The 57,671-nt window shown below is 46.9% G+C and carries 42 protein-coding genes, 1 pseudogene and 1 other annotated feature (2 of these 44 running past the window's edge); of the genes and pseudogenes, 38 read left to right on the top strand and 5 right to left on the bottom strand.

The genetic code is table 11. From position 1 onward, the window contains the following. Together PCH02S_RS04470 and PCH02S_RS04465 are read left to right on the top strand one after the other, a co-directional pair. On the top strand, window positions 1-6 hold the 3' portion of the coding sequence (locus PCH02S_RS04470; protein ID WP_127450451.1) for a DUF2306 domain-containing protein. The gene continues 627 nt to the left of window position 1, outside the view; only the last 6 of its 633 coding nucleotides appear in the window; the start codon falls outside the window, past its left edge; its stop codon occupies window positions 4-6. 116 nt (window positions 7-122) lie between these two features. After that, window positions 123-605 carry a CcdC protein domain-containing protein gene (locus PCH02S_RS04465; protein ID WP_127450450.1) on the top strand — a complete coding sequence of 161 codons (483 nt, stop codon included), beginning with the start codon at window positions 123-125 and terminating at the stop codon, window positions 603-605. A gap of 59 nt (window positions 606-664) precedes the next feature. Here PCH02S_RS04465 and PCH02S_RS04460 read toward each other — a convergent pair whose 3' ends face one another. Further along, window positions 665-1,540: a phosphotransferase gene (locus tag PCH02S_RS04460; RefSeq protein ID WP_127450448.1), complete on the bottom strand. Its 876-nt coding sequence runs from the start codon at window positions 1,538-1,540 to the stop codon at window positions 665-667. Between the two features lie 496 nt (window positions 1,541-2,036). Between PCH02S_RS04460 and PCH02S_RS04455 the strand changes: the two genes are divergently transcribed. Further along, entirely contained in the window at window positions 2,037-3,227 is a 1,191-nt protein-coding gene (locus tag PCH02S_RS04455) for an MFS transporter (protein ID WP_127450446.1), read from the top strand. Between the two features lie 48 nt (window positions 3,228-3,275). On the opposite strand, the gene PCH02S_RS04450 is transcribed toward PCH02S_RS04455, so the two are convergent. Then, window positions 3,276-4,181 (bottom strand): LysR family transcriptional regulator, encoded by a 906-nt coding sequence (locus tag PCH02S_RS04450; RefSeq protein WP_127450444.1) that lies wholly within the window; start codon window positions 4,179-4,181, stop codon window positions 3,276-3,278. 126 nt (window positions 4,182-4,307) lie between these two features. Here PCH02S_RS04450 and PCH02S_RS04445 point away from each other — a divergent pair, with 126 nt between their 5' ends. The 31 genes and pseudogenes from PCH02S_RS04445 (at window position 4,308) to asd (ending at window position 50,151) form a co-directional block, all read left to right on the top strand. Next, window positions 4,308-4,976 carry an O-methyltransferase gene (locus PCH02S_RS04445; protein ID WP_127450442.1) on the top strand — a complete coding sequence of 223 codons (669 nt, stop codon included), beginning with the start codon at window positions 4,308-4,310 and terminating at the stop codon, window positions 4,974-4,976. A 150-nt stretch (window positions 4,977-5,126) separates the two neighbouring features. Further along, window positions 5,127-6,026, top strand: a complete 900-nt coding sequence (locus PCH02S_RS04440) for a DMT family transporter (protein WP_127450440.1) — start codon at window positions 5,127-5,129, stop codon at window positions 6,024-6,026. Between the two features lie 199 nt (window positions 6,027-6,225). Continuing rightward, window positions 6,226-7,131 carry a hypothetical protein gene (locus PCH02S_RS04435; protein WP_127450438.1) on the top strand — a complete coding sequence of 302 codons (906 nt, stop codon included), beginning with the start codon at window positions 6,226-6,228 and terminating at the stop codon, window positions 7,129-7,131. Between the two features lie 519 nt (window positions 7,132-7,650). Further along, entirely contained in the window at window positions 7,651-8,835 is a 1,185-nt protein-coding gene (locus PCH02S_RS04430; RefSeq protein WP_127450565.1) for a chromate transporter, read from the top strand. A 179-nt stretch (window positions 8,836-9,014) separates the two neighbouring features. Next, window positions 9,015-9,374 (top strand): annotated as a pseudogene (locus PCH02S_RS04425) (YfbR-like 5'-deoxynucleotidase); the annotation flags it as partial. A gap of 221 nt (window positions 9,375-9,595) precedes the next feature. Next, window positions 9,596-10,387: a sugar phosphate isomerase/epimerase family protein gene (locus PCH02S_RS04420; RefSeq protein ID WP_127450434.1), complete on the top strand. Its 792-nt coding sequence runs from the start codon at window positions 9,596-9,598 to the stop codon at window positions 10,385-10,387. A gap of 66 nt (window positions 10,388-10,453) precedes the next feature. Continuing rightward, window positions 10,454-11,356: a glycoside hydrolase family 43 protein gene (locus PCH02S_RS04415; RefSeq protein ID WP_127450432.1), complete on the top strand. Its 903-nt coding sequence runs from the start codon at window positions 10,454-10,456 to the stop codon at window positions 11,354-11,356. A gap of 17 nt (window positions 11,357-11,373) precedes the next feature. Next, the gene (locus PCH02S_RS04410; RefSeq protein WP_127450430.1) at window positions 11,374-11,658 is read left to right on the top strand and encodes a chorismate mutase; all 285 of its coding nucleotides are present in this window, start codon (window positions 11,374-11,376) and stop codon (window positions 11,656-11,658) included. Window positions 11,659-12,183: 525 nt separating this feature from the next. Beyond that, complete coding sequence (locus PCH02S_RS04405) at window positions 12,184-13,218, top strand: S-layer homology domain-containing protein (RefSeq protein WP_164819438.1); 1,035 nt, start codon at window positions 12,184-12,186, stop codon at window positions 13,216-13,218. A gap of 303 nt (window positions 13,219-13,521) precedes the next feature. Continuing rightward, window positions 13,522-17,763 (top strand): PA14 domain-containing protein, encoded by a 4,242-nt coding sequence (locus PCH02S_RS04400; RefSeq protein ID WP_127450426.1) that lies wholly within the window; start codon window positions 13,522-13,524, stop codon window positions 17,761-17,763. 179 nt (window positions 17,764-17,942) lie between these two features. Then, window positions 17,943-18,536: a TlpA family protein disulfide reductase gene (locus PCH02S_RS04395; RefSeq protein WP_164819437.1), complete on the top strand. Its 594-nt coding sequence runs from the start codon at window positions 17,943-17,945 to the stop codon at window positions 18,534-18,536. A 119-nt stretch (window positions 18,537-18,655) separates the two neighbouring features. After that, window positions 18,656-22,996 carry a family 16 glycoside hydrolase gene (locus PCH02S_RS04390; protein ID WP_127450422.1) on the top strand — a complete coding sequence of 1,447 codons (4,341 nt, stop codon included), beginning with the start codon at window positions 18,656-18,658 and terminating at the stop codon, window positions 22,994-22,996. Between the two features lie 210 nt (window positions 22,997-23,206). Beyond that, window positions 23,207-28,885 (top strand): family 43 glycosylhydrolase, encoded by a 5,679-nt coding sequence (locus tag PCH02S_RS04385; protein WP_127450420.1) that lies wholly within the window; start codon window positions 23,207-23,209, stop codon window positions 28,883-28,885. Window positions 28,886-29,389: 504 nt separating this feature from the next. Beyond that, window positions 29,390-30,421 (top strand): ABC transporter substrate-binding protein, encoded by a 1,032-nt coding sequence (locus PCH02S_RS04380; RefSeq protein ID WP_218033141.1) that lies wholly within the window; start codon window positions 29,390-29,392, stop codon window positions 30,419-30,421. 84 nt (window positions 30,422-30,505) lie between these two features. Beyond that, the gene (locus PCH02S_RS04375) at window positions 30,506-32,041 is read left to right on the top strand and encodes a sugar ABC transporter ATP-binding protein (RefSeq protein WP_127450418.1); all 1,536 of its coding nucleotides are present in this window, start codon (window positions 30,506-30,508) and stop codon (window positions 32,039-32,041) included. Continuing rightward, the gene (locus tag PCH02S_RS04370) at window positions 32,013-33,053 is read left to right on the top strand and encodes an ABC transporter permease (RefSeq protein ID WP_246068941.1); all 1,041 of its coding nucleotides are present in this window, start codon (window positions 32,013-32,015) and stop codon (window positions 33,051-33,053) included. Before PCH02S_RS04375 ends, PCH02S_RS04370 begins: the two co-directional genes overlap by 29 nt. Next, a complete protein-coding gene (gene yjfF / locus PCH02S_RS04365) occupies window positions 33,037-34,065 on the top strand; it encodes a galactofuranose ABC transporter, permease protein YjfF (RefSeq protein WP_127450416.1) in 1,029 nt (342 codons plus the stop codon). Before PCH02S_RS04370 ends, yjfF begins: the two co-directional genes overlap by 17 nt. 37 nt (window positions 34,066-34,102) lie before the next feature. Continuing rightward, a complete protein-coding gene (locus PCH02S_RS04360) occupies window positions 34,103-35,887 on the top strand; it encodes a sensor histidine kinase (RefSeq protein ID WP_127450414.1) in 1,785 nt (594 codons plus the stop codon). A gap of 10 nt (window positions 35,888-35,897) precedes the next feature. Beyond that, on the top strand, window positions 35,898-37,103 hold the full coding sequence (locus PCH02S_RS04355) for a response regulator transcription factor (RefSeq protein ID WP_127450412.1): 1,206 nt from the start codon (window positions 35,898-35,900) through the stop codon (window positions 37,101-37,103). A 1-nt stretch (window position 37,104) separates the two neighbouring features. After that, on the top strand, window positions 37,105-38,997 hold the full coding sequence (locus PCH02S_RS04350) for a substrate-binding domain-containing protein (protein WP_127450410.1): 1,893 nt from the start codon (window positions 37,105-37,107) through the stop codon (window positions 38,995-38,997). Window positions 38,998-39,015: 18 nt separating this feature from the next. After that, on the top strand, window positions 39,016-39,567 hold the full coding sequence (locus PCH02S_RS04345; RefSeq protein WP_127450408.1) for a GNAT family N-acetyltransferase: 552 nt from the start codon (window positions 39,016-39,018) through the stop codon (window positions 39,565-39,567). A 399-nt stretch (window positions 39,568-39,966) separates the two neighbouring features. After that, window positions 39,967-41,646 carry a helix-turn-helix domain-containing protein gene (locus PCH02S_RS04340; protein WP_127450406.1) on the top strand — a complete coding sequence of 560 codons (1,680 nt, stop codon included), beginning with the start codon at window positions 39,967-39,969 and terminating at the stop codon, window positions 41,644-41,646. Window positions 41,647-41,797: 151 nt separating this feature from the next. Continuing rightward, entirely contained in the window at window positions 41,798-42,763 is a 966-nt protein-coding gene (locus tag PCH02S_RS04335) for a FecCD family ABC transporter permease (protein WP_127450560.1), read from the top strand. Beyond that, the gene (locus tag PCH02S_RS04330) at window positions 42,760-43,779 is read left to right on the top strand and encodes a FecCD family ABC transporter permease (protein ID WP_407670024.1); all 1,020 of its coding nucleotides are present in this window, start codon (window positions 42,760-42,762) and stop codon (window positions 43,777-43,779) included. Before PCH02S_RS04335 ends, PCH02S_RS04330 begins: the two co-directional genes overlap by 4 nt. Before the next feature lie 46 nt (window positions 43,780-43,825). Continuing rightward, entirely contained in the window at window positions 43,826-44,761 is a 936-nt protein-coding gene (locus PCH02S_RS04325) for an iron-hydroxamate ABC transporter substrate-binding protein (RefSeq protein ID WP_127450557.1), read from the top strand. Window positions 44,762-44,956: 195 nt separating this feature from the next. Beyond that, window positions 44,957-45,568, top strand: a complete 612-nt coding sequence (locus PCH02S_RS04320; RefSeq protein ID WP_127450404.1) for a DUF2239 family protein — start codon at window positions 44,957-44,959, stop codon at window positions 45,566-45,568. Further along, the gene (locus PCH02S_RS04315; protein WP_246068939.1) at window positions 45,565-46,026 is read left to right on the top strand and encodes a DUF1330 domain-containing protein; all 462 of its coding nucleotides are present in this window, start codon (window positions 45,565-45,567) and stop codon (window positions 46,024-46,026) included. The genes PCH02S_RS04320 and PCH02S_RS04315 overlap by 4 nt, the downstream gene beginning before the upstream one ends. Before the next feature lie 21 nt (window positions 46,027-46,047). Beyond that, complete coding sequence (locus PCH02S_RS04310; RefSeq protein WP_127450402.1) at window positions 46,048-46,938, top strand: alpha/beta fold hydrolase; 891 nt, start codon at window positions 46,048-46,050, stop codon at window positions 46,936-46,938. A gap of 218 nt (window positions 46,939-47,156) precedes the next feature. Continuing rightward, a complete protein-coding gene (locus PCH02S_RS04305) occupies window positions 47,157-48,164 on the top strand; it encodes a DUF3231 family protein (protein ID WP_127450553.1) in 1,008 nt (335 codons plus the stop codon). A 125-nt stretch (window positions 48,165-48,289) separates the two neighbouring features. Further along, window positions 48,290-48,598 (top strand): hypothetical protein, encoded by a 309-nt coding sequence (locus tag PCH02S_RS04300; RefSeq protein WP_127450400.1) that lies wholly within the window; start codon window positions 48,290-48,292, stop codon window positions 48,596-48,598. A 72-nt stretch (window positions 48,599-48,670) separates the two neighbouring features. Next, window positions 48,671-48,934 (top strand) — a binding site (T-box leader). A gap of 131 nt (window positions 48,935-49,065) precedes the next feature. After that, window positions 49,066-50,151, top strand: coding sequence for an aspartate-semialdehyde dehydrogenase (gene asd, locus PCH02S_RS04295; protein ID WP_127450398.1), 1,086 nt, complete (start codon window positions 49,066-49,068; stop codon window positions 50,149-50,151). A gap of 82 nt (window positions 50,152-50,233) precedes the next feature. Here asd and PCH02S_RS35575 read toward each other — a convergent pair whose 3' ends face one another. Further along, window positions 50,234-50,410, bottom strand: coding sequence for a hypothetical protein (locus PCH02S_RS35575; RefSeq protein ID WP_164819436.1), 177 nt, complete (start codon window positions 50,408-50,410; stop codon window positions 50,234-50,236). Between the two features lie 156 nt (window positions 50,411-50,566). Between PCH02S_RS35575 and PCH02S_RS04290 the strand changes: the two genes are divergently transcribed. Next, window positions 50,567-51,478, top strand: coding sequence for a YVTN family beta-propeller repeat protein (locus PCH02S_RS04290; protein ID WP_127450396.1), 912 nt, complete (start codon window positions 50,567-50,569; stop codon window positions 51,476-51,478). Window positions 51,479-51,486: 8 nt separating this feature from the next. On the opposite strand, the gene PCH02S_RS04285 is transcribed toward PCH02S_RS04290, so the two are convergent. Next, window positions 51,487-52,521 (bottom strand): stalk domain-containing protein, encoded by a 1,035-nt coding sequence (locus tag PCH02S_RS04285; RefSeq protein ID WP_127450394.1) that lies wholly within the window; start codon window positions 52,519-52,521, stop codon window positions 51,487-51,489. Window positions 52,522-52,645: 124 nt separating this feature from the next. Here PCH02S_RS04285 and PCH02S_RS04280 point away from each other — a divergent pair, with 124 nt between their 5' ends. After that, window positions 52,646-53,428: a class I SAM-dependent methyltransferase gene (locus PCH02S_RS04280; RefSeq protein ID WP_164819435.1), complete on the top strand. Its 783-nt coding sequence runs from the start codon at window positions 52,646-52,648 to the stop codon at window positions 53,426-53,428. 174 nt (window positions 53,429-53,602) lie between these two features. After that, the gene (locus PCH02S_RS04275) at window positions 53,603-54,001 is read left to right on the top strand and encodes a hypothetical protein (RefSeq protein WP_127450391.1); all 399 of its coding nucleotides are present in this window, start codon (window positions 53,603-53,605) and stop codon (window positions 53,999-54,001) included. 437 nt (window positions 54,002-54,438) lie between these two features. Here the strand turns inward: PCH02S_RS04275 and yicI are convergent, their stop codons facing one another. Continuing rightward, window positions 54,439-56,760, bottom strand: coding sequence for an alpha-xylosidase (gene yicI, locus PCH02S_RS04270; protein ID WP_127450389.1), 2,322 nt, complete (start codon window positions 56,758-56,760; stop codon window positions 54,439-54,441). Window positions 56,761-56,889: 129 nt separating this feature from the next. On the opposite strand from yicI, the gene PCH02S_RS04265 reads away from it, so the two are divergent. Continuing rightward, window positions 56,890-57,671, top strand: the 5' portion of a protein-coding gene (locus tag PCH02S_RS04265; protein ID WP_127450387.1) for a helix-turn-helix domain-containing protein. 100 nt of this gene lie beyond the right edge of the window; the window shows 782 of its 882 coding nt (coding positions 1-782); its start codon is at window positions 56,890-56,892; the stop codon falls past the right edge of the window.

The raw sequence follows: 57,671 nt of genomic DNA, 5'->3' as shown, positions 1-57,671 counted from the left end.
GGTTAGCAGCTCCTCTCGAATATGACGATTGTCACCTCGAACCGATGACTTGATTCACTTCTGAAAAACTCCCTCAAAGGCGATAATGAAATCAATAAATCCTTTAAGGGAGTGTTCAAATTATGAATTCAACAGTATCGATGATGATTTCAGCTTTAATATTTTTTTTGATCCTGCGTGGACAATTAAGTGGAATGAATAAGCCGCTCAAAAAATCAGGAGTAACGCTGCTGCTGCCAATTTTATATATTTCAACTTCATTCACACAGTTGTTCGATCCATCGCTGCATATTCGTGAAGGGCAAGTCATTTTTGCACTTTTGATCGGTATGGTTGTCTCCATCCCCCTTATTTTGACGACTAACTTTGAAGTCCGGGACAATGGCAACACATTTATTAAGCGTAACAAAACGGTGTTCATTCTGCTGATTGTAATCTTTGCATTACGTTTTCTAGCCGTAGCGACTATAAAATCAATTGATCCAAGCACACTCAGTTTTATGTGCAACCTTTTTACCTTTGGGTACATCGCGACTTGGCGCATTACGAGTTATGTGAAATTCCGCAGCGTAAGCTCTTCCAAACAAGCGATGATAAATGTTTAAGTCTTTAGCGGCGCATCCCTTGCGCTGCTTTTTTGCATTTATGGAGACAATGCGGACATTTACATGATGATGACATGTTTTATTTTTGATACTGCGTCTTCGATTTCTGATGGATCATAGCGAAGCGCGTGTACTAGTCCGCCTAATTCTCGCAGACCTTGGTGTCTTTTTACCCGATATTCGAGGGTCGTATCTTCTGGAAAACCGCTTGCGTATTCGCTGTACAGCAGGCGATAAAAGGCATCCCCCATGTAACTTTGCGTCGCCAAATCTTTGGCAGGATCTCCAATGTGCATCGCGCTGAAGTCTATTATTCCAGTTAGTTGCTCACCGGATTCGTCGGTCAGAATGTTGGCATACCATAAATCCCCGTGGCACAAAACGTGTGGGTGAGTATAAAAGGGTTCATCTTCCAAGGATTCATCCCACCAGGAAGACAGTTTTTGCTGCTCTTTTACCGTTAAAACTTTGGTTAAAATGTCTTGTGTATTTGCCCGCAATTCCCACACGCGGTTCTTGTTGTTTCCTTCTTGCGGGCAATTGACAGGCAAAGAATGGACCGGGATCGTATGCAATTTACTAATAAATTTCGCGAGTTGTTTCGCAATGTTTGGCAGATTGCCGGGTGAAAGTCGATCTGGATGAAGCGAAGTTCCCTTCAGTTTTTTATAGCTCATGATTCCTGGAGGGACGATGGATGGATCATAACGATTTGAAATAGGCAGCGGAATTTCAACATCCACTGAAGACTGAATGTGAGGTAACAACTGACACTCTTTTGTATAGTCACGAGCTGTTTCAACCGATTTTGCGATCCTGAAAATAGTTCCATCCCGTTGTTCAATCACGATACTCTCAAATCCCTCACCTAGAACGGAGATATCTTTCTTATCTATGTTCAATAGCAGCAGTGCCACATCCAGCAAATCTGTCATCGATATTCACCTCTTTGTTCACTAGTTTATCATTCTCCGTAAAGGACGTGCTATTGTGGTTCGAAAAGCACCAAACGGAACAAGCAAACCACTGTGTATCGCCTACCGTCAAAGCTGCACCAGCAAAGTACTTCAAATTGCGAGTATTAATCTGGACAAGCAAAGCACTGCGTCACACCATCACGCATGTTTTTCTCTAACGGACCCCACAGCTGTTATTTCGGCGAAATAGCGCCTTTCCCAAATCTAACGGACTCCAGAGTCGTTATATGCCCCAAATCAACCTGATTTTCATGGAAATCCAGCAAATAGCTGCGCTGGAGTCCGTTAGAAATTCGGGAGGCTGATTTTTCTCCGAATAAGGTCACCTCAGTCCGTTAGCAGTCCAGGTACGGTGATGGTGGAAACCGTTTGCACTAAATAGGCAGGAAATCAATTTGCCCTAATCGAATCTGTAGTGGATGTCCATGAACACACGAGAAGGCGGATGAAAGGGATGCAGATTAGCGGTCAGATGAAACGGTTGCTGCTCATGAATGCAGCATCAACAGTCATATTTAACTACATTGGTATTTTCGTCAACTTATTTATTTGGGAGAAGAACAACAATATCTCTGAGGTGGTATGGTTCAACCTCATTATGTTTATTACATGGACGTTCGCGTTTGCGGTGGGTTCCAGATTGTTAACCAGTTACACGACACGTGTGCTGATTCGTACGAATGCGGTCTGCGGTGGAGTCGTTTTTCTGCTTTTATCCGTGCTGGAGCTGGAAAATAGGCTTTTATGGATCACGATCATCGCCATTCCTATCGGCGTCATGTGGGGATTTTATGCCGCAGCGCAAAACATTACCTTAAGTGTGTACGGAAAAGGGAAGGATTTCGAGCAGTATTTTTCAATCGCCAATATCATCAATCAGCTCGTATCGATCATTAATCCGATTGCTTTTGCGCTCATTATCAAATGGATTGGCTATTCGGGTTCATTTTTACTCATGTTCGTGTTCGTGGGTTTATTATTGACCGTTTCGTTCTATATTCCTACCATTACGCTCGCTGGTGAATCTGCGCCATTATTTCGCGGCATCCAATTTCGGCTCGTATTTGCGACCAGTGCGCTGCGATGGATGGTTCCGTCTTTGCTGGCGGCGGGCATATTTTTGCAATTTCAGGTGCTGTTTGCGTTGGTGTTTACGTTTTCGGTCTCGGAGGATAAATTGGTCATCGCCATGCTTAATGTGCTTTATGCCTGCTTTGCCATCGGGGCAATGATGTTGTATAGAAGACTGAAGACGCGTGAAGGGGTATGGCTGGCCATCGGAATGATTTTTGTGTCAGTGGGCATTCTTCTGCCGCTGCTGCCGAAGGCGCCGATCCTCATCATTTCCAATATTTTAACGACCATCGGAATGTTTTATTTCGGGACGGTGTGGAACACGAGACAATTCCGAATTATTGCCAAGCAAACGGCTCTGCAGCAAGCTCGAATTTTCTTATGGCGTGAATGCTTTTTGAATGCTTCGAGGATACTGCTGCTCATACTGGCATTATCGGTAAAAGATATCCGCGGAGGAGCGTTTATCTTCTTAATCATGCTGGCGCTTGCCTGCGCACTCATGGTTCCGTACTTCTCAGGGAAGAGCACGGAAGCTTTCGAACGGCAGACAGAGCAAGAGGAGAATTAGGTATTAATCGCGAGGGACCGAATGGTTCCGTTACAAAGTGCTCGCTGATTACAAGAACGGCTTGTTATAAGGATTTTGACGGATCATCTGAATGAGATTGTTTGTTGAAGCAGATAAGGGTTCATTTTTACGTGTACAAATGGCGATTGTATTCTTGAGTTGGATTCCTTCTACATAAACGCGGGACAGCTCTCCACGATTTACATATTGGCGCACAACGAGGGAAGACACGAAGTTAGCGCCATACCCGGCAATCACGGCAGTAATTGCTTCATGCAGTCCGTTAAATTGCAAAGAAATAGCCGGAACGGTTGAATGATAGGTGCGGCATAAAGACAGCAATCTCTCACGAGTGGAACTGCCTTCTTCACGCATGACAAAAGGTTCTTTCATCATTTCGGACAGAGAGACCTGCTGATTGGCATATTTGTGATTTGGGGCTACGACAAACCAAAGCTCGTCCTGAAACAATTCCTCTGTCAGAATGGTGTCCGGATAGGTTTCGGCTATGCCCCCATAAATGGCGATATCAACTTCTACATTTAGCAGCTGTTTCAAGGCACCGCTGGAATTGGTCGTGTTGATGATCATTTCGACTTGTTCATATTGCTGCTTAAACTTAGCGATCCAAGTTGGGATGAGGAAATGAGCGGGCAAGTAGGTAGCGGCTAGCCGAATACTTCCGTTCGTACCGCTGCGGTAATTGTGAGCGAATTGTTCGATTTGCTGTTCAACTGCAAAAAGTCTTTTTGCAAGTAAAGCCAGCTCTTCGCCGGCATCCGTTAGCGTTACCCCTCTTCCCAGAGGTTTCAGCAGGAGAAGCTGCAGCTCCTTTTCGAATTTTTTTATCTGGGCGGTAATGGCGGGTTGGCTAATATTTAACAATTCGGAAGCGCGTGTCACACTACCGGTGGTTGCAACTGTATGAAATAAACGTAATGCATGTAAATTCATTAGAAGGCTCCCTTTGTTTCTGATTTATATATTATATATATGATTCTAACATAAAGATATATTATTTATATGATTAGACTCGGTTTATAATGAAGCCAGAAGGTAAATAGAAGAGGAGTGATAACGATGAATGCAACTAACACATGGGAAAAAGTAGATCAGTATATTAAAGAACGCCTGATTCCACATGACACTGTATTGGAAAATTCTTTGGCCGCGAATCAGCTTGCAGGACTGCCAGCTTATGATGTTTCACCTACGCAAGGTAAGTTTTTGAATTTGTTAATTCAAATGAAAGGCGCCAAACGGATTCTGGAGATCGGCACATTAGGCGGATATAGTACCATTTGGATGGCGAGGGCGCTACCCCCAGACGGAAAGCTAGTTACACTGGAACTGGATCCGATTCATGCTCGAGTGGCGAGTGAAAATATATCCCATGCTCAGTTGAGTGAACTTGTCGAGCTTCGTGTAGGAGACGCACTAGAACAATTAGCTCAATTGGACAATGAAGGTGTTGAGCCTTTTGATCTGATATTTATAGATGCCGATAAACCCAATAATCCTCATTATTTAAAATGGGCGCTGCATTTTTCACATCCTGGAACGGTAATTATTGGAGATAATGTCATCCGTGATGGCGAGGTCATCAATGAGGAAAGTCAAGATCCCCGCGTTCAGGGTGTGAGGCAATTCTATGATCTGTTGGCGGATGAACCGAGGATTTCGGCAACGGCCATTCAGACGGTCGGCAGTAAAGGATATGATGGTTTTGTATTAGGCATTGTAAAATGATGAAACCGGACATGGGATTTTCCATGTCCGGCTTTCTCGTTTGTGGGAGGAATTCCAGGAGTCCGGGCGAATATCTTTTTAATGATCTGTTTGCTGTCACTGTCAGGCAATCATCAAATTTGATTTAGAGGTTAAGGAGATTTCAGAGAGATGCCAGAACGTACTGTTTTATGGAAACTATGGGGAGTATCGCTGTTATGGGGCTTTAACTATGTTGCAAGCGCCTATTTGCTGCGAGATTTCTCGCCTATTTTTTTATCATTCGCCCGACTTGTTGTTATGTCACTGTTTTTAATTTCTGTAGCGGTCATTAACAAATCCATCAGACGCCCAACCTCGCGGGAGTGGGGACTTCTATTGTTTGCCGGTATTTTTGGGACTTTATTTAACCAATTGTTTTACTTTACAGGGCTGCAGCACTCAACAGCGGGCAACGCAGCGCTCATTATTGCGCTTTCTCCTATAGCTACACTGCTGTTATCGCGCTTGTTTCTGAAAGAAGAAGTCACATGGCTGAAGTTTTGCGGATCTGTCGTAGCTTTAGTTGGCGTTGTATGTATAGTCCTGTACGGAGGAAAGACACTTGGTATTTCAAAAGGCGACGTATACTTGCTGCTCGCTATGCTGGGGATGTCAATCAGCTTGTTGTTCATTCGCAGATTAACTAGTGGGATGAGTTCCTACGAGGTAACGATATATTCAACGGTTATTGGGACCATTCTCATGTCACCTGCGGTTGGAGTTGAAGCGTTTCAAGGCCATCTTCATGCGAGCCATCACCTGTTAACCTGGTTACTGCTGATCAGCGTAGCCGTCATCGGCCAAGGGCTGGCTGGCTTCTGGTGGAACCAAGGCATCGCCGTCGTCGGGCCGTCTACTAGCGCGATGTTTATGAATATCCCGCCATTTATCGCGATCATCGTAAGCTTCTTCTTATTGGGCGATCCGATTCGAGCGGCCCAAGTAGGCGGGGGCATTCTAATTCTGGCTGGTGTGATGATAGCCAATATGAAACGTCGTCAGCCCCGGGAAATAGGTGCGGGAATTTAGCAAATAAGCAAGCAGGTGCCAGTCTGGTATCTGCTTATTTTTGTTTGGGATAAACTATTTCTTGGGAAATAATTCATAAATTCGTGTTCGCGGAGGTAAACAGATTTCGACACTCCTATTTCGACTGTAAATGCAACTCTATCAATCTAGAATACTATTAAAAGCATTTTATCCTTGGAAATAGTGAGGAGATGGCGATATGGTAAATTTAGATTTAGAGTTGGTATACAGTCCAAAACAGGTGCATGAGCATCTCCGGGTAAGCGATTCCAGTTTACGCAAATATGCGATGGCGCTTGAAGCGAGAGGCTATAAGTTCCGTAAAGAAGATAATGGCAATCGGATTTTCACGCAACATGACATCGATATTTTTGAAATCCTGAAACAACGGCTGGATGCTGGTCAAAGCATGAAGACTGCGGCAAGCTCAACGATGAACCATGTTCGCAAGAACGTCCCAAGAACGCTACCCGTTCCTGTGGCGCCAGCGGTGTCCCCGACTGTTCCACAAGCATCCCAAGCGGTAACTGAGCGTTCTCCAGACGTCTTCAAACAGAAGTTTGAGGAGGGTTTTGCGATGATGCTGGAAGACCGCATTCATACCGCGATGAAACCGCTCATCGAAGGCGTCACTCAGCTAAGCGGTCTTGTAGCGGATCTGACTAGCCAGAATAAACAGCTGTTAAGCCAAAATCAAGAGCTAAGAACTATGCTTCCAGCTCCTCGGGACATCGAGGAAGAGAAGCGTCAGCAGCGAGAGCTCGTAGATGAAGTGAAGGTGCTGCATGAAAAACAAAAGAAGCTGGAGCAGCAGCATTATGAAGAACTGAAGCGTCAGAATGAGGAAATTCAAAAACTGATTCCGCCTGCGCCAGATCTCGATAAAGAGCGCAGCGAAAGAACGAATGAGTACCTCACCATTCGCAGAATCAATCTGGCACTTGAGAAGGAAGCCTTAGAGCATTGGAATCGTAAGCCGGAACATGAACGGCTTCGAAAGATTGGCTTATTCAAGAAAGAAGAAAATATTGAAGTGCGTAACCAGTTCATAAAATCCTATATGGATGAATATTTTGAAGATCGGTTACGCGGCGAATTTGCGTAATAAGAGAAGGATGCAAGCTAATTTTATGAGTGAGAGAGCTCATGGAATTAGCTTGCTTTTTCTTGCGCGCGAACTCGCTAGCCAACATTAACGGACTCCACAGACGTTAATAGCGTAAATTTTGCCCTGTTTCACATCTAACGGACACAGGAAGCGTTATTTGCCGATTTTGGGGCGAAATTGCGGTAGAAACAAGCAAATAGCTGCGCTGGTGTCCGTTAGATTTTCGAAACGGCTATATTACGCCGAATAAGAGCGTCTGAGTCCGTTAGACAGTCGGGGAGCGCTGCCAAGGGGGCAACCCGGCGTGTGTTGTCGGTCAACCTCTGTTATTACGCAGTTGAGGTAGCAGTTGGCTGAAGGGTGTGCGGATGCGCCTATTTATCCATTTATTAAGATTTTGTAATTGACCGCCGAGCAAAACGGTGGTAATTTATCTATGTTTATCCATGTTTCCTTTCAAGAAATAGAACGATCTAATCGGAGGTAGCACAATTCGTGGAAAAAAATACGATTGCAATGGAACAGATGCCTATGAGCAAACCACGGGCCCTCCTTGAAATATTGGCTGTGTCCGCCAAGTTGGGCGTAACTTCATTTGGCGGGCCGATTGCGCATCTCGGTTATTTTCATAACGAGTACATACGTCGCCGCAAATGGTTGAATGAGCAGGACTATGCGGATATCGTTGCCCTATGTCAGTTCTTGCCCGGTCCGGCAAGCAGCCAGGTAGGCATAGCCGTTGGGATCGTTCGCGCTGGCATGTTGGGCGGATTGACAGCCTGGCTTGGTTTTACACTGCCATCGGTCATTGCGTTGGTACTGTTTGCTTTACTGTTGCAAGGGTTTGATATTGGCAGCACAGGTTGGATACATGGCCTCAAAATCGTTGCAGTAGCTATCGTCGTGCAAGCGATTTTGGGCATGGGGCAGAAGCTTGCTCCTGATCGAAACAGAGCAACAATTGCCGTTCTTGTAGCAGCTGTAACCCTCCTGTGGCAGACGGCTCTTAGCCAAGTTTTGCTTATAGGTATTGCGGGAATTGTAGGAATGTTTTTGTATAAAAATACGTCGATCCCGAAAACGACAAGCCTCTCCATTCCGATAAGCCGAAGCGTTGCAATTCTCTCCTTGGGTGTTTTCTTTGGACTCTTGATCCTGCTTCCTTCACTTCGGCAAATGGTTCATGTCCAGTGGTTGTCCATGTTCGATAGTTTTTACCGGTCAGGATCGCTTGTTTTTGGCGGGGGGCACGTTGTTCTCCCCATGCTGGAAAGGGAAGTCGTCCCGACAGGGTGGATCAGCAAGTCGGACTTTCTAGCGGGATATGGTGCCGCGCAAGCTGTGCCTGGACCTTTATTCACTTTCGCAGCGTATTTGGGGACGATGATTGGCGGAGTGAAAGGGGCGATTATCGCTACGACAGCTATTTTTCTTCCGGCGTATCTTTTAGTCGTAGGAGCATTGCCTTTCTGGCATACTTTGCGTAAGAGCGCTAAAGTCCAAGGAGCATTAGTCGGTATTAATGCAGCCGTTGTTGGCATTTTGCTTGCTGCGTTATATAACCCGCTTTGGATCACGGCTATCCTAGCTCCTGTAGATTTTGTTTTGGCCATGATTCTTTTTGTGATGCTTGTCTTCTGGAAGCTGCCTCCTTGGGTTATCGTCATCGCTGGAGCCATAGGCGGAATGCTGATTAGCTGATTTAATCTTATAGCCTGAGCAATCAGGCTTTTTAGCATTTGCAAATTTTCAGACATTTAACTTGATTGCGCATTATATTTAATCTAGATTTTACAGGCAGCTTGTAAACTAATTATTGTGAAGACCAAAGATGTAATGGACGAGCTATTCTAACATAATGGGGGGCTGAACGTATGGGAATCCATGAGGTAGAAGAAGGCATGGTCTATAACTTTATTGAGGAGCAGATTCCTGAGGAGTTTAAAGAAATTTTTCATAATCAGCTTCGTGAGGGCAAAGATCATTCGATTGAAGGTTTAATTTTGGAAGTGGCCGATAAAATGGATCAGGTGTATGAAGCATTCGCTGAACTTCAAAGGGGAAACACAGAGAAGGAATTCATTAAGATGTACCGTGATGCTCTTATCAAAATAAATACGATTCCTTTACATTGCGTTGATTATTTTTTGAAAAACATCCTGCCGGATATGGTGAATGACGAAATTACTTCACCGGTTGATATCAAAAGAATCACAGAGGAAGCTTTGTCTTTAAGCTAATGATTATATTTATGAATGAAGGCACATTCTAAAAGTAACCGTAATTGATATTGACCGTATACAGACAGTTCCGCGACAATAAAGACTACCGCTTTTCTCCGCAATTCATCCCCTTTACCGCCAGTTTATTCCCTTCTATTTTTCACCATTAAAGGTATTTGGCCGGTCAGAGGCGAACTAGTCGATGATCAGCCATTTTTATATTTAATGGAGGGAATACGTTGAAATTACATCTTTTTCACGCGCTATGGGGCATGACAGGTTCGCTTAGCGAGCAGCTGCATCGCGCCAAGCAGCATGGCTACGTGGGAATCGAAGCGCCTATGCCAAGTCAAGAGCAGCAAAATGAATTTATTGAGTTGTTAGGCGAACTGCAACTGGCATACATACCTCAGATTTTCACATCCAATCATCATGAAGAATCCTTTCAAGAGCAAGTCGAACGGGCGAAGCCATTTTCTCCTGTGCTGATTAACTCTCACAGCGGAAAAGACTATATGTCAGAAGATGAGCAAAATCGCTTTTTTGAACAGGCGCTGCGCGTGGAGAAAGCGGCTGGCATTCGAGTTGCGCACGAAACACATCGAGGTCGTGTGATGTTCACTCCGAAAGCTACGGCCAGAGTGCTGAAATTGTTCCCAGATCTGAAAGTCACAGCAGATTTCAGCCATTTCACATGTGTATGCGAATCCATGCTGGGCGATCAGCAAGAGGATCTTGCTCTGATTAAGAGCAGAGCTCTGCATGTTCATGGAAGGGTCGGCTTTGAGGAAGGCCCGCAAGTGCCGCACCCGGCAGCTCCAGAGTATGCCAATCATTTGCAGCAATTCGAGACATGGTGGGATGAAATGTTCCACAACCCGATCATCCCGGCACAGCCATTTGCAACGTTCACGCCTGAATTCGGCCCGCCAGGATATATGCCGACTTTACCTTTTACACGTCAGCCTGTGGCGGATCTTTTTCAAGTGAACCACTGGATCGCTGAGCGAATTCGGAAAACATACGAGTAAGAGGTAGTGGGGGAGTCGCGCTATGCGGCTCTTTTTTAAGTCATAAATACGAGGAGGCTGACGCAGATGCCTGAAATAACAAATCCAATTGTGCCCGGATTTTATGCAGACCCTGAAGCTAGAACCTATGAGGGCAAGCATTGGATTTACGCTACGCGATCCATCACGGAGTATACGAGCCAGATGAATCTCGATGCATTTAGCTCTACGGATTTGATTCACTGGAACAAGCATGAAGCCATACTGGAAATGTCAGATTTCCCATGGGTGTGGAGGGCTGTTTGGGCACCGACGATTATTGAAAATAAGGGGAAATACTACCTCGTATTTGCATCAAACGATATCCAGTCCAATGATGAAATCGGCGGATTGGAAATGGCCGTGTCGGATAATCCGGCGGGGCCGTTTAGAGGATACTTAGGAAAACCGCTGATCGATCGTTTCATTCACTCGGCTCAACCGATTGACGCCCATCTTTTTAAAGATGATGACGGTACCATTTACCTCTATTATGGAGGTTGGGGGCACTGTAATGTGGCGAAAATGAATGAAGACATGACTGGCTTTGTTCCTTTTGAAAATGGGGATACTTTCCTTTCTATCACGCCGGAAGGTTATGTTGAAGGCCCCTGCATGATTAAAAAAGGGGATCTTTATTACTTCATGTGGTCCATGGGAAGTTGGGTGAATGGTACTTATCGGGTGGCTTATGGTGTAAGCGATAGTCCGCTGGGGCCATTCGAGAATAAAGGCACGATTCTTCAAAAACAAGAACCGATTGCCGAGGGACCTGGCCATCACGGTTATTTGTATTTGCCGGAAACGGATGCGTGGATCATTGTATATCATCGTAGAATGATAGGCGATACTGATCCTGGAAGCAGGGTTTTATGTATGGACAGGCTGCACTTTGAGGATGGAGCAATTATTCCCATTACGATGACAAATAAATGGCACACATCGGATTAAACGCGGAGGTATAGCAGATGACAAAACTAGATGAACTCAGAAATGGCATAGACGAAGTTGACCAAAAGATCATTGAATTGCTGGCTCAAAGATTCCAATACACAGAAGAAGTCGGCATTTATAAAGCGGAGAATCACTTGCACTCGCAAGATGTCAGCCGTGAAAATCAACAGTTTCAGAAGATTGCTAAGCTTTCAGCTCAATATGGATTGAACCCTGACTATGCTTCGGAAATTTATAGATGCCTCATCGATATCGTCATTTCACGGCACGAAGAATTACTCAAATCGACATGTAAATAGAGGTAAAAGTGAGCCGCAGCCGGACATGGGAAGTTAATTCCTGTGTCCGGTTTTTTACTGTAGATTTGTGCAGTGGCGGTTGGTTTCAGAGCTACGCGATATTGTTGGGGAACTACAGGGCTTTATTCTGTTCAAAACAGATGGTTGAGCGAGGGAGAGGGAACTAGGGGCCGCTATTTCTCAGCTTTCGGAGCGAAACTGAGTTTGGCGGGCAAATAAGATTCTGTAGTTCCTTCCAGCACGTCAAATGCCGCTTTTTTGCAAAATAAGCGACTGGAGTTCCCTTATTTTGCGCGGGCGGGCGAGGAAGAGGCGGGCAATGCAGGTCGGGTCGGGCAGGGAGGGCGAGGCAGATCAGGCAGATCAGGCAGATCAGGTCGGGGCCGGGTGGCAAGACAGGACCGGGCATGGCAACGGCATTTACGCAAAATATCCGAAAATAGCAAATTTACACCTGATAGTCTAAATACATGGATGCCGGATTTTTTTATATTAGAGGTAATGAAAGGAAAGGGGCACTCCAACGTGAAAGTAAAAAAAATGATGACAGGAAGTTTATTGACCGTTTTCGCTGCAACGATGATAGTAGGGGGTTCAGCATCAGTTTCAGCAGAGGATACACCCTCATATACGCTGACAGTTCTTACGGATAAGCCGTCCAAAGGAGAAAATGTGGAGGTTCTCATAAAAGGACATCAGCTAAAAGATGTCTATGCGTATGAAATCAATTTGGATTTCAATCCGAAGCAGCTTAAATTAAAAGAAGCTACGACGGAGATTCCTGGATTCTCGATTCCTCCCATTGTGAAAGATAACCATATTCAGCTCGCGCACACACGCATAGGCCGAACGAAGGGCGACGATGGCGAACAGATTTTGTACAAGTTAAAGTTTGAAGCGATAGATGACGGGAAGGCGGAACTGGCGATCGGCAAGGTCAAATTGGTCGATTCCATTCTAGCAAGCACGGATCAGGACTCGAATGCCAAAGTGGCCGTTGAGATTAACGATTTGTTCCCATTCGATGATCTGGGCGATTTCACGTGGGCCAAAACAGCGATTGCCTTCCTAGCCGAGAAAGGGATTGTGAATGGAACGGCTGAGCGCACTTTCAGTCCGGGCCAGCCTGTTACGCGTGCCGATTTTGTGGTTCTTCTGATGAGAGCCTTGGAGGTAAAAGGCGGTTCTGGCGAGCGCTTTGACGATGTGCAGCAGGGGGAATACTTCGATGAGCACTTATCTGCTGCAAGAAGCTTAGGTATTGTAGAAGGTGACGAGTATAATAACTTCCATCCGAGAGAGTCTGTAACTAGAGAGGACATGATGACGCTCACGGCTCGCACCTTAAAAACGCTGAATAAGCTCCCGGCAAGTAAAGGGACATCTTTAGCTGATTCGTTTAACGATACTTCGGAGATTTCGGACTATGCGATACAAAGTGTTACAAATCTAGTGGAGATGGGCTTGGTAGATGGTTATGGAGAGGGCATTCATCCTAAGGAATTTACGAATCGCGCTCAAGCGGCCATGCTGATTTATAAACTGTTGACTGCAAAATAATTACCGGCAAAATGACTGTGAAATCGCATCAGGGAGGGGCTTTATTGGCGGAAATGCCTAAGAGCAGCCTCCTTTTTGTCTTTGCGCTTGTTCTTTACATGGCTGCAAGCATCTGAAGCGAAATGGCAAGAAAACGCACAAAAAGGCGGAATAACCTAAATACTTCCCGTCTCCATTGTTACATAATGTATCTGTAATATTCCAATGAATAGGATGAAAGGAGTTAATGTGCAAAAAGTGAGACTAATAGATTTCAATGCTCTCACCCATTCATCATTAATGTAATCAGGAGGCTGGAATAGGATGAAGTTAAAGAAGACGTTTAATCTGCTGCTTATTGCTGCTTGTGCATTCGGAACGATCTCAACAGCTCCGTTGATGACGCTTCAAGCACAAGCTGCGGAAGTGGCGAATGAGCCTGTCGTTCATGGCTTAAAAGGGGAGTACTACACAAGTTCGGGTTCTCCGCAGTTTAACTTTGGCACGTTAAAGTCAACCGTACTTGATCCCAATTTGGATTTCGGCAACTTGGAGACGGCGTTAGGGATTTTAACCGGTCAGCAGGATAATGTGAATGTACGATGGAGCGGGTTCATCGAACCGCAGTTTTCCGAAGACTATACGTTCTCCATCATTGGTGACAATGGCTTCCGGCTTTGGATTGACAACAAACTGGTTATCGATCATTGGGTCAACGATTGGGATAAAGAGCAGGTTGCAGCGCCGGTTTCACTGGTTGCAGGGCAAAAATATGCGATTAAGGTTGAATACTTTGAGAATACGGGTGGATCTAATATTCACATGCGCTGGTCGAGTCCATCCACACCGAAATCCGCGATACCGACTGAGGCGCTTACTCCGCCAAGCGGTTTCTCCTATGGGGGCAGCGTAGCCGTCAATGGAGCGACGGCGGAAGTTAAATTAGATAAACCTTTGCAATCGCTTCCAGATGGATTTGTTAATCATTTTAACGTCAGTGTCATGGGCAGCAACTGGCCGATCGCATCGGCAGCGCTCAAACAAGGCGATAACAGCACCATCGTGGCTACTTTCCAGTATCCGGTGTATTCGAAGGATGTATGGTTAGTTAAGGCAAGCTATGACGGCCAAGCGGGCCTAGTGGATCAGGATGGCAGAGTCGTTCAAGCATTCGATAAAATGTTGAAAAACGATTCTACGTATCAAATTACGACGCCATGGGCAAGCCAAGTAGATAAGGATCATGTCCTTCCAGAATACCCTAGGCCGCAGCTCGTTCGCGATAAATGGCAGAACTTGAACGGAGAATGGCAATTCCAGTCGGCTAAGGTCGGGGAGGCACTGCCAACCGGGCAAACCTTGAAGGAGAAAATCGTTGTTCCATTTGCTGCGGAGTCGGTGCTTTCGGGCATTAAACGCGTAGAAAATCTCATGTGGTATAAGCGTTCATTCACGGTTCCAAATGATTGGAACGGGCAGCGCGTGATGCTGAACTTCGGCGCTTCCGATTATTTGACAACGGTTTATGTCAATGGTGTGCAGGTTGGCGAGCACAAAGGCGGCTACACCTCGTTTAGCTTCGATATTACCGATCAATTAAAAGCAGGCGAAAATGAACTGATCGTTCATGTGCTGGATAATACGGATATGGGTGAAGATCAGGCTGTCGGTAAGCAAACGGTGAAAAAACTCGGCGGCATCTGGTACACGTCGGTCTCCGGGATTTGGCAAACCGTTTGGATGGAGCCTGTCGCACCGGCTCATATTGAAAAGCTGGATATGACGCCGGATCTTACGAGTCAAACGTTAAAATTAACCGTTCCTACGGGAGCGGCTAACAATCTCACTGTTGAAGCCATTGCGATGAAGGACGGTCAGGAAGTTGGACGAATCAGCGGTCCTGCCGGTACGGAGCTGAAAGTTCCAGTTCCAAATCCCAGGTTATGGACGCCGGATGATCCTTTCTTGTACGATTTGCAAGTTCGCTTGAAAAACGGGGATCAAGTTGTCGATCAAGTTAACAGTTATTTCGGGATGAGGGAGATCAAGCTAGGGAAAGTAGACGGCATTACAAGACCGCTGTTGAACGGCAAATTCGTCTTCCAAATGGGGCCGCTGGATCAAGGCTTTTATCCGGACGGCATTTATACAGCACCGACGGAAGACGCTTTGAAATATGATATTCAAACCGTGAAACGAGTCGGTATGAATATGATCCGTAAGCATATTAAAGTAGAGCCGGCTCGCTGGTACTATTGGGCGGATAAGCTGGGCGTCCTCGTTTGGCAGGATATGCCGAGCTTGGAGGATCGCCAAAATAATCATGGCGCGGATATCACACAAGCTGCCAAAACGCAGTGGTTGAAGGAATACAAAGAAATGGTCGACCAGCTTCGCAGTGTGCCATCCATTATTGAATGGACCGTCTTTAACGAAGGCTGGGGCGAATTCGATTGGGGCGGACAGCAGACGAAGGATGCGACCAATTATGTGAAAAGCCTTGATCCGACGCGTTTAATTAACAACGCAAGCGGCTGGCAGGATTCCGGAGCAGGCGACTTGGTTGATATACATGCTTACCCGGCTCCAAATTCACCGAAGCCAACGGACACACGTGCTGCTGTACTCGGGGAATATGGTGGGCTCGGTCTGCATACACCGGGACATGAATGGAGTCCGCTCGTATTCTCGTATCAAGAGATGAAAAGCAAAAAAGAGATTACGGACAAATACATCGATTACATTAACCAATTGAAAAATCTCAAAGGAAATCCTGGCTTGAGCGCAGCGGTTTATACGCAAATCAGCGACGTCGAATATGAGATTAACGGCTTGCTGTCCTATGACCGCAAAGTGGAGAAGCTCGATTTCGACCGCATCGCCAAAGCTCACCGCGAGTTAATTGGCACGGTTACGGCAGGCGATTTGTCCGGCGGTATTCAAGATGCTGAGCTCTTTTTCAGTAAGCTAATCGCAGGTACGAAACCTGGCCAATACCAGCAAGCTGTAGTGGATCATTTCCAAGGTGTCATTCAATCCGCTAAGCATGTACTTGCCGACAGCAACGCTACTGCAAGCAATTACCAGCAAGCGCTGAATGACTTAACAGCCGAGAAGGAAAAAGTTTTCGCTGGTGTAAACGATCCGCTTCCAAAAGGCTCCACGGTGGATAATTTCGACAGCACCACGCTAAACAGCAATTGGAGTATTTACCGTCAAAATAACGCGAATTGGAGTCTGACGACCAACCCTGGCAAGCTAACGATTCAAACGCTTACAGGCGATAGCTTTGGCAATTCCAATGCGCTGAAAAATGCTTTCTTGCAAAACGCGCCTAACGGCGATTTTGTCATCACAACGAAGGTTGATGCGCAGGTAAGGAAGAACTACCAGCAAGCTGGTCTGCTCGTTTGGCAGGACGAAGATAACTATGTGAAGTTTGGGCATGTGTGGGATACGGACGGCGCAACAGGGAAATCCCTGGAATCCGCCTTCGAGAAAAATGCCACATACACCAAAGCCGGGCATATGGCGGCACATCCAGGTTACGATACATCGTACCTGCAAATCCGTAAGGTAGGTAACGTTTATACGACCTATTATTGGGATGGTTCCAGCTGGAAGCAGGCTGCAGACCCTGTTACCGTTCAGTTATCGAATCTCAAAGTAGGATTCTATGCATTCTCCGCAACTGACGGGACGTCCATACCGGCTAAGTTCGATTACTTCTCGGCCGGCCCGATTGTGAATGATCCTGCGGCGTCGTTAACTGGACCTGCATCGGTCACAAGCGAGCAATCGTTTGATTCGACACTGGGCCTGAACAGTGTAACGCAAAGTGTGTATGCAGGAGACGTAAGCGTTACGTATGACGCGAATCAACTCGAATTTGTATCTGCTGAAAGCGTGAAAAGCGGTTTAGAGCTTCTCGATAAGAAAGTAACGCCGGGTTCGGTCCGTCTCATTACCGTAAATGTGAGCGGTACGAGTATCAACGGCGATTTGCTGAAGCTTCATTGGAAAGCGAAGACGACTGGTGAGGATATCACCAGTACAATTACACTTTCTAATCTTGTATTGGCGAACGGTGAAGGTGTAGAAACGGCTGTGGACGGTACCACGCAAAGCATTCGCATACTTGCTAACGTCGATAAAACAACGTTGAACTCTCTCATCGCTACTGCGCAAAGCAAGCATGACGGTGCAACGGAAGGTACAGCCGTTGGCCAATATCCTGCTGGCGCCAAAGCGCTGTTGCAAGCGGCTATCGACAAAGCTGCGTTGGTTGCTAACAACGCGAATGCGACGAATGCGCAGGTTGCACAAGCGGTTACTGACCTGAATGGAGCGTTGCAAGCCTTTAACCAGTCGGTTGTTACTGGAAATTCCGGTGACACGAATGGAGACGGTAAATTCTCGATCGGCGATCTGGCTATTGTTGCAGCCGCATATGGCAAAACGTCGAAAGACGCAGATTGGGATAAGTACAAACAAGCGGATCTGGACAACAATGGTCGCGTAGACCTTGTCGACTTGGCCACGTTGGCACAGAAAATTTTGGAATAAACGGGTAGTAAAGTCGCCTAACTTCAGGATTTATTGGGGTTGGGCGTCTTTTTTTGCGCCATCAGATGCCTTGTCCTGAACTTTTGTCAGAATCGCGCAAAGTTTCGCCTAATCGCGTAAAGACGCCCTTTTTTCACATGGATATAATCAGGGTAAACAACGTTCAGGGAGAGGTTCGCATGAAAAAGATGATCAGTGTGCTAGTTGGCATTCTACTGCTAAGCTGCTTGCCATTGTATCTGCATTTCGCACACAAAAGTACGGAACCTGATTCAGGCGGCGACGGGCAGCGGTTGGATGTCCACAAGCTGGAGAGCATCGTGAATTTGGCAAGCTCAGGGGAAAAGGCAGGCACCAATGATGTCAAAGCGCCTTCTTTTACCTTAAAAGCACTGGACGGTTCGTATCACACGATTGGGGGCAAACGGGAGAAGCCGGTTGTCATTCATTTCTGGGCCAGTTGGTGTGAAGCCTGCTCGGTTGAGGTGGCCACGCTGCGTAAACTGTATGGACAGTACAAGGATCAAGTTGATTTTCTGGGCATTAACGTGTCCACCGAAGAAAAGCCTGAAAATATTGAGAAGTTCGTCAAACAGAACAATCTCAAGTATCCAATCCTGCTGGATGAGCACAAACACGCTGCTGATTTGTACCAGCTCCATGCGCTGCCAACTGTTTTTCTAATCGATAAAAACGGCTATGTCATGGATACGTTTCACATGGTAGATCCGCTGGAACTGGAAGAAAAGATCAGGCATCTTGCGGAGCCTTAACAGCTTTCAACTTTATGGAAAGGAGGAGACAGCTTGACGGCTGACGGCTTACATAACAACGTGGCTGTGTCTAATTACAAGGGGTAAGGTTTGATTTATTTTAGGAAAAGAGGTGTCCTGTGTTAAAAGGAAAAACGGTAATCGTCCAATTGCTTATTTTTGCTTTATATTTGACCATGTTATCTCCCTATCCGGTGCAGGCGGCGGAAGTGGAAAAAATACCTGGCTATTTTGCGGAACATTTCGATAAAATGAAGATAAACGATACATGGAATGCCATTGAGGGCCCATGGACCATTGATGCTGGCAAGCTGTCGGTAGCGAAAGGCCTAGGCTATAAGGCGATCTCCAACAAGGATGACATGAGTGACTTTACGATAGAGTCAGACATTCGTGTGGCTGATCGTAACGGAGACGCCGGCCTTTTATTCCGAACCGTGAGCGCAACACCAGGCGCTGATAATGTGCGTGGTTATTATGCTGGGCTTAGCGCGACCGGAACAGGAGCGGTCATGCTGGGCCGCATGAGCAACAATTGGACGGAATTGAAGCGTTCCAATGTAACCATCAATCCGAATACGGATTATCGTTTGAAAGTTTCTGCAGTAGGCAGCCAAATCAACGTTTATGTCAATGATGTGTTAGTTTTGCAGCAAACTGACAGCACGTACACACAAGGTAGTGTTGGCGTTAGAATGTACAATTCAACGCCATCGTACGACAATATTGTAGTGAAATCCGTGGGAGGCGATACGTTGTTATCGGATAACTTCGATACGCCGGCAGAACAAACGATTGAACATTGGAATGTGGTGGATGGAAGCTGGAAGTTGCAATCCGGAGCCATTACGGTCAATAAAGGTGACGGTTACAAAATGCTGGCTCAGGACGCTGAATTCCAGGATATGACGCTGGAAAGCGATATTAAACTGCCGAGCGATACAGGTACGGGAGATGCAGGACTGCTCTTCAAGACACAAAGCGCAACACCCGGGGCCGATAATGTGAAGGGCTACTACGCCGGGTTAAGCGGCGATGGCAAGGTTACACTTGGCCGCATGAACAATAACTGGACACCGCTGAAGCAAGTTAAAGTGTTCGACACGATCGACTCGAATCGTTACTATCACATGAAGGTCGTCACGTATCAAAATGATATTAAAGTGTACGTCAACGATTCGCAAAAGCCCGTTCTCACCTTCACAGACGACAGCCCGCAGAAATATACAAAAGGCGGAATCGGTTTACGAAGTTACCGTGCGCAGGCGAGCTACGATAATGTCATCGCAAGCGAATATGTGGTGCCGGACAAGGAGTTCACCTCCCCTGTAGCGAACAAGGATCCGCTGGTGCAAACGCCTTTTATCCCGCTGCCGCTTGGTTCGGTTGAAGCCAAAGGCTGGCTGCTGAAGCAGCTTGAACTTCAGCGCGACGGGGCTACCGGATATGCTGAGGATTTATACGGAGAACTAAGTACGAACGCTGCATGGCTTGGCGGCACAGCACCGGACTCGGATTGGGAGCGTCCAGTTTACTATTTGAAGGGGTTAGTGCCTCTAGCTTACACGCTGAAAGATCCGAACTTAATTGCCAAATCCCAGAAATGGATTGAAGCCATCTTGGCGAGCCAGCAGGCGGACGGTTCCTTTGGTCCCAAAAGCAGCGATGATTGGTGGCCACGTATGGTCGCGCTTTATGTCATGAAGGATTACTATGAAGCTACGAATGATGCTCGTGTGCTTACGTTCATGACGAACTATTTCCACTACCAAGCCGCTCAATTACCGGCTAGACCACTCAGAGACTGGGGCAAAGTGCGTGTAGGCGATAATATCGATACGGTACTTTGGTTGTACAACCGGACGGATGACGCTTTCTTATTGCAGTTGGCCGATACACTGGCCGGACAAGGGTATCCGATTACGGATACGTTTACGAACGATGGTTTCCAAAATTTTGGGAACGATTTCCAACCGACTCATTCCGTTAACGTGAATGAAGCGATTAAAATGCCGGCTATTTATTATCAAAGATCACATGACAATGTGGATCGTGATGCGTTCCAAGCAGGCGTTGAGAATTTGACCAAACATACACAAATTACGGGAATGCCATCCGGTACAGAGATGCTGGCGGGTATTGCGTCTACGCAGGGTGTAGAGCTCTGTGCGATTACCGAGCGGATGCAAAGTAATGAAGAGGCAGCCATGATTCTGGGGGATCCTCACATTGGTGATGCGCTTGAGAAAATTGCCTTCAATTCATTGCCAGGAGCGATGGATAAGGACTTGAAGCTACATCAGTATTACTCATTGCCGAATCAGGTTGAGAGCAATATTGCCGATCATGGCTTCAAACAAAACTATGATAACGGGATGATGCCTTCCCCGACTTCCGGTTTCCCTTGCTGCCGTTTTAATATGCACATGGGTTGGCCGTATTTTGTGAAAAATATGTGGGCAGCTACGAATGACGGTGGACTTGGCGTTATTGCTTACGGGCCAAGCCGCGTTTCGACCAAGATTAAGAATGCCAATGTAACGGTAGAAGAAACTACGAACTATCCGTTTGAAGATCAAATCGGGTTTGAAGTGAACACGTCACAATCCGTAAGTTTTCCACTCAAGCTAAGAATTCCGGCATGGGCGGATCAACCGACGGTTACGGTGAACGGCCAAGCTCAGCCTGTTGTGAAAGCGGGAGAATACCTGACGATTGACAGAACATGGGCGACAGGTGATCGTGTTGTTTTGACAGTGCCGATGAAGTTGAAAACATCGACGTGGGTTAACAACTCCGTCGGGATCGAACGTGGTCCACTCGTGTTCTCTCTTCAAGTGGAAGAAGATTGGCAAGTCCAATCGAATCCGATTGCTGCAGTGCCAGGATTTAATAGCACAGCGCTTGGGTTCAGCCAGTTCCGCGTGCTTTCCAAAACACCGTGGAACTACGGGTTATTGATTGACCGTGAACATCCGGAAGAATCCATTGAGGTTGTGCAGGGGCCAATGCCTGAGAATCCTTTCATCCAGGCGACAAGTCCAGTCAAGCTGATTGCCAAAGCGAAGAAAATTCCTGCATGGGGCAAATCGGCCAACAATGTAGAAGCCTCCGAGCCGCCAATCGGGCCGCTGCTTTCGACAGAGCCGACGGAGAACATTACGCTGGTTCCATATGGGGCGGAGAACCTGCGGGTCAGTTACTTCCCGGAGGTGACCGAGAATCCGGACGCCGTCGCTTCCATTAAATATGAGGCTGAACAAGCCGAGTTGTTCAAAGCAAAAGTGAATACAAACAACAATTATGCATCCGGTAAAAGCTATGTAGGTGAAATTGACTACGCGGATAGCTATGTGAAGTTTGGCGATATTCAGGCCGCAGCAGCCGGTACGTATACGGTTGATGTCTGGTTTGCCAATGGCAGTGATTTTACAGCTGCGACAGGTAAAATGCTCGTGAACGGCAAGGAACAGTCGTTCAAGCTCCAGGGTACTCAAAACTGGGGCAGGTTTATGGCGATCCCTGTGAAAGTCGAGCTGAACGAGGGCTCCAATACGATCACGTTCATGAAAGGCACCGGTTTCTATGAGTTGGATTATATTGTCGTTAGACCGCTGCAAGCCGCTGTAACCGAACCATCTACGCCAGCTTCTGCAACCTTGACGGGACCTGCCGAAGTTCAGGCGAGTGATCCGTTTGACGTTGAATTAGGATTCACAAGTGTTACTGAGCGTGTGTATGCCGAGGATTTGAACATTAGCTACGACCCTAATCTAGTGGAATATGTAGGTGTAGATGAGCTGAAGGAAGGGTTTAAGGTTGTAGATCAATTACAAACTCCTGGTAAGGTACGTATCATTATGGTCAATTTGGGAGCAGGTAATATCAATGATCACTTGCTGAAACTGAAGTGGAAAGCCAAATCCATTGCCCAACCGAGCAGCACGAACATCACGTTAACGAAAGCGGTTATAGCTGATGCCAACGGCGTAGAAACACAACTCGACAGTGTTACGCACAGCTTGCAAATTGCTACGGTTGTTGACAAAGCAGCCCTGAACAATTTGATTGCTCAGGCACAAGATAAGCATCAAACCGCAACAGAAGGTTCAAGTCCAGGAAACTATCCTGCTGGCTCGAAGGCTGCTCTCTGGTCTGCGATTAGTCAAGCCAAAGCCGTCGCTGATAATACGGCATCGACACAAATTGAAGTCGAGCAAGCGATCGTGGCATTGCGTGAAGCTTTGAACAGCTTCTTGAATTCAGTCCTAACGGCCAGCCCCGGAGATACGAATGGAGACGGCAAATATTCCATTGCGGATCTAGGCATATTAGCCGCCGCCTACGGGAAGTCTTCCAAGGATGCGGACTGGGAGAAGTACAAACAATTTGATTTATTTAACGATGATCAAATTGACATTAAAGATTTAGCGATCATGGCGCAAAAAATTCTGCAATAGGCGTAACAGGGGACGTTCCGGACGGATCACGAGGTGGATCTGTGCGGAGCGTCTTTCTTTTAAAAGGATGGATGGCTTCCTCTGAATTCGATTCTTGTCTGAAAAGTATAAAGGAAAACCAAATAATCTAAATACAAAAAGTGCTTTATCCTTCATGATAAAGATAACCACAGCATGGTTACATAGGTGATTTAAGGGGGAGGATTTCGTTTGAACAGAGTATTTGCTTTTCAACACAAACAGATTCGACAAGTATGGGCGTATATGCTGCTCTTATGCATGGCAGTCACGTATTTGCCGGTTGCCTCGGTTTCGGCGGCAACAGGGGATCCATTGCCTGTATTTCGAGAGGATTTCAGCGATGGCAATGCAGATGGCTGGACAACCTATGGGTCGGCGGATGCCGGGAACAGAGGGAGTTGGACGGTTAATGCGGCCAAGCAGTATAAATCGACTGGCGCACCTGGCCTAAAGACAGTGTATGAAAGCACAAATTTTAAAGATCTGGTCTATGAAGCGGACCTTCAAGTTGCCGGGATCAATGATGATCAATCGGGGCTTTTGTTCCGGGTCACAACGCCAACAGGTAACGTGCCGGATGGTTACAATGGTTACTTCGCTGCTTTGCGTGTGGACAAGACCATTATGCTTTCCAGGGTAACCGGAGCGGGTGGCAATGAATATAAGGAACTGCAAAGAGTACCGTATCCTTATGCGAGCGGTCATATGAAAGTAGTCGCGGTAGGCAATCACATTCAAATCTTCGTTGAGGATATGAATACCCCTAAGATTGACTTTATCGATAACGACGGCAAGCAGATTACATCCTCCGGTTCGATTGGCCTTCGAACATGGTGGGGTGGGGGGACCTTCGATAATCTAGAAGCCAAAGAGTATAGCGCTGCAGCGACGTTTGCGCCTGACTTCAGCGTAACGTCCGGGGTTTACGACAGTGCGCAGCACGTTGCCATTACCTCGGCGACAGATGGGGCGACGATTCGGTACACGCTTGACGGCACGCTGCCGAATGCGACTTCTCCGATTTACACATCACCGATTGGGATAACATCGGATACGATCCTTAAAGCCTATGCGGAAAAAGCTGGCGAAATGGTCTCGGATGTGGTGACAGCCTCGTATATCATCGCTCAGAGCGAGCAAGTCTTCGCGGATGATTTCAGCGATGGCGTTGCGGACGGCTGGACGAATTATATGGGTGCGGCAGCTGGTACGCCGACGTCCTGGTCAGTAACGCAAGGCGTTTACAGCTATATGGCTGTGAATCCAAGAGGGGCAAAGTCGGTCGTGGATGCGGTTTATCAAAATTTTGTGTTTGAAGTGGATGTGAATCCGCAGGACGCGATCGTGAACAATAGCGGAGTTATTTTCCGGGCGACGGGACCGGCTGACGGCGTAGATAAGGTTAATGCGTACTACGCAGGTATGAACGCTGCCGGAAAGCTTGAAGTCGGCAAAATGAGCACAGCAGGCGCATCCGGCACCTGGACGGAAATCGCGTCAACGGTTGTGAGCGGTGTCAACCCGAATGCCTACAATCATCTGAAAGTGATTGGTGTTGGGACGCATTTTTACATCTATGTGAATGATAAGCTTGCATTTGATTTTACAGACGCAACGTACGCATCAGGTACTGTTGGGCTGAGAGCTTGGAACGATGATAAAGCGGTTACCTACGACAATGTTTCGCTGCAGCGTTTGACGGCGGTTGTGCTGCCAGTTGCAGCGCCGGTCATTAGTCCAGCATCGGGTACGTTCCCTAATACGCAAATCGTCACATTGACGAGCTCGACAGCAGATGCCGTTATCCACTTCACTTTAGACGGCAGTTTCCCTACAGCTGCATCGCCTGTTTACAGTGGTCCTATCACTTTGACGGCAACTACGACGGTGAAAGCTTACGCGACCAAAACCGGCATGCTCGATTCAGCGGTGCAAAGCGCTACGTTTACTTTAGTCAGCCGTACGTTCTCGGATGATTTCAACGACGACAATGCGAACGGCTGGAAGACGTACCAAGGCACATGGAATGTATCCGGCAAAGCCTATCAAATAACGGATAAAGGTCCTGGCTACAAATCCGTCGCAGATGGCACTTCGTTCAGCAATTTTGAATACGAAGCGGATATCACAATGAAAGACGGCGTAAATAACGATAATGCCGGTTTAATCTTCCGTGTTACGGATCCTAGCAATGGCGGAGATAATTTGAAAGGTTATTATGCAGGAATCACTTCGAATGGCCGTGTTCAATTGGGCAAATTCAACAACAACTGGAAAGAACTTGCCTCCATTTTATATCCGATCCAGCAAAATAGAGCCTATCATATGAAGGTGACGGCAGCAGGCAGCCATATCGATATTTATATCGATGGTGAGCATATCGTAAGTGCGGTAGATACCTCCTATACGACGGGAGCAATCGGTGTCAGAGCGCACTATGTTGCGACCAGCTATGACAATCTATTTGTCAAAGACTTGGGCGAGGTTCAAATGCCGACTTATGACTGGTCTTGGGTAAAAGGCGCAGTTTTCGTGCCAACGAATGTGGTGAACCAGATTCAACAATGGGATGAGTATGATCATGACATCAACGATCGTGAATTAGGTTATGCGCAAATGTATGGCATCAATTTTGTAAGGGTGTTCGTACATAACTTGCTGTGGAAAGATAACAGCGCCAAGCTGCTTGCCAATCTCGAAGACTTCCTGGCACTTGCCGACAAACACGGCATCAAGGTCGAGCTTGCCTTGTTTGATGATTGTTGGGATGACTATCCGGTCATGGGGCCTCAGTTGCCACCTAGATACGGTGCGCATAACAGCCGTTGGGTAGAAGGCCCGGGCGATGCGGTGAAAGCGAACTATGAGGCTAACAAGCAAGACTTGAAGGAGTACGTACAAGGCATCGTAACAGCGCATAAAAACGATCCTAGAATTGCCTTCTGGAACATTTATAATGAACCAAGCAATGGCGAAACCGGTCTTATGGATCAAATCACGAAGCAAATTATGAACGATGCACGAATTTGGATCAAAGAAATCGATACCGTGCACCCGGTTTCTTCAACAGCCGGCCAATTTAGCGGTGAAGCTACTTCGGACTTCATTACTTGGCATCCCTATGAGGCGGACTATCCGACTCCTTACGGGGTCAGCAAGGGAATTCTTGCGGATGAAGCCATGAACCGATCGACACAAACCGTTCCGGGCATCGTGGAACACTATGGGAATAAAGGCATTGGCTACGTCATGTGGGAGTTCGGAATTGGCCGGGATAACACACGTTTCCCTTGGGGATCCGACACGAATCCGATGACTTCGGAGCCGACGATGCCTTTCCATGGAATCGCGTATCCGGATGGACATCCTTGGGATGTCAATGATATTAAAGCGTTGACAGGTGCTGCTTTCGATACGCTGCCCCTTTTCAACGTGAACTATTACAAAGATGATCAATTCACATCGTTGGCCAAATCTTCCATCACGCCAAAAATTGATTTTGACCTTGGAGATGAGAAGGGGACAGGAGCTTCCGATCCAAGCGTCGGCATTGGCGAAGACCATTTTTCAACACGATGGATGGGGACGGTGCAGCCTGCGAATACAGGAACGCATACGATCTACGTTGATAGCGACAACATCGCTAGAGTGTGGATTGGCGAGACACTGGTCGTTAATAAAACAAGCGGTACAAGAGAAGAAAAAACCGGGACAATTACCTTAACAGCCGGCCAACAGTACCCGATTAAAGTCGAGTATGTGCACGCAACGGGCGACGCAAGCTTACATGTGAAATGGTCGCACGCGAATTTGATTAAACAAGCCTTAACACCTGTATACTCAGGCAAAAGTGTGCAGTCTGTTACTTTGGATGGGGCAACATTGACTGTAAAAGTGGACGAGACGAAAAAACTGACCGCTACGATTGCGCCTGAAGACGCTTCTAGCCAGCAGTTGACGTGGAGCTCCAGCCAAACAGGTACGGTGAGAGTTGACAACAACGGATACGTGAAAGGGATAAACAAAGGAACAGCGACCATTACGGTTACGGCAGCGGGAGGCATTAGCGCTTCAGCCGTGGTGACGGTTACGGATAGCGGCATGTTCAAAAACCCGATCGTACCTGTCTCCAGCGGTGCGGGTTCGGCGGATCCGAGCGTTGTATTTAAGGATGGCTACTATTATTATGTCAAATCGGAGAATGACGGTTCGATTCAGGTGGCGAAAACCAAACGCCTGCAAGATATTGGAATCGCGCCTCGCGTAACGGTCTATACACCGCCTGCCGGACAAATGTATTCGAAGGAACTATGGGCGCCTGAACTTCAGTATTTGAGTGGGAAATGGTACATCTATTTCGCAGCGGATGATGGGAACAATAATAATCACCGAATGTACGTGATTGAAGGCGATTCGCAAGACGCGCAAGGGACTTATACGATGAAAGGAAAGATTGCAGATGCCACAGACAAATGGGCTATTGACGGCACGGTCCTAACGAAAAGCGACAACTCCATGTATTTCGTATGGTCTGGTTGGGAAGGCGACACCAATGTTAGTCAAAATTTATATATCGCTCCAATGAGCAATCCTTGGACAATTAGCGGACCTAGAGTTCGGGTGTCTACGCCTGATCAAGCTTGGGAGCTGATAGGCACACCGCCTAGCATTAATGAAGCTCCGGAAGTTTTGATGAAAGATGATAAAATTTTTATCGTCTATTCAGCAAGCGGCAGTTGGACGGATGATTATACGTTAGGCATGTTGACGAATACGGATGGCGATGTGCTGAATCCTGCTTCTTGGACGAAGTCGGGTCCTGTATTCAGCAAAACTCCGGGTGCCTTCGGTCCGGGACATAACAGTTTCACCAAGTCCCCGGATGGTACGGAGGATTGGATCGTGTACCACGCTGATCTGAAATCTGGTGGAAGCTGGGGTAATCGTAGCGTACGTGCACAAAAATTCACTTGGAACCAAGATGGCACGCCAAATTTTGGCACACCGGTGGCATATGGCGCATTGGTTCAAGAACCATCCGGCACGCCGTCTGTCTCCCTGTACAGCTACGAGGCAGAGGACGCTGTTCTTGGCGGAAATGCAAGAGTCAACAGCTCGGACGACGCTTCCGGGGGCAAAGTGGTCGGTTATGTAGACACGGCTGGCAGCGACTATATCTTATTTAACGTCAACGTAGAAGACGCGGGTACGTACACCATGACGGTTATGGCTTCTAACGGAACGGGTGGCACGGTCATTTCCCAGCACGATGTTTCTGTCAACAATGGCGCTAATCAAGTGATTGATTACAAACAATTCGGCTGGGGACGTTACAATCCGTCTTCCATAACGGTAACGTTGAATCAAGGATTGAACACGATTAAGTTGACTAAAAAAACGAACTTTGCTGAGGTTGACAGGCTTATTCTTGAGCTTAAGGAAGCAGCAAATCCAACGGGGAACAGAGCAGCTCTCTTGGCAGCGATCGCTTCGGCCCAAACGAAGCGTGATCAAGCCGTTGAAGCTGATCAAGATGGCTTCTATGCGGCAGGCGCCAAAGCGGCCTTACAAGCAGCCATTGATCAAGCTGCGCTTGTTGCAGGCAATAGCGCTTCAACAGAGGAGCAGCTAAGTGCGGCCATTAACATGCTGGCAGAGGCGATTACGGCCTTTGAAGCGAAGAAAATCAATGCCGACCTTAATTCGGGAGGCTTTAGCGTGGGTGATTTAGCGATCGTTGCGGCAGCATATGGGAAGAAGCTGGGCGATGCGGATTGGGACACGATAGGGAAGAAAGCAGACGTCAACATGGATAACAAAGTCGATATCGCAGATCTTGTCATTGTTGCGAGAGCGATCATGCAATAAACAAAGGTCCGGCCATTCATTTGGCCGGTTTTTTTGTATTGGGCGGCGGGAGGTGGGTGCTGGGCAGCGTGCTGGGGAACTGTGGTCCACTATTTGGGCTACATTCAGCCAGTTGATGAGGTAGTGGGAACTACGGTCCGCTATTTCGCCATTATTGGTTGAAGTGCTGGTTCTATGGAGCAGAAAGAGCCCTGTAGATCCCCTCCAGCGCTAAATCCGCCTATTCTAGCCGGAATAACGCCCTGTAGTTCCGTTTGTCAGGTGGAGGGAGGCCGGGCAAAGCGCTGAGGAACTGTGGTCCGCTCGGTGCGGCGTTCCGGTGCTGCCCGTCACTCCCCCTGTTCAATCCGCCAGCTTCGGCTGCTGCCTCGCAGTCTAATCCTTTCTCGCGATTTTTATCCGGTATGACGGAATAAAGCAAAAAATGACTTTTACGTGTAAAGACCTTTACCTGGTTAAATATTACACTAAGGTTGTAAATAATTATTTCGAGGAGGAACACAAATGGTACAAAGAAAAAGAGTCATGGGGGCACTTGTAACAGCAACGGTATTCATGTCATTGGTCGCAGGCTGCGGGGCTAAAACAACAGAAACGACATCCGCTACAACAGCGCCTCAAGCTACGAAGGCGGCAGAGGCAGCTAAAGCAGGAGATGGCAAAGTTGTCGTTGGTTTCTCCCAAATCGGAGCGGAGAGCGGCTGGCGCGGTGCGGAAACGCAATCCATTCAAGATACAGCCAAAGCTGATCCAACAATCGATTTGAAGTTCTCGGATGCGCAGCAAAAACAAGAAAACCAAATTAAAGCCATTCGCTCTTTTATCGCCCAAAAGGTTGATGTCATCGCTATGGCCCCTGTTGTAGAAACAGGCTGGGAAGCCGTTTTGAAAGAAGCGAAGGATGCGAAAATTCCGGTTATCCTCGTTGACCGTGGCATCGACAAAAAGAACGAAGATCTATACACAAGCTTTATCGGATCTGACTTTATCGTAGAAGGCCAAAACGCGGCCAAAGCAATGGCTGAGCACCTTGGAGACAAAGGGAATATCGTTGAACTGGAAGGAACTGTTGGTGCGAGTGCAGCAACCGACCGCAAAAAAGGCTTTGACGATGAAATAAAAAAACATCCGAACATTAAAATCGTAAAATCCCAAAGCGGCGATTTCAACCGTGCAACTGGTAAACAAGTGATGGAAGCGATCTTGAAATCCCCGGAAGGTAAAGATATTCAAGGCGTGTACGCTCATAACGACGACATGGCGCTAGGTGCGATTCAAGCGATTGAAGAAGCTGGCAAAAAACCAGGTTCAGACGTGAAAATCGTTTCCATTGACGGTATTAAAGAAGCTTTCGAAGCTGTTAAAGCCGGCAAGCTGAATACGGTTGTTGAGTGTAACCCGCTTCTCGGACCTCAATTGTTCCAAGCGGCAAAAGATTTGAAAGCCGGAAAACAGCTTCCGAAATGGATTAAATCCAACGAAGATGTGTTCACAGGCCAAAAAGCTATCGACGCTCTGCCAAACCGTAAGTACTAAGATAAATAGAGAATTAAACGAAATCAAGAGTCAATCGGAGCTCTTGATTTCGTTCATCCAAGATGAATAAAGGAGTGGAGAGGAATGCAGCAGCAACCCGTATTAACGATGACTGGCGTTAGTAAGTTTTTCCCTGGTGTCAAAGCTTTAACGAATGTGGATTTTCAGCTTAAAAGAGGAGAAATTCATGCTTTGATGGGACAGAATGGCGCAGGGAAATCCACCTTGATTAAAGTTTTGACAGGTGTGCATGAGATGGATCAAGGCATCGTTACCTTGAACGGTCAACAAGTGCACATCAAGTCTCCAAAGGATGCGCAGGCTTTAGGCATCAGCACGGTTTACCAAGAAGTGAATTTGTGTCCGAATTTATCCGTTGCAGAGAATTTGTTCATCGGCCGCCAACCCCGTAAGCGCGGAGGAAGCATCGATTGGCACGCTTTGAACCATAAGGCGGAGGAACTGCTGGAGCGATTGAGCATTCAGCTCGACGTAACGAAGCCGCTCTCCGAGTTCTCCGTAGCGATTCAGCAGATGGTGGCGATCGCGCGAGCGGTCGATATTTCTTCCGGTCTGCTTATTCTGGATGAACCGACGTCCAGTCTGGATCAGCAAGAGGTTAAGGAACTCTTCCGAATTATGAGGAAGCTGAAAGACGAGGGGATGGCAATCGTCTTCGTTACGCACTTCATGGATCAAGTGTATGAGGTATCCGATCGCATTACGGTGCTGAGAAACGGTGAGCTGGTAGGCGAGTATTTAACCGAGGAACTGCCGAGAATCAACCTGATCTCCAAGATGATCGGCCGTGAATGGACGGATGAAGAACAGCAAAGCAAGATTGTCGGAATGAAAAAAGGCGAGGTGTGGGTGTCAGCCAAACAATTAGGACGTCGAGGTTCCATGGAGCCATTCGATATAACGGTTCGCAAAGGAGAGGTTTTAGGGCTTGCAGGTTTGCTCGGTTCAGGGCGCACGGAAATCGCAAAGTTGATTTTTGGCATCGATAAGGCGGATGAAGGTGCCATGACGATTGATAATGAGAAGATTCGCACCATGTTTCCTAAGAAAGCGATCGAATACGGTCTGGCGTTTTGTCCGGAAGAACGTAAGGTTGAAGGCATTATCGGGGAATTGACGGTTCGGGAAAATATTGTGCTCGCACTGCAAGCCAAACGCGGTATCTTGCATAATTTATCGCTTCGGAAGCAGCAAGAAATCGCAGAGTATTATATGAAGCTGCTTAGCATCAAGGCTTCCAGCATGGAGCAAAGGATTGATCAGCTTAGCGGAGGGAATCAGCAGAAGGCGATATTGGCGAGATGGTTAGCGACAGAACCGAAGCTCCTGATCTTGGATGAGCCGACTCGCGGTATTGACGTAGGTTCCAAAGCGGAAATTCGCAAACTAATTTTATCGCTTGCAGCGGAGGGAATGACCATTTTGATGATCACATCCGAATGGGAAGAGATGGTTGGCTGCTGTGACCGCATTCTGGTATTGCGCGATCGCCAGATCATTGGCGAGTTGAACGGGAACGAAATCGGTGAACAACGAATTATGCAGATGATTGCAGAGGGAGGGTATGAAAATGACGCCGCTAAAGAGCATGTTTCATAATGTGATTCGCTCCAAATTGTTTTGGCCCTCACTAGGGATCGCGGTAATTTTGCTATTTAATGCCCTGTTTACTCCTGGATTTTTCAATATTCGGATACAAGACGGGCATTTATTTGGAAGTTTAATTGATATTTTTAACAGAGGAACACCGATTCTTATCATTGCGCTGGGCATGACGCTGGTTATTGCCAAAGAAGGGATTGATATCTCGGTAGGTTCCGTGCTGGCGATTGCCGCTTCCTTGGCCGCATTTTTGCTTCAGAAACATGTTCCATTCGCTTTAGCCTTATTGGCAGGCTTGGGAATCGGCGTACTGTGCGGGTACTGGAACGGGCTGCTCGTAGCGAAGTTGAAAATCCAGCCGATGATCGCCACACTGATTTTGTTAACCGTAGGTCGAGGCATAGCACAGCTAATCTCCGGCGGGAAAATCATTACGATCTCCGATAAAGCATACCGCTTTGTAGGAGGAGGTTATTTGCTCGGGTTGCCTTTTGCCGTCATTCTGGCTGTCGTTGTTTTTGTTGTTTTACATGTCATTACACGGAAAACGGCCTTTGGGTTGTTCTTGGAATCCGTTGGCTCCAACCGCGTTTCCAGTGAATTTGCCGGCATCAATTCTACACGCATTATGATATCTGTCTATGTGATTTGCGGCTTTTGCGCAGCTCTTGCCGGCATTATTGTCAGCTCCAATATTACAGGCGCAGACTCTAACAATGCCGGGTTATGGTTCGAGCTCGACGCGATCCTGGCCGTTGTTATCGGCGGCACCTCCATGCGAGGCGGACGTTTCTACTTAGGCGGCACGGTGTTAGGCGCTCTATTCATCCAAACCTTAACGACGACCATTTACACGTTAGGCGTGCCATCGGAGTCCGTTATGGTTGTCAAAGCCGTCGTTATTATCCTTGTCAGCTTAGTCCAATCTGACGTATTAAGAAGTATGTTCAGTCGTACGTTTAGCCGAAAAACGGGAAAGAAGGTGCTTGTTCATGAAAATGCCGCTTAAAATTACATCCTCCAACATCACCATTCTTGCCACGATTTTATTGTTCATTTCGCTATATGGAACAGGCTCCGCGATGTTTGACAGCTTTTTCTCCATGCAAGTATTTTTAAATTTGTTCGTGGATAACGCGTTTCTAATTATTGTGGCGACTGGCCTTGCTTTTGTCATTGTAACTGGCGGTATTGATCTTTCCGTTGCGTCGTTGATTGCTTTGGTCAGTGTGCTCTCCGCCGTTATGCTAAGAGCAGGCATTCATCCATTCGTTGTTATGCCAAGCGTGTTGCTGCTGGGCACTATATTTGGATTATTGCAAGGTTATCTGATTTGCCGCTTCCATATTCATCCGTGGATTGTTACGCTCGGCGGGATGTTTTTGGCACGTGGCACGTGCTTTTTGATCAGTCCCGAGAGTATTGTGATTGATAATCCCATTTACAGCGCCATTTCCAACTTCAGAATTCCTTTGCCAGGGGATGGGTCTATCTCCATCGGGGTTGTTGTCGCGTTAGTCACCGTCGCTGCAGCTGTTTATGTTTCAAGATATACGGCGTTTGGCCGAAATGTTTATGCAATTGGCGGGAATGAGAAGTCTGCGGAATTAATGGGGCTTCCGGTGTATGTAACCAAACTAGCGGTGTATACGCTTAGCGGATTTTGCTCGGCATTAAGCGGAATCGTATTTACATTCTACATGCTGTCCGGTTATGGCCTTCATTTAATGGGCGGCGAGATGGACGCAATTGCGGCTTGTGTTATTGGGGGCATCCTTTTAACAGGCGGATTTGGTTATTTCGTAGGTCCAATGCTTGGCGTTTTGAGCGCTGGCGTTATTCAAACGATGATTATGTTTCAAGGGTCTTTAAGCTCCTGGTGGACGAAAATCGTGATCGGTTTTCTCTTGTTTGCCTTCATCGCCCTGCAGCGGGCCATCGTATCAAGAAGGGAAAGAAAGCGGAATCCGCATAACCCGAAAAAAACGAAAAGTACCGTCCAAAACGTAGTTCAGTTGTGATATTATAAGAACCAGATCAATTAAGAGGAGGATCGCAGTGAGAGCATATCTTCGTTGGTGGCACGATCGCAGCATACGTTTTAAGCTAAACTGCATCTTTCTCTTAATTATTCTTATCTCTATTCTTACGCTCAGCTTTTGGGGCATTCGAACATACAGCAGTTACTCCGAGAATCAAGCGGACCAAAGTACGCTGCAAATGATTCATCAGGTAGAAAGCAATGTGGATTACTATATCGAACACCTGAAAGATGTTCAACATTACATAAGCCAGGATCCGGAAGTCGAGAAGTTTATGCAAATGAAGGGGCAAGAACCTTCTAAAGATGAAGTTGCACGAATTGATAAGACATTGACCATGTACACAGAGCGCAACAAAGAAATCATGGGTATTATGTTAGTGAATAAAAGCGGAGCATTTACATCGCATGATATGTTTCGCATTACACGCGATTCATTGGTCGAAGAAAGCTGGTTTCAGGATGCGCTGAAAGCACCTAATGATACGATGATCATTAGTAATCCAATAGGGCGTAACGTTTCTACGTCCCAAAATTACAGCTCCTACGATGTATTATCGCTCGTACACGCAGTGGTGGATCCCCAAACGGAAGAAGTGCTGGGGGTCGTTCTTATGGATTTAAGAATGGATATGATTAAATCCATCTTCGAAAATGTGAAGCTCGGCAAATCCGGATTCATGTACATCCTGGATCACAAAGGCAATATTGTGTATGCGCCAACCAACGATATTGTGTACCGCATTCAGAGCAAATGGCTGCCGGACGGTTCTCAAGGAAGTTTAACGCAGCAGATTAAAGGGCACGATTATCGCATTTTGTTCAATGATTCCGCAACGAATAAGTGGAGATTTATTGGGGTTATTCCAAATGACGATTACCAGAGAGTTATCACGGATATTCAGCTGTACACACTCATCGTTACCTTCATAACGATTGTTTTAGCGTCTTTGTTGTCCGCTTATTTTACCGGTACATTGATCCGTCCCATCCGCAAGCTGATGAGTTTGATGAGCCATGTGAAGAACGGCGAGCTCAATCAGCGTTTCGTCTCCGAAACCAAAGATGAGATCGGACAACTGGGCAACAGTTTTAATCATATGCTGGAAGAAATTAATAATCTAATTAATGTGGTTTATGCGGAGCAGAAAAAAAAGCGGGAAGCTGAGCTGCAAGTCCTTCAAGCCCAGATCAAACCGCATTTCCTATATAACACGCTGGATACCATCCAGTGGATGGCGCAAGAATATGAAGCCGACGATATTATTGAAGTGATCGGTGCACTAACAAATCTATTCCGAATTGGCTTGAATCGCGGAAACGAGTGGATTCCGGTACGGGATGAGGTGAAACACGCCGAGAGCTATATGATTATTCAAATGTCCCGCTATATGGATAAATTAGATTTTAAATTCGATATTCCGGAACATTTGTACAGCTATCAGGTTCTTAAACTGATTTTGCAGCCTTTAATTGAAAACGCGATTTATCATGGCATCAAGGCAAGAACAGGCAAGGGGAAGATCAGCATTTGCGCTGAGCTGGAGTCGGATCTGATTTGTTTTCGAATCACCGATGATGGAGCTGGGATTCCGCCGGAGAAGCTGGAGGAAATCAATCAAATTTTACGTGGGGAGAAAATGCGGGAAGATCAGTACGGAATCGGTTTATTCAATGTAAATGAGCGTATTCAGCTCACTTATGGTACCGCTTACGGAATTCAAATCTATAGTGCTCTTGGCAAAGGAACAACAGTCGAAATCAAGCATCCGATGGTGCAAGCAGTGAAAAAGACAGGATGAGGTGACGAATATGTGGAAACTTATGATAGCAGACGATGAACCACGCATTCGAAACGGTTTATGTAAAACGCTTCCATGGGCTGATATGGGCATTGAGGTTGTTGCAGAAGCTGAAAACGGCAAAGAAGCGCTGGAAATCGCGGCTTCAGCTTGTCCTGATCTGATGTTTGTGGATATCAATATGCCCTTCATGAACGGCCTTGAATTGATCGAGAAATTGCATGATCAAAATCCGAATTGCCTGGTGATCGTCATTTCAGGCCATGATGAATTTTCTTACGCCCAGCAAGCTGTCCGTCTTAATGCCTTTGATTATTTGCTGAAGCCTGTGCAAAAAACGGAGCTTAGTTCAGCCGTCAACAAAGCGCTTGAGGTGCTGATGAAAGATAGAGTGGAGCAAAAGCATACGCAATGGATGAACCATAAATTGGAGTTCAATGCGGAAACGATGCGGGAAGAATTTTTTAGCAAATGGATTACCGGGAAGTTAACGAAGGAGCAGTTTGAGGAAGAATGGCTGTTTTTTCAACCGCAGTTCCACGGGAAAATCAGCATGCTGCTGCTAAAGCCGCTCGGTAAAGTGACAGCGAATGCGCCAAGCAAAATTTGGGACCCGCCATTGCTTGAATTTGCCATCAAAAATATTTTAAGCGAAATGCTTCCACAGCTGCCGATCTCTACGGTTTTTAGCGCTGAAAAGGGCCGAATAGCTGCACTTACACAAATTTCGGATCTTAATAGCATACGAGCTATCTATCAAGAGTTTGAACGAGTGGTCATGACCTATTTGGGAGTCAGCATGCTGCTTACGCATTCGGTTGTTGAGCAGCTTGAACAAGTACCAAAGCATTATGAAGAGATGAATCAGGAACTGATTCGTGAAAGCGCTTTGACGCCTATTGTTATGATGACGAAGAAATATTTGGAAACCTACTATTATAAAGAAGACTTGTCTTTGTCCGAAGTGGCCGAACAGATGAATGTCAATGCCACGTACTTGAGCAAATTGTTAAAAAGAGATTTGGGCAAATCATTTGTCGATTGTCTTACTGATATTCGAATCAAAAAAGCCATTCAATATTTGAATGATCCGACTTCCAAAATGTATGAAATTGCGAAAAAAGTCGGCTACCAATCGCAGCATTATTTCAGCCATACTTTCAAAAAAATGACAGGCGTTTCGCCACTGGAATATAGAAAGCGTGGAGACTACTAGGATGAAGGTTCCCTCAAAAAAAGGTTACATTTGGCTGCTTACTTTTAGCTTGATTGGCCTGGTTGTGGTCATGCTCGTCGCGAGCCTCTTGCACCTTAAAGCGGTAAAAGATGAACCTGATTTTTTAATTGGCATTAGCCAACCGAACTTGAATGAACCCCGGCAGCTGCTGATGAACAATGAAATACGGAAAGAAGCCGAAAAGCACAAGAACGTTAAGCTTATTTTTACCGACGCTGCTGAAAATAGTGAGAAGCAGGTTCACGATGTGCAGAAGCTGATGAAATACGGCATCGATCTGCTTATTATTTCGCTGAATGACTCAGAGAAACTGACGCCGATCGTGACGGAGGTCTATAAGGACATTCCTGTGATTGTCCTTGGGCGAGGTGTTACCGGCTATGATTATTCGCTTTTTATCGGGTCGGATAATCTGTCGATTGGCAAAAAATCGGGGAAGTTAGCTGCTGACTTACTGGGTGGCGCTCCAGCGGATGTTGTGGAGATCAAAGGAGCCGTCAGTTCCAGATCCGTTGAAGAAACGAGCCGTGGGTTTCGAGATTATTTATCGCAATCACCATCTATTCAGGTGGATAAAGTGATTGTCGGAGACTGGCAGCGGGATCGAACGGAGGACGAGTTGAAGCGTATTTTACCAAGTTCTCCCGGAATCAAGCTCGTATTTGCGCATAGTGATGCCATGGCGTTAGGCGCTTATCGCGCGATTGATGCTTTAGGTTTGAGCAATGTGCAAATTATCGGTATTGATGGATTGGACACGGTAAATGGAGGATTTGATCTAGTCAAACAAGGTGTTCTTAGCGGGACGGTTACTAGTCCGACAGGGGGCAGAGAGTCGATTCAATACGCACTCGATATTCTGAACCGTGAGAAGGTTATTCCCAAAAAGATTATTTTGCCAAGCCATGTTATTACGCAAAAAAATAGCAGGGAGTTGGCGGCAGCCGGTGACCCTAGTTTGAAACAGATGGCTTCACGTATGAGTGTGAACCCCAAAAAAATGAAGTTAGGCGTAGCGGTTGTAGGCTCTGAAAGCAGCTGGCGGGCAGCCAACACCGAATCTATTAAGAATGCGGCGGCTCAAGATCTCGGCATAGACCTTATTATGCAAAATGCCGAGGGCAGCCAAGACAAGCAAATCGAGATTATTCGGAGTTTTATTCAGCAAAGGGTGGACGTTATTGCCTTCACGCCGATTGTGGAGTCCGGCTGGGATGATGTCTTGGCGGAAGCCAAGGTTGCCGGCATACCGGTCATTTTGACGGATCGCAAAGTGAAGCTGGAGGATGACTCCTTATGGACGACGTTCATCGGTTCGGACTTTGTTGAAGAGGGACGGCGAGCAGCCAGATGGCTTGTGGAGCACAAGCCTGTGTCCGGGGAAACTCAAATTGTAGAGCTCCAAGGAACCGCAGGGTCAGCACCTGCCATAGAGCGTAGACAAGGCTTTGAGGAGGTGCTCACTCAGCATGCCGGTTTTCGTGTGATCGCTTCGGAAGTCGGGGATTTTACGACGGAAAGCGGCCAGCAGTTAATGAGTAAAGTGCTTCAACAGGGAGCGATACCACAAGTTGTTTTTGCACACAACGATGATATGGCACTTGGCGCGATTAAAGCGATTGAACAGATGGGCTTGAAGCCAGGCAAAGACATCATTGTCATTTCCGTGGACGCAACGAAGCTTGCCTTCCAAGCTATGCTTGCCGGGAAGCTGAACATGTCCGTGGAGTGCAATCCCTTGCTGGGACCGCAAATCATCAAAGCGGCTAAAGATCTTGCCGCAGGCAAGGAAATTCCGGTGAATATTATTACGGCGGAAAGTATTTTCTCCCAGGAAACGGCTAAACGGGATGTTACTACACGCAAATATTAATGGAAGACGGAGTGGCTGATGCAAAACTATATATGGTCAGGTAAAAAAGTCCGGTTACGCCCCGTTCTGGCTTCGGATTGGGAGAAATTCCATCTGAATGATTTGGATTCGGAAGGTGCGAGGCACTGCGATGTCATCTATTTTCCTCGATCGGAAGAAGGAACGAAAGCTTGGGCAGCGAACCAGGCAGGGAATGTTCCGGTCAGCGATAACGTCATGCTCGCCATTGAAACATTGGATGGTGAGCTCGTTGGGAGCATAAGCACTAGCAGCTGCGATCGGCGGCATGGGACTTTTAAATACGGCGTAGCCGTCTTTCGCGAACATTGGCGCAAGGGATACGCATCGGATGCGATAAAGATCCTGCTGCGGTATTATTTCGAAGAGCTGCGTTATCAGAAAGTTACGGCGCATGTGTATGCCTTTAACGAGGGCTCCGTGGCGCTGCATGAGCGGCTTGGGTTCGTCCAGGAGGGCAGGCTGCGGAATATGATTTTCACGAAGGGGCAGCACTTTGATGAATGCCTGTTTGGCTTGACGAAGGGCGAATATGAGAATTTGGTGAAATAACACGTTGACAAAGGACCAAAGGACCAAGGGACCTAGCGATTTTCGCTAGGTTTTTTTCTTGTTTTATGTGGTGGGGGAGTAGAGGGAACTAGCGTCCGCTATTTCTCCGCTAATGCACATTTTTATAGGTGAGGGGAACTACGATCCTCTATTTCGCCGAATTTACCTGTAAACTGCGTAATGGAGGACAAATAAAGGCCTGTAGTTCCGCTGTCCGTAGCCCCTTATATGGCGATCGGCTTAGGCCTCGCGTTTCTGCTGGCCGGCTCTCTCAATATTATGGTGCTAGGGGTAGGGTGTTACATGCCCTCCATGGAAGTTTTTATACATCAGCGAAGCAACACTTTTTGTGGTATATTATTGTGAGAATGGTTATCACTTGCACGGGAGGGATTCGGAGTGAATCGTGATACGGACCACGATGTGTATTTAGAAGGGACATTGCTTGAGCTGGTCAAGCTTGATGTTATAACGGATATAGCCGAGTGGAAGCGAACGGCCGAGGAGGCTGCTCATCACACTTTGCTATTTTTTGTGAAGGTGAGAGGTCAGCTTCATATTAATCAGAATGAAATTACGATCCATGGCAAGGCGCTCATCTTGCTGCTGCCTGGCATGAGTGTCCAAGGGTTGAACTTGACAGGAAATGCCAATAGTTTGATTTATCAACTGGAATTCGATCTGTTTCGAATAAAGGAAAATACACAATCCCGTAAAGTTTATGACAGGGAGCTTCATTTTCCCGTACAGGGGAATCTGCAGACGGATTTACTTCTTTTTCAGCGTAAAATGCAGCTGCTTGCCTCCGCCTATGGGACTTCCAGCGTAAGGGAGCACTTGCGGCAGCAGTATTTGCATGCCTTGGTGGAGTTAATTCTGAAGGATCAGCCAACTTCAATTACGACACCGAAAGATGCTGATGCATCGCTGCAGCTTACGATTCAATACATGCAGGATGCTTACCATACCGACATCAATCTGGATAAGCTTGCGGAGATCGCGGGGATGCACCCGGCTTATTATTCGCAGCGTTTTAAGCAAAAAATGAATAAGTCTCCGATCGAATTTCTCACGCAAATACGCATGAACAAAGCAAAGGAAATTCTGCTTGTCTCTGCCCCGCAGATACGAGATTTGAGCGGACGCGTAGGCTATCGCGATGAGTTTTATTTTAGCCGCCGGTTCAAAGAGAATTCCGGATATGCGCCCACACAGTATGCGAATGAGCCGTTAAGCGGCATTATTTCGCTGTCGTACCCATATACAGATCACTTAATGACTTTAGGTATTGTTCCGAGCGCGGCCCAATTTCACCGCAAATCCTACTTGCCGACGGAATCGATTTCGCTGACTTTACCGCTTCACGCTGCAGATTCTTGGGAAATAGGCCGAAAAACTTTCCTTGAAGCGCAGCCGGGTTTGATTCTCTGCAAAGATAACGTTGTTCTGAAAGCCAGAGAACATATTGGGGACATTGCTCCTATCATTTCTGTTCCATGGGCATCACAGGATGTCTTTGATCATTTGGAAGCAATAGCCGAACTTGTCGGTCGTCAGCAATTAGCGAAAGAGTGGATTGAGCGTCATGCCTACAAAGCTGATCAGGCCAAGAAACAAGTAAACAGGAAATTCGGAAGTCCGACGGTGGCGATATGCCGTTTGATGAACTCAGAGATGAGATTGTACGGTGCCAGAAATGTCGGACATATTTTTTATCGAGCTTTACAGTTGTCTCCTCCTAGTCTTATTGCGAACGAACTTAATCAACATCGAGAAGGTACGAACTTCAATTGGATTAACGTAACACCAGAGGATATGACCCAATATGAGTCTGACTATGTCATTTTCTTGAATGCCACGAAGCAAGCATCGGCTAAACTTACGCAGCAAATTATGACGGATCCTGTTTGGCTGCGTCATCCGGCGATTAGGCAGGGGCGCTATTTCATGCTCCAGTGGGATGAATGGATGGTTTATGCGCCGCAAGCGATTCAGCAGCTTTTGGAGAGAGCGGTATCGTTGCTAAGTGATTCTTCGTTAACGAATTCACCCGTCAATATGAAAATAATCCAAGGATAAAATCTATAAATATGTCATGGACGAATTCAGAGGAGATTCCTATAATGAATTTATTGATAATGATTATCAATATTAATGAGAGATGGGAATCACGTCCGGGAAGTTGGGTCTTTCAAGCATGAAACGAATTACATATGGATTGATTTGTGCCATGGCTATAGTTGCCTTGCTCATCATTATGTTTATTGCCATTTCGTTCGGGGCCAAGGATTTGACCCTGCGGACGGTATGGGCAGCCGTATTTCAGTATAATTCGGAGCTAACCACTCATCAGATTATTCATGAATTGCGTTTGCCTCGCGTTCTCGGTGCGGCGGTTATCGGGGCCGGTTTTGCAGTAGCTGGTGCGTTGATGCAAGGAATAACGCGCAATCCTTTGGCGGATTCCGGTATTCTGGGCATCAATGCCGGCTCAGCCTTTATGGTTGCTCTAAGCTTTGCATTTTTTCCGAATCTGCCCTATTTGAGCCTCATGGCGGTTTCATTTGTGGGAGCAGCGCTCAGCACCGGTTTCATTTACTTGCTGGGATCATCCTCGCCAGGCGGTCTAACTCCACTGCGTTTAACAATTGCAGGCTCCGTGGTAGCGGCTTTGCTGCATTCTCTAAGTACGGGGGTGGCGATCTATTATGACCTTAGTCAGGATCTAGCCTTCTGGTATGCCGGTGGTGTTGCAGGAGTGAAATGGCAGCATGTCAAACTGCTTGTGCCTATTATTCTTTTGACGATTGCAGGAGCTGTAGCGATAAGCCGATCCGTTTCGATGATATCGCTGGGAGAAGATGTTTCTGCTGGTTTGGGAGTCAAAACAAACAGAATCCGCTTACTAGGTATTGTTCTGGCGATAATCCTTGCCGGTGTGGGAGTCTCAGCCGTAGGTTCCATTGGCTTCGTTGGTTTGGTTATTCCGCACATCGCCAGAAAGCTCGTTGGTGTGGACTATCGTTTTATCATTCCACTTTCGTCTTTGCTTGGAGCGATTTTGATGGTAGTAGCTGATTTAGCCGCTCGAATGGTTCATCCGCCCAAAGAATTGGCCATCTCCTTAATGATTGCTTTGGTAGGCGTACCCTTCTTTCTGTATTTAGCCAGGAAAGAAAGGAGGAGTTTGTCGTGAGATCGCAACGTCCTATTCCTCGCAAAAACAAGAGTATCTTGGTCGGCATTTGTTTGCTTCTCATAAGCTTGGCTGTCATCTTAATCAGTCTGAATACAGGCTCGATTCGGCTTTCGCCCATGGAAGTTTGGCGAACTTTTCTAGGATATGGGAGCGCGGACAATCAGCTCGTCTTATTCGAATACCGCTTGCCTCGGATTCTTATTACGATGCTGGCGGGTATCGGTCTTGGCGTATCCGGCGCTCTCTTGCAGGGGATAACCCGTAATGGTCTAGCCGATCCGGGCATTTTGGGACTTCATTCGGGTGCTGCATTAGGACTCATTGTATTCGTCAGTTTCTTTCACTCCATGAAAGGAACACCGACCTTGCTCATCCCGATTTTCGCTTTTGCCGGGGGTGTCATAACCGCAATTTTGATTATGGCTTTGGCCTATGACCGATACAAAGGAATTGTGCCCATACGGTTGATCCTTGTTGGCATTGCCGTTGCAGCAGGTTTTAGCGCTGTTACTCTCTTTCTGTCGCTACGATTGGATGATGCGACGTATAGTTTTACAGCTAGATGGCTGGTAGGCAACGTGTGGGGGAGAGATTGGGTGCATGTCATTGCGCTGCTTCCATGGATTGGCCTGTTCGTTCCTTTCGCATTAACCAAGTGGAAAATCCTGAATTCCTTTTCACTCGGGGATGAAACGACCTCGGGGCTGGGCATTGCCGTGAGTCGCGAACGCTTGCTTTTACTGCTGACGGCAGTTGCCTTATCGAGCGCAAGCGTGGCAATGACCGGCGGTATTGGCTTTCTTGGCTTGGTGGCGCCGCATCTGGCTCGTCGATTGGTAGGACCGATGTACCAATATGTACTGCCAATTGCGGGCTTGGTAGGACTCGTTATTCTGGTGGCCTCCGACACAATTGGGCGCTCTATCTTTCAGCCTAACGCAATCCCGGCAGGTATTGTTGTAGCTGCTGTTGGAGCTCCGTACTTTTTATTTTTGCTGGCAAGAACGAAATAACGAAAATGTACATAAAAAAGGGGTTTTTATCGTGAAAAAGAAAAATATGGTCGTCCTGAGTATGATCAGTTCCTTATTCGTCCTGACCGCATGCGGTCAATCCGCTGCACCTAAAGAAGCAGCGTCCGCCGCATCAGTCGCACCTTCTGCATCTGCTGCTGCTGTGTCGAGTACAACGAAGCCAGTAGAGAAAGAACCGCGTATTGCGTCGCTGTCCATTCATTTAACGAATGATTTGCTTGCGCTGGGCATTACGCCTGTAGGTTCCGTTATGGGTGGTGATCTTAAGGCCTTTCTGCCGCACGTCGCTGACCGTTTGCAGAACACCAAGAAGCTTGGCGTTGTAGCTGAGCCCGACATGGAAGCTTTATTATCCTTGAAGCCTGAAGTCATTTATTTGGATGAGGCATTCTCAGGCAAGGATGTCGCGAAGTATGAAAAAATTGCAAAAACAGAAATGTTTAACTTGGACGAAGGCACATGGCGCGACCATTTGAAGAAAATCGGTAAACTTGTGAACCGTGAGCAGCAAGCGGAAACTTACATCAAAGATTACGAGAAACAAGCTGCGAGTGTAAAAGGACTTATTAACGCTAAGATCGGCGACGGGAAAGTGATGGCGATTCGTGTAACTGCGAAAGAGATGCGTGTTATGGGGATGAAACGTCCGCTGGGCCCAATACTTTTCACAGATCTAGGATTGAAGCCGGCAAATGGTGTGGAGAAAATCGACAAAGCGTATGAAACGATTTCGCAGGAAGTTCTTCCTGACTATGATGCCGATGCGATTTTTGTTATTGTGAACAATGAAGATGGTGCAAAAAAACTCTTTGAACAGCTGTCATCTAACCCGATTTGGAAAGGGCTTAAAGCGGTCAAAGCGGGTCACATTTACCCGATTGCTGATCAGCCTTGGTTGGATTACTCAGCCATTGGAAATAAAATGGCGCTTGATGCGGCAGAAAGGCTTTTCGCTAAATAAGTATTTATGAGGCTATCCCTCAGCTGTTTTAATTTGGCTGGGGGGTAGTTTTTTTGCGTCTGTCGAGGTGGCCGGAAGGCTTCTATAGAGATAGAGATGGGAATTAGCTGAGATAAGAGTAATTATACCCGGGTAATATTGACCTTTTAATTTTACCCGGGTATAATTGGTGAGGTAATCAGAGAGGAGGTCAACATGAGTAATATCCTAACGAGCTTGTACTGCACGGCATTTTTGGGTGTGAGAGTCGTCGCCAATGGCTTGATAGAGCACGTTGTTACTACAGTGAAGGAAACTTTGGATGACAGAGACCTCACACAGTTGCTTTTATTTAACGATTCCACGGGGAAGCCATTAGATGTTGATTTTCGTGGCACGACAGTTGATGTGCTCAAACGCTTGGGAGAACAGTTTGGTGACTTACCCAGTAAGGAAGAAGATCACCAACCTACAGGACGGGTCGGTCGACCCAAGTTGGGCGTTATATCCGGTGAGGTTACGTTATTACCAAGGCATTGGGAATGGCTCAAGAGCCAACCTGGTGGGGCGTCGGTAACCTTACGAAAACTCATTGATGAGGCTCGCCGCGCCGGAGTTGAACAGAGCAATGTCCGAGAGTCGCAAGAAGCAACTTATAATTTTATGACAGCTATGGCCGGGGACTTCCCTCAATACGAAGAAGCTCTTCGGGCATTGTATGCAAGTGACTTTGATCGTTTTTACCATTTCATCAATGATTGGGAAACTGATATTAGAAACCATGTCAAAAAATTAGCCGCTAATGCATTCCCTGAAGGGAATTTATGACTGCGAAAGGAGACACAATGACAGAGTTTAAATCTATTCGTTACATCGAGCCATCACAACGCGCTGGCATGAGGTTTATACAACGAGGCATTGAGGGCAGCATCGTCATGTTGAACCTGCTGCGGTTTCGTGATGTTGCCGATTACACAGCCAATCCTGAGCTAACACCGGAGAACCCAATCAGCGGCGCCGAAGCTTTCCAACGCTATATTGAGCACACCCTTCCATTTCTCCGTGAAAGCGGAGGTGAAATTTTGTTTCTTGGCGATGGTGGAGAGTTTCTGATCGGACCGGAAGACGATAGATGGGATCTTGTAATGCTGATCCGCCAGAGCAGCGCGCAGTCTTTTCTTGCTTTTTCAAGTCATCAAGACTACCAGGCCGGTATCGGGCATCGAACTGCAGCGATCGAAGATTCACGCCTTTTGCCTATGGCAGATCTTCCGATACCAAATTAAATTGAAGGTGAGAACATGATTATGAACATTTTAAAAATAAATGGTATTGATTTGGCTTATGACAGTTTCGGTAAAGAAAATGACGAAGCTATTGTCCTAATCGCCGGGCTTGGAACCCAGATGATCCGATGGACGGTTCCATTTTGTCAGACATTAGCAGCGCGTGGCTTCCGTGTGATCCGCTTTGACAATCGCGACGTAGGTTGCTCGACACACTTTAGCCATTATCCGACGCTGGATTTTGAAGCACTTGCTACGGCTCTCATGTCAGGGCGGCGACCGGACATCCCTTACACGCTCGATGACATGGCAGGCGACGTTATCGGACTGCTCGACGCCCTTTCCATTGACCGGGCACATCTCGTTGGCAGGTCGATGGGCGGAATGATCGCCCAGATTGCAGCTAGTAGGTACCCTGAACGAGTTTTATCACTCACCTCCATTATGTCCAGTTCCGGGAATCCCACTCTTCCGCAAACATCCCAGGATGTTATGGCGATGATGACTACACCGGCGCCGAACCCTTTTGAGAATGAAGCAGGATTTTTGGCGCACAGTCGCGCTTTTGCCAAACGCATCGCTGGCACAGGCTACCCGTTTGAAGAAGACGCTTATCAAGCACTTATTCTGGAGGAAGTCCAGCGAGCCTACGATCCGGGCAGTGTCGGACGACAAATTGCTGCGATCGCTGTCTCCGGTGACCGACGTCCGCGGCTGGCGACCATAAAAGTACCAGCACTTGTCATTCATGGGGTGGATGATCCCCTGTTTGTCCCGGCTTGTGGCGAAGACACAGCTTCTGCCATCCCGGGCGCTGAGCTGTTGTTGGTTGAGGGCATGGGACACGACCTGCCGCACCAATTGTACAATGTAATTGTTGATGCCATTGAGCGAACGGCTCGCAGGAGATGACAACTTTAAACGTGCAGTAACATACAGGCTGCAAGCAAATAATGTTGAGGGCTATTCCCAAGGTCAATGACCAGAGGGGTAGCCCTATTTGCATAGCCAATTAGGCAAAAGGATTCGCGGTTTCAAGGATTCTGGATAATCCTTCCCCGCTGGGAAATGATAAATGAAAGTAAACATCAGGAAGAGATCACGTGAATTTACATAAAGGAGTCAACCATATGGAGTCAACCGATATCCCATTGACATCGTCTGAAATAGGTAACTTGTGGATGACCTATCAAGAAAAAACCATGTTGCTTCGCTTTTTGGAATATTTCCTTGAGAACGCAGAAAATGAGGAAGTTAAACAAATTCTAAAAACAACGTACGACTTCAATGATCAAATAGTAGCAACGATCAAACTAATTTTTGAGCAAGCAGGAGCTGTCATTCCGCTTGGATTTACGGCAAATGACGTCAATAAAGGGGTTCCCAAGTTATTTGATTATCTGTACGAACCGATGTTTTTGCATATGATTAGCAAGATTGAAGTTCCTCTTTTTGCGTTTCATTCTACCATGTCATATCGAAAAGATATCAGAGAGCTTTTTAAGCAGCTAACAGCAAATTCACAAGAGATGTACGATCAGTGCGTGCAATTCCTGCAGGAGAAAGGGGCTTTATCGCGGCCGCCCTATATGTCCATGCCTACGGAAGTAACCTTTATCCAAAATGATAATTATTTATCAGGTTTCCATTTGTTTAAGGATAAAAGAGCGCTGAATGCGATTGAGATTTCGCTTTTGCATCATTCGATTGAAACGAATCTTACAGGGATGCAGCTGATGATTGGCTTCGCTCAAGTTGCTCATGATAAGAAAGTGAAAGAATATTTTGTAAAAGGCATGAAATTGTCCAAAGAAGTTGAAACGGCCTTGGGTGAATTTCTCCGGGAGGATTACATTGAGCCTCCTGCCACCCACGCGGGGAAAGCGACCAACTCCACCGTTTCTCCATTTTCTGATAAAATCATGATGTATCTCACCAATTTATTGGGCTCGTTCGCAGTTGGAAGCCATTCGCTTGGCGGAGCTTTCAGTTTGCGTAGTGATTTGCCGGTTGCACTCGCGAGACTTGCTCAAAAAATTATTCCGTTTGTCAAAGAAGGCGGGGAAATCATGATTGAGCATGGTTGGATGGAAGAGCCGCCACAAGTGGAAGACCGCAGACAGCTAACCAAATTATGATGGACAACACATGGATATCCACCTAGCCACTCCAGTCATTGGATTGGCTTTTTTGCATAAAATCGCGCTAGCAATTTACGTAACTTTGCAATAAAATAGGTTGATGAACGAATGGAGGAATGGTTTTGAGCCAACGCTATCGAATTACAAGAGCTTTGCAAGTCAACGACAACTCGGAAGCTGTCATCACATTGGAAGAATGCAAACAGTATTTTGCATCCCAATCTGATTTTTCCTATACACCTGTGTTTACGATAACCGGCACGACCACGATGTCCATAGAGGGTGATTTCTTCATGTGGAGTTATGGCGACAGCAAGATTCCCTTCCGGCATTATCAGGGGGATGTTTATGTGTCAGGTACGAATGAAGCCGTGATTCCAAGGATGATGGAAGTTGCGAGTGATTTAAGGGCGGACATCGTAGGCGAATAATTTGTCCTATTTTCGAAATTTCAAAAAATTTGTTTACGTTACAATCGATTTCTGATAATATTATCGCAACATTCAAATGCGACGAAGAGAAGAGTAAATAAATGAAATCTTTCACAGAGAGCTCCGTTAGCTGAAAAGGAGTAAAGAATTCTTTATTGAAAAAAGGCTCAGAGCAGCGCATCGGAACCGCGCAAGAAGGGGATGGTGTGCCAGGAGCTCCTGTTACAGAGCTAAAGTATCCGCATTACACCGTAATGCCGTACTTGAAGAGGCTAATATGGCGACATATTGGCGAATCTGGGTGGTACCACGAGGAATCCAAATCTCGTCCCTGAGGCTATAATAGTCTTGGGGGTGGGATTTTTTTGCTTTTATAAAAAGAAATGCAGGTTACGCGCTGATTAGGTACACCAATTCAGACTTATTGAATAATTTATCTTACCATTTTGAAAGGATTTGAATATCACATGTCGGAAAAATTAAAAGTGGGTATTGTCGGAGGAACTGGGATGGTTGGCCAGCGTTTTGTTGAATTGCTGGATCAGCATCCTTGGTTTAAAGTAACTGCGATCGCAGCTAGCAGCAGCTCTGCGGGTAAAACATATGAAGAATCCGTGCAAGGCAGATGGAAACTGGCTACACCGATCCCTGAAGGCGTGAAACAAATTGTTGTTCAAGATGCCTCGAAAGTGGAAGAAGTCGCTTCTGAAGTTGATTTCATCTTCTGTGCCGTAGATATGAAAAAGAATGAAATTCAAGCATTGGAAGAAGCTTACGCCAAAACAGGCACGCCTGTTATTTCCAACAACTCGGCTCACCGCTGGACGCCTGATATCCCGATGGTGATCCCGGAAGTGAATCCAGGGCATATTGAAGTGATCGCGGCACAAAGAAAACGTCTCGGAACTTCAACGGGCTTTATTGCCGTTAAGCCAAACTGCTCCATTCAGAGTTATGTGCCTGCGCTTCATGCGTTGTTGGACTTCAAACCAACCCAAGTTGTGGCATCGACGTACCAAGCCATTTCCGGAGCGGGCAAAAACTTTAATGATTGGCCTGAAATGCTGGACAATGTCATTCCTTATATTGGCGGCGAGGAAGAAAAAAGCGAGCAGGAGCCGCTGCGCATCTGGGGCAGCATCGAAAATAATGCCATCGTGAAAGCGAGCTCCCCTTTGATTACAACGCAATGTATCCGCGTTCCTGTAACAGATGGACATTTGGCGACCGTTTTTGCATCATTCGAGAAAAAACCGTCCAAAGAAGAAATTCTTGCTCGTTGGCTGCAGTTCAAAGGCCGTCCGCAAGAGCTTGAGCTGCCAAGCGCACCTAAGCAGTTCATTACTTACTTCGAAGAAGAGAACAGACCGCAGACGAAACTTGACCGTGACATCGAGCGCGGTATGGGTGTCTCCGTAGGTCGACTGCGTGAGGATTCCATCTACGATTACAAATTCGTAGGATTGTCGCATAACACATTGCGCGGAGCAGCGGGCGGCGCTGTTCTGATCGCTGAACTGTTGAAAGCAGAAGGCTACATTCAAGCGAAATAAAAATGAAAAATAAAAACAGCTTGCCTTCCTATTGAGTAGGGGCTTGCTGTTTTTATTTTTTTAACCATTTTAAAACCGTGAATCAATAGGAAATACCGAATTTCTCGTCCAAATCTTGCGAAATTTGCACGAGATCCCTCCAGATATGGTAACACGACACATGGATGTTATTCAGTTCTGTCCAGCCTTTATCTATTTCGACAATCATTTGTTCAATATCTTGATTTGTGATTTTTCTTTGTTCTGTATTGTTTCGCATAGGAAGCCCTCCATGACAACGTTTCATAATCATATATTTTCGTCATGCTGATCCCATATGAGGGTGTTGCATGCAGAGTTTGCAAATTGCTCGTGATAACAGCCGTTCCCTGGGGCACATCTCCCAACATAAGATTACTTAGGAGTGTGATCCCTTGTGACCATAAATAGACGTATACCCTCGTTTCATTTCGCCTACGTTACGAATTTCAACGACAATACCATCTCGGTAATTGACACCCGAACCAGAAAGGTCAAGGCAACGATCAAGACGGGAAGAGGTCCCTTTGAGATCGCGGTCACCCCCGATGGGAAACATGCGGTTGTCATCAATAAAACGGATAATACCGCTCAAGTCATCCAGCGAAGTACGAATAAAATTATTAGCACGATCCCAGTCGGAAAAAGTCCGTCGGATGTAGGAACATCGCCTAAGTACGTGTATGTTACGAACGCAGCCGATAATACCGTTTCAGTTCTATGTATAAAGAAGAGAAAGGTCATTCAAACGCTAAAGGTAGGTAAGAGACCGGTAGGCGTAACTGTCACACCTCAGAAGATAGGACAAAGAACGCTAGGTTTCGTGAGCAATCACGACAGCAATACGATTTCTATTTTTAATGCGAAATGTAATAAAGTCATAGATACCATTCCCGCTGGAGTGGGTCCGGATCAAATTGCTTTTACCCAAAACAGCAGATTGGCTTATGTGACCACGAACAACAACGTTTTGGTCATTGGCACAAGAAGCAGAAAGATCCTTACCAAAATTAAAGTCGGCTCAACACCTGTGGGAGTAGCGATAACGCCAAACGATCAATTTGCTTATGTCGGTAATGAAGGAGATAACACCGTTTCCGTCATTATGCTTAAGAAAAATAAAGTGATAGCTACCGTTCCGGTAGGCAAGAAACCCGGCATAGTCGCTATCACGCAAAACGGCAAATTTGCCTATGTGGCTAATTTTGGAGAAAATACCGTCTCGGTTATAAGAGTCCGGGATAATAAGGTCATAGACACGATAAAAGTAGGAAATGCTGCCTCGGGTCTAGCCATTATCCCACTTTGATGTAGGATTTAGAACATTCTTCTAGCCGTGGCAAAACGTTTTTTCCATTTATCGGTAAAGTCTTCATAATGTACGCCTTGTTCTTTGGAATAAGTATGAAGAATCCGCCCGTCTCCTGCATAAATGCCAACATGCCCGATATCGAGCCCGCGTGCGTCAAAAAATAGCACATCACCTTTGCGCAGCTCATCTAGAGGGACTTCCGTTCCTTTCAATGCTTGGTTGTAGGAGACTCGCGGGAGATCGATTGACAATGCTTGCTTGAACACATATTGGACGAATGAGGAGCAATCGAATGTCTTGGTTTGACCGGATTCCGCCCCGAATTCATAAGGCGTTCCGAGAAATTTAGCTCCGAAAGCTAGCAATTCATCGGCTTTTTTATCCGCTGAAGCGACGTTGGCGTAATCCGTATACTGGGAGGCTGCAGAAAGGAAACCAATGGTCTTGTCCTTCGTCTGCACCTCCAGCCAGTTGGCGTCCACTTCCCGGATGACATGAATGTTCTCGCTTTTCGGAATCATTCGAAGCACTTGCGCACTCGTATTCGGAGCGTCCCGCAGATTGACGCCATATTCAATCTTGGTTTCATATTCATTCGCCGAGGAAATCGTAATTGATCGCGAATATTCATGCCATTTTACGAGATTGCCCAGCGTCTCGCTTATTAATCGAAGCGGAATCATCGTGGAGCCGTCAATAATTTTACCCGCGATCGGCATATCCAGCTGGTCTTTATTTTTATAAGCCATCATGTCGCCAATGCGGTATGTAAAAACGATATCATTTTTCGTAGCGGTAACTGTTCGAGTGTTGTCATCCCAAGCAACTTTTGCGCCTTCAGCCTCAAAAATTGCACGAAGTGGAACGAGACTGTAGCCATCTTCGATAACGGGAGGCGTCTCAAAGCTCAACGGATGGCCATCGAGATAGACGGGAAGCGATGTGTCCGTCGTATCTGCATGAGTAATTGCTGCCGGGAGCATGCCCATGAGCAGAAGCATTAACGCGGTTCCAGTTTGCAAGCCATTTTTTATCTTCATATCCTATACTCCTTAGCTGACTTTAGTAATGTTTAGACGCAGAAGAAAGCTTGTTTGTTGCTCTAAAATTTGTGGTAAATTAAGGATGTTGGTTAAGGAGTCAGAAAAAACTGGGGGGATGGATGTGCAAGAGGAGTTTTCGAGAGCAAACAAGAAGGCTTGGGAAACGAAAGCGTATCAGGCTTGGGTGCAGCATTTTGGGACACCGGCTGAACTTGCCGAAGAATTGAAACGGGAGCACAAACATCATCTGCGATACTGGTTAAAATACATAGGAGATCCAAATGGGAAGCGAATGATTAATCTTCTTGGTTCGCACGGGAGGAAAGCAATCTCTTTTGCGATGTTAGGCGCGGATGTAACCGTCGTAGACATCTCTGAAGAAAACCGCTTGTACGCCAAGCAAGTTGCCGATGCCGTAGGTGTGAAGCTCGACTATATTTGCTCGGACGTCTTGCAAATCCCGAATGAAGAGTCGCTTGGCCAGTTTGACATCGTGCTGATGGAGTTTGGCGTTTTGCATTATTTCACTGATCTTAACGCTATCTTTGAGGTGGTCCGTCGCAGGCTTGGGAACAAGGGCCGGTTTCTGTTGACCGACTTTCATCCTTTTGCACGAGCTTGGCTGAACACGGTTAATCTGACTCAACCAAGCGGCAACTATTTTGAAAAGGAGACCAAAGAAGGGGAGGTAGCGTTTGCTAAATTGCTGCCTGAGGAAGAACGCTCCGGATTGGAGAAGGTTCTCGTGCGAAGCTGGACGCTTGGCGAGATTATCACGGCCATTGCAGCGTCCGGGCTTGTGATACGCGCATTGGAAGAGATACCAAGTCCTTCGGATGCTAGGTTTCCTGAGTTTTATACGTTAGTGGCTGATAAGGTGGAGTTGGAGCTATCGCCGCTCTGAAGTGATCTAGGTGTCCTAGCCACCAGATAGGCTTCATTAGGGAACTATGGTCATCTATTTCGGGGAAAACGAGCTGTTTCTACCAGGCTAGGGGAACTACAGGGTTTTATCTAGCCGCTTTTTCGCGTTTTTCGGGTGATAGCGGAAAATAGGAGACCGTAGTTCCCCCGGCAGGTGGAACATGTACTTTTTCAGGGGAATAGAGGCCTGTATGCGGCTGAATTGCGCCTCAATGAGGCAAGAAAGTTAGTGGGCGAGCAGGGCAAACTTTCCCTCACGGACCATCATTACGAATTCAACAGAGAAGCTCTGCAAAAAGCGCAGCCTGATTATATCATCGGTATTGAAGCTTGGATCGAAAAAGATGAGCAAACCAGGCTTAAGCAGATTGCTCCTTCCCTGTTTCTGCCGTGGGAAGAAGGTTGGCGGCGACACGCCGGCACTGTCTTGTATGATGATCTTCAACTAGCCCCAGCAAGTCATAAGGATACTATCTGTTGGACGCAAGCCATTGAGGTTCAGGATCTTGGCACCTATGAGGCAGACCATATTCTGCTGAGTGCCCAAAGATGAGATCTCACAGGCGACGTGGCATCGAATGAGCCGATCTCAAGTATGGCAAGAACTGAAAGCTGTGAAAACGAAGCAAATACACACGATTGCGGGTTATACCGGATTACAAGGTAGATAAGACGCAGATCCTTCACTAGCTCACTGCCGTCGATACGACGACATGCCCAAAACCAGAAATGATGGGAACTACGGTACACTATTTGCCATAGAAAAGGCCAGTTGGCAGAAGGAGGGGAACTACAGGCCACTAATTCAGCATAAGATGCCCAAATGCGGTATCCATGGGCATATAAGACCCTGTAGTTCCGCTCGCAGCTCGAAATTAGCCTATTTCGTTGAAATAGCGCCCTGTAGTTCCCCTTCGTTTAACAGCACGCCAGCAACAAAAAAAGGCAGTTCCCAAAAGTAGAAGTTTCTACTTGGGGAACTGCCTCTTCTTATAACTTAACGACTACAAGCGTTCTGCCCGTTCCAGGCGTAAGCACGATGCCGTTAGCGGAATCGATCCACTCCGCCCCGTCTACGCCGGCGACTTCATGAATGCCTCGCAGCACGATCGTATACGGCTTTGTTGCCCCTTGGATGAAGAAGTTCACTTCTTCATCACGGCGAACAGCCTTCACAGTCACTTCCAGCTCGCCTTGCAAGCTGTACAAATTCGCTGCAGCGCTGGCGCCATCCTGCAGTTCAAACAAATGCAGGGATACGCCATCCGCGTAGTCGTAGTCGGGCTTCTGATCATTCGCTCCGATTGCGACTAACGAATTCGGCTTAACGAGCAATGGCAGCGTCATGTAACCATGGGTTTCTTCGTGCCATTTCCCGCCTTCAACGACTTTGCCGCTAAAGAAGTCGGTCCAGCGGCCTTGCGGCACATAATACATCACTTGCCCGCGATCATTAAAGATTGGAGCCACGAGCAGGTTGTCGCCTAACATGTACTGCGTATCCAAATGATGGGTGGAAGGGTCCGCAGCATAGTCGAGCACCATGGCGCGCATCATCGGAATCCCCATCTCGGTCGATTGGACGGCACTTTCAAACAGATAAGGCATCAACGTGCTTTTGAGCTTCGTAAAATGCCGGAGAACATCAACGGCTTCTTCGTCAAACAGCCACGGAACGCGGTAAGACTCGTTACCGTGCAGTCGGCTGTGGGAAGACAGCAGGCCGAAGGCGACCCAGCGCTTATAAATATCAGGCGGCGCTGTTTTCTCAAAGCCGCTGATGTCGTGACTCCAGAAGCCAAAGCCGGATAAGCCGAGCGACAGGCCTCCGCGCAGCGACTCCGCCATGGAGTCGTAATTCGCCGAGCAGTCGCCGCCCCAGTGCACAGGGAATTGCTGGCCGCCTGCTGTGGCTGAGCGGGCAAAAAGCATCGCTTCATTTTTGCCAAGTTTTTCTTCCAACACCTCAAAGACAGCCTTGTTGTACAGGAAGGTGTAATAGTTATGCATTTTCAGAGGATCAGATCCGTCATAGTACTTAACATCCGTAGGGATGCGCTCGCCAAAGTCCGTTTTGAAGCAGTCCACACCCATATCAATCAGCCGTCTCAAATGCCCCTTGTACCACTCCGTCGCTGCCGGGTTCGTGAAATCGACCAGCCCCATGCCAGCCTGCCAGAGATCCCACTGCCACACGTCATCTTCCAACGTTTTGACCAAATAGCCATTCTCCATGCCTTCTTTGAACAGCGGAGATTTCTGGCCGATGTATGAGTTGATCCATACACAAATTTTGAGGCCTTTGTCCTTCAGCCGTTTCAGCATGCCTACCGGATCGGGAAACATATCGGCATCCCACTCGAAGTTGGTCCATTGATATTCTTTCATCCAGAAGCAGTCAAAATGGAAAACATGCAGCGGAAGGTCGCGTTCGATCATCCCGTCGATGAAGCTGTTCACGGTGGCTTCGTCGTAGTTCGTTGTGAAGGACGTGGTTAACCACAAGCCGAACGACCAAGCTGGCGGCAGGGCGGGTTTTCCAGTCAACTTCGTGTAATTGTTCAGAACGTCTTTCAGCGTTTGGCCGCCGACGATGAAATACTCCATGTTTTCGCCAGGTACGCTGAATTGGACTTTGGAGACGACCTCGGAACCAACTTCGAACGAGACATGCTCAGGATGGTTGACGAACACGCCGTAACCTTTACTCGATAAATAAAAAGGAACATTTTTGTACGCTTGCTCGCTGCTTGTGCCGCCATCTTCGTTCCAGATGTCAACCGCTTGCCCGTTTTTCACGAAGGGGGTGAAGCGTTCCCCAAGGCCGTAAATGTGCTCGCCGACACCAAGGTCCAGCTGTTCGCGAAAGTAAACATCTTTGTTATCTGTTGTGATGTGTCCCGCGCCTTTGCTATTGGAGCCGGTCAAACGTTTCTCTTCGTAAAAGAATTCCGTTGCCCAAGTCTCTTGTTTATTTATTTTGACACTCAGATTGCCGGATTTAAGCGTCACTTGGTGACCGCTCTCATCTATAGTGACAGGCGTCAGCGGATTTTCGAACAATTCAAAAGCCGGTCCCTTTGCTTGCTTGCCTGCATGATGCGTCCAACGTACCCGGATGACATCAGGGATTGGTGAGCTAATTTCACAAGTCAGCAATGCGCCGTTTAGAGTATCGCCTTTTCGCTGAATCCTTCGCGCAGCGGCATAAACCGTAAGACTGCTGCCGTTTTGTTCCACTTCGCGGACATCGACAGGGTTCAAAACTGTGTATCCTTCTTTTGCCATCCAATAGCCATTCGAAAATTTCATTGCCATCAGCCCTTCGTTGTAATTTAATATAAGTATATTGATTTATAAATCGCTTTCCTTTCTTTATATTGCTGGTTTGTATCAGTATTTTGACATAGGGCTTAATTTGGTGAAGGAGGAACGAAAGCTATGCAGCAGGCGCATTTAAAAGAAGACCGCGTTCACGGCGACCCGCTATATCCCATTCGTGTATATGAAATTTGCTGTCAGCCAGGGGAAGAGCTGCTGGATCTTCATTGGCATGACGAGTTGGAATTTCTTATGCTGACGAAGGGAAAAGCCACTTTTCGCGTTTCTATGGATGATTATGAACTGGAGGCGGGGGAAGCGATTTTCGTGAATGCCGGTCAGCTTCACTCGGGTTACATCACCTCAGAAGAAGCATGCTGCTTCACAGCCGTGGTGTTTCACCCCGATATTGTAGGAAACGGGCGGTTTGATCTTGTGGGCGAGAAATACATCACACCGCTTATCCAGCAGAAATATGTCATTCCTGCCCATATCACACGTCATTCGGCAGGCGAAACAGAGCTGCTTGAACTGCTTTTGCAAGTGTTCGATTTGAACATTAACGAATTACCGTTATATGAATTGACGACAAAAGGATTGCTGCAATTAATGATTTCGAAGCTGATGATGTTGGGAGGGCCCTCTTATCGCGAGCTTCCCCCTGCGGTGAGCCCGACGCATATTGACCGGCTAAAACTCATTATTGAATATATTCAAATGAACTACAGCGGGCCTATTCGCTTGGAGGAGTTAGCAGCGCTCGTTTCCTTCAGCGAGTCTTATTTCTGCCGATATTTCAAGAATTTTACTGGAAAAAGCCCACTGGAGTACTTAAATCAGGTACGGGCACAGCGAGCGGCTTACCTGTTGAAGGATACGGATAAGAAGATTACGGAAATTTC

The sequence above is a fragment of the Paenibacillus chondroitinus NBRC 15376 genome (genome assembly GCF_004000765.1).
GTDB lineage: Bacteria > Bacillota > Bacilli > Paenibacillales > NBRC-103111 > Paenibacillus_E > Paenibacillus_E chondroitinus.
This window is presented reverse-complemented; position numbering and strand designations above follow the sequence as displayed.

What these genes read in the sequence shown, in the direction of transcription:
- PCH02S_RS04430 (WP_127450565.1), top strand. Translation starts at nt 7,651, where the DNA reads ATGGAACAGATGCCTATGAGCAAACCACGGGCCCTCCTTGAAATATTG.
- PCH02S_RS04305 (WP_127450553.1), top strand. Translation starts at nt 47,157, where the DNA reads ATGGAGTCAACCGATATCCCATTGACATCGTCTGAAATAGGTAACTTG.
- PCH02S_RS04285 (WP_127450394.1), bottom strand. Translation starts at nt 52,521, where the DNA reads ATGAAGATAAAAAATGGCTTGCAAACTGGAACCGCGTTAATGCTTCTG.
- PCH02S_RS04415 (WP_127450432.1), top strand. Translation starts at nt 10,454, where the DNA reads ATGCCTGAAATAACAAATCCAATTGTGCCCGGATTTTATGCAGACCCT.
- PCH02S_RS04435 (WP_127450438.1), top strand. Translation starts at nt 6,226, where the DNA reads ATGGTAAATTTAGATTTAGAGTTGGTATACAGTCCAAAACAGGTGCAT.
- PCH02S_RS04320 (WP_127450404.1), top strand. Translation starts at nt 44,957, where the DNA reads ATGAGTAATATCCTAACGAGCTTGTACTGCACGGCATTTTTGGGTGTG.
- PCH02S_RS04410 (WP_127450430.1), top strand. Translation starts at nt 11,374, where the DNA reads ATGACAAAACTAGATGAACTCAGAAATGGCATAGACGAAGTTGACCAA.
- PCH02S_RS04335 (WP_127450560.1), top strand. Translation starts at nt 41,798, where the DNA reads ATGGCTATAGTTGCCTTGCTCATCATTATGTTTATTGCCATTTCGTTC.
- PCH02S_RS04465 (WP_127450450.1), top strand. Translation starts at nt 123, where the DNA reads ATGAATTCAACAGTATCGATGATGATTTCAGCTTTAATATTTTTTTTG.
- PCH02S_RS04310 (WP_127450402.1), top strand. Translation starts at nt 46,048, where the DNA reads ATGAACATTTTAAAAATAAATGGTATTGATTTGGCTTATGACAGTTTC.
- PCH02S_RS04455 (WP_127450446.1), top strand. Translation starts at nt 2,037, where the DNA reads ATGCAGATTAGCGGTCAGATGAAACGGTTGCTGCTCATGAATGCAGCA.
- PCH02S_RS04380 (WP_218033141.1), top strand. Translation starts at nt 29,390, where the DNA reads ATGGTACAAAGAAAAAGAGTCATGGGGGCACTTGTAACAGCAACGGTA.
- yicI (WP_127450389.1), bottom strand. Translation starts at nt 56,760, where the DNA reads ATGAAATTTTCGAATGGCTATTGGATGGCAAAAGAAGGATACACAGTT.
- PCH02S_RS04440 (WP_127450440.1), top strand. Translation starts at nt 5,127, where the DNA reads ATGCCAGAACGTACTGTTTTATGGAAACTATGGGGAGTATCGCTGTTA.
- PCH02S_RS04370 (WP_246068941.1), top strand. Translation starts at nt 32,013, where the DNA reads ATGACGCCGCTAAAGAGCATGTTTCATAATGTGATTCGCTCCAAATTG.
- PCH02S_RS04350 (WP_127450410.1), top strand. Translation starts at nt 37,105, where the DNA reads ATGAAGGTTCCCTCAAAAAAAGGTTACATTTGGCTGCTTACTTTTAGC.
- PCH02S_RS04355 (WP_127450412.1), top strand. Translation starts at nt 35,898, where the DNA reads ATGTGGAAACTTATGATAGCAGACGATGAACCACGCATTCGAAACGGT.
- PCH02S_RS04375 (WP_127450418.1), top strand. Translation starts at nt 30,506, where the DNA reads ATGCAGCAGCAACCCGTATTAACGATGACTGGCGTTAGTAAGTTTTTC.
- PCH02S_RS04345 (WP_127450408.1), top strand. Translation starts at nt 39,016, where the DNA reads ATGCAAAACTATATATGGTCAGGTAAAAAAGTCCGGTTACGCCCCGTT.
- PCH02S_RS04400 (WP_127450426.1), top strand. Translation starts at nt 13,522, where the DNA reads ATGAAGTTAAAGAAGACGTTTAATCTGCTGCTTATTGCTGCTTGTGCA.
- asd (WP_127450398.1), top strand. Translation starts at nt 49,066, where the DNA reads ATGTCGGAAAAATTAAAAGTGGGTATTGTCGGAGGAACTGGGATGGTT.
- PCH02S_RS35575 (WP_164819436.1), bottom strand. Translation starts at nt 50,410, where the DNA reads ATGCGAAACAATACAGAACAAAGAAAAATCACAAATCAAGATATTGAA.
- PCH02S_RS04445 (WP_127450442.1), top strand. Translation starts at nt 4,308, where the DNA reads ATGAATGCAACTAACACATGGGAAAAAGTAGATCAGTATATTAAAGAA.
- PCH02S_RS04315 (WP_246068939.1), top strand. Translation starts at nt 45,565, where the DNA reads ATGACTGCGAAAGGAGACACAATGACAGAGTTTAAATCTATTCGTTAC.
- yjfF (WP_127450416.1), top strand. Translation starts at nt 33,037, where the DNA reads ATGAAAATGCCGCTTAAAATTACATCCTCCAACATCACCATTCTTGCC.
- PCH02S_RS04450 (WP_127450444.1), bottom strand. Translation starts at nt 4,181, where the DNA reads ATGAATTTACATGCATTACGTTTATTTCATACAGTTGCAACCACCGGT.
- PCH02S_RS04395 (WP_164819437.1), top strand. Translation starts at nt 17,943, where the DNA reads ATGAAAAAGATGATCAGTGTGCTAGTTGGCATTCTACTGCTAAGCTGC.
- PCH02S_RS04325 (WP_127450557.1), top strand. Translation starts at nt 43,826, where the DNA reads ATGGTCGTCCTGAGTATGATCAGTTCCTTATTCGTCCTGACCGCATGC.
- PCH02S_RS04460 (WP_127450448.1), bottom strand. Translation starts at nt 1,540, where the DNA reads ATGACAGATTTGCTGGATGTGGCACTGCTGCTATTGAACATAGATAAG.